The organism is uncultured Methanobrevibacter sp. (genome assembly GCF_902770715.1).
Lineage (GTDB): Archaea > Methanobacteriota > Methanobacteria > Methanobacteriales > Methanobacteriaceae > Methanocatella.
Window position 1 is genome coordinate 1 of the sequence record NZ_CACXTS010000006.1, and the last position, 57,671, is coordinate 57,671.

Consider the following 57,671-nt stretch of genomic DNA (forward strand, 5'->3'; position numbering starts at 1 on the left):
CGGTAAAATGAATGTTGCTCAAGGTGCTCACGCTTACGACAACACTGTTGCTGGCGGCGTTGCAACTACTGGTACTGATTCAATCATTGAAAACAACACCATTACCGGTGCTGTTACTATAAATAAAGTTGGAACCACTTTCATTGGAAACGATGTAAATGGTACTGTAACTGTAAGTGCAAACAACAACGTAATTAAAGGAAACAACATTACCACTACTGGTAATTATGCTGTTGATTTAGGATCAAAAACCGGTAACAACGTAACCGATAACTACTTAGTCTCTGCTTTATACAAAGGTGATGCTGCTGTTAAATTCAGCAATGCCAATAACATTGTAGAAAACAACTATCCTGTTCGCACTGTTTTAACCGCTGAAGATCTTGATATGAATTATAAAGATGGTAGTGCTTGGGTTGTTACTTTGACTGATGGTACTAATCCTATTGCGGGTGCTGTTGTTAAAGTTGGTATTCTCGGTAAAACCTACAGCCTCAAAACAGGTGCTGACGGTACTGTCACTTTACCTATTAATGTAGCTCCGGGCAATTATGATGTTAGTGCTGCTTATGATGGTGACGGACTTCACGAATCCGCATTTGTAAATGCTACAGTAACTGTCGGTAAAGCTGTTTCCACTTTAACTGCTGAAAACATTACAATGTCTTATAAAAACGGTTCTTGGATTGTTACTTTGACTGGTGCTGAAGGTGTTATTCCAAAAGCTGCAATTAAATTCGGTATCCTCGGTAAAGTTTACACTGTTGAAACTGATGAAAATGGTGTTGCTGCATTAGCAATCAACTTAGCTCCAGGCACTTACCAAATCAATGCAACATTTGGAGGTAATGCAAAACACGAATCTGCATTTGTAGATGCTACCGTAACTGTTGAAAAAGCAGTTGCCACTATTGCTAGTGAAGATCTTACCATGTCCTATAAAGATGGCAGTGCATATGCTGTTACTGTGACCGATGCTAAGGGTGCTGTTCTTGCAGGAACTACAGTAAAATTCACATTCGGAACAAAATCATACAACATCAAAACCGATGCAAACGGTGTTGCATCATTACCAATTAACTTAAACATTGGTGAATACACAGTAAATGCTGTTGTTGACGATGCTAAATACACTTCCGAAGAAGTAACTAATACTGTAACTGTAACAGATTATGATGCAGTCCTCGTCGCAAACGATATTAACATGACTTACCAAGACGGAACAAACTATGAAGTTCAATTAACAACCGCTGATGGTACTCCTATCACTGTTGCAAACTTAGTAGTTAAAATCACACTTCTTGGTAAAACATACAGTATTAAAACTGACAGTGAAGGTATTGCAAAATTACCAATCAACTTAAGGGCCGGAACCTATGTATTCACAGCAGAATACAATGGTAGCCAAGTAAACAGCACAGTTGTTGTAAACAAAGCATAAAAAACAGAATAATTTCAAATTAGGCTTATTAACTTAAGCCTAATTTCTCTTTTTTTTTTAATAATGGATAATTTTAGATAATTCTCATTTTTAACTTATTTTTTATCAATTGACGTGGAATTTAAATATCACTTTCAATATAAATTAATAATGTAAAGTTGTTAATTTTTAATGTTAACTTTATAATATTTTATTGAGTGATTAAATGAAGATTAATAATAAAGTTTTTATTTGCACATTGCTTGTGTTGATAATCTTTTTCAGTATTAATGCATGCAGTGCAGAGGAAACACTTAATGAAACATTAGGGGCAGATACTGTTGGGGAAATTAGTTTATCTGAAGGCCCTATCGATGAATTAAGTGATAGTGAAGACACATTTGATATTGATGGAAATCAGAATGAGGAGTTTACAACAAGTACTGGCGCTATTAGTAATTCTAATGGTGAAGAAGCAATCCTCATTAAGAATGATGAACTTTTTGAAAAAGAAAGTCCAATTATGGGCAATGATGAGCAGGTTGTTCTTCCAGAAGGGACTATTTATGTTTCTGAAAATGGTGATGATTCCAATGATGGGTTATCAGAAGAAAATGCAATACTTACTCTTGTTCATGCAGTTGACATAGTTAAAAATAGGGAAAATAAAACTGCTACCGTTTATGTATTAAATGGTGATTACACTACTGGTGCTATTGATATTAGTGATGATGTTGGAGTTTCATTATCCATTATTGGTCAGGAAAAAGATAAAGTTACTATTCATGGAACTGGAGCCTATATTTTTGATATATATGGTGATAATTTAGTATGGGCTTTTAAAAACCTTGATTTTGATGGACTTGATTCAACTTCAAGAACTTCAGCTGCTTTAGTGTTATACAGCAAAAACGGCAATTTCACTGTTAACAACTGTAACTTCAGAAACATTAACACTAAATTAGGTGCTATTGCAATAGGCAATGACAATGGAAATACAGATGTTACAAATTGTATTATTGAAGATGTAACCGGATCTGCTTCTTCCACATCAATTTTAACTATTAATGGTGATGGTAAATTTGTTTTAGATAATATTACAATTAGGAATTGTAAATTAAATGATGATGTTGCGAGTACAACTGTCTCTTCATATTTAAGAACTGTTTTATATGTAAACACTTATGAAGCGGATGTGACATTATCCAACTCCAAAATTAGAAATAATAATGGTCCGGTGATGAGTTTTATAGAGTCTAGAGCTAAATTAACATTAATTAACACTACCATTGCAGATAATGTTATTGATACTTCCTTAAATGGTGCAAATGGTGGGGATATGTTAATTTGGGCAAACAATGATGATAGTTGTAATATTAACATATCTCAATGCGTAATTAAAAACAATACCATTGCTAAATCTGGAAAAGGATTATTCCACAATCAAAAAGGAAGTATGAATGTTGAATACTCAGATATCAGCAAAAATACTGTTGGCAAGTTCATTGGTTCAACAGGAACTATAACCGCCAACAATAACTGGTGGGGAACCAATGACCAGCCTGATGCCAAAGTTGACAATTGGGTTATCATGAATGTTGAAGTCGATGATTCTGAATTGGCTGATAACAATAAGATTACTTTAACCATAGACTTTAATCATGTAAAAACATCATCAGGTAATGTTGAAGAGTTAACAGGCGGGGAAATTCCTAAAGATTCTTATACTGTTTATGCATCTGCTCAGGAAGGTGAAATAACTCCTAGTGAGGTTGTAATTAATAAAGGTGAAGTTAAAGTACAGACTTTCACTGTAACCGAAAACAATGATGTGATTACATTAACTTGTGATGGTGATGTTGTAGAACTTACTATTGTAGGAGATGAACCTTATAACGGAATTGTTTATGTAAGCAAAACAGGTGATGACAATAATAACGGTTCAATTGACGCTCCAGTAGCAACTGTTGCAAAAGCGATTGAACTCGCAAATGCAGGATCAGGCCAAATAATCATTTATGAAGGAAACTATCTAGGAAATATGTATCATGTAACCCATTCATTAAATATTACAGGTGTTGGAAACGTTGTTTTAGATGCAAATAACGGCAGATTATTTACAATGAGTTATGATGATGAAGTTGAACAATTAATATTAACTAATTTGGTTCTTACCGGTGCTGATGATAATTATGGTCAGGTAATCTACAGTTTTGCTGATGAATTGATTTTAGATAATGTAAATATTACAAATAACCCTGGTTCCGGCAGTCTTATTAAAAATTACGGTAAGATGACAATCAATAATTGCGTCATTGCAAATCATAACGGTGAAAACGTAATTGACATTTCCGGCTCTAAAGATATAATTATTAACAACACTATCTTTGAAAACAATACAGTAACTGATTATGCAGTTGTCTATGCTTCTTCCTCTAGTGGAAATGCAATAGTTGAAAATACTATATTCAGAAACAATACAGGACAATTGGGAATATTCAAAGTAAGTAAAAGGACTACTGTAAAAGGTTCCAAATTTATTGACAATACAAATAAGTTAGGTTATGGCGGTGCAATAAGTGATTTCGATTCATTGACCGTAGCAAACTCAACATTTATAAATAACAAAGCAAATAAGGAAGCTGGTGCTATTTATGTAGGCTACAATAGGGTTGCAACCATTACCCAATCAATATTCATAAACAATACTGCAAACCTTGCCGGTACTGATTATCAGGGTGATGCAATCTTCAACAAGGGCAAACTCACCATTAACTACTGTGTATTATTGACAAATGCCAAAAACTCACTCATTTACTCTTCAAGCGAGTTTGATGCAAATGCCCAATACAACTGGTGGGGAACTAATGATAATCCCGTATCCTTAAATGGCGTTGGAACCTATGAAAATGATTTGGATGAGGAAGTATATAGCGTAATTGATTCATCAAATTGGGTCTATATGAATGTTACTACTGACATGGCTGATGATACTGTAATTGTTGGTGATGCTGTGGGAATCACTGTTGACTTTACTAATTATAGGGATTTAAATGGGGATTTACAACCTTTAAGCAAAAGCATTCCTGAAGTAAATGTATCTGCAAGTGCTATTTATGGTAATCTGGATAGTGATGTAAAAACCACTTCAAACAACATTGCTACTTTTGTTTATTATGCTACAGTTTCAGCTGAAGACGTAGTTGATATTGCATCTTCCAATGCTACTGTTCAGGTTCCTATAAATGTTGATGAGCCTGCTCAGGAAGGAGTAATCTATGTATCTCCAGATGGTGATGATTCCAATGATGGTTTAACCAAGAAAAACCCTGTTAAAACAATTACTCATGCTATTGAAATAGCTACAATTGGTCAAATTGTTCTTTTAGACGGTGTACATATAACCGGTGATTTGGGAAACATTTATGAGGATTTAACAATCACTGGTAAAGGTAAAGCAGTCATTGATGCCCAAAACAATAACAGAATTTTATATGTCGGAAGCGAAGCAAATGTGGTAATAAATAATGTTACTATGATTAATGGGTATACTGCCGATGAGAGCGGTGCACTTTTAGGAAACAGTAATCATTTAACATTGATTAATTGTATATTGTCCAACTCTTCTGCTGGCCAAAATAATGGTGGGGCTATTTTCAGCGTTGGCAGATTGACTATAATCAATACCACTATCGCTAACTGTTCTGCAAAACAGGGTGGTGCAATTTTTACCCAATCCGATAGTGATTTTAATAGTTTAGAAGTGATAAACTCAACTTTTGAAAACAATATTGCAACAGGATATGATATGAATGGTGGTGGAGCAATATATGCTCAACGCACTACAGGATTTTATAATTTTGATTTAAAAGTAGATAATTCAACATTCATAAACAATAAAGCAGAAGGTACATCTTCAGGTGGAGCAATCGCTCTTGTACAATTGGATGCTACAGCTAAAATAACAGACTCTAAGTTTATTGCAAACCATGCTAACGGAAAAACCGGCTACGGTGGTGGAGCGATTTATGTCTCCAGTGCAAGTAATTATTACAGATATGGTACTATGACTATTACAGGCACTTTATTTGAAAACAACACCTGCGGTGCAAATGGTGGAGCGATTTATGGAAGAGTCACTACTGTAAATGTTGCAAACTCTGTATTAATCAACAATAGTGATGTTAATGGTTTGGTGGTTTACGGATATAAAACAGATTCAGCAAGCCCTTCTATCACATTAAATGATAACTGGTGGGGTTCAAATGATAGTCCAAAAAGTCTCGTTGGTGGAAACGGATACAAACCAACTCTTAACAGATGGGCGATTTTAACAGTAACTAACGATTCTGCAATTGAAGCTGGAAATACTGTTAAATTGACTGTAAGTATCAATAATTATACTACAGGCACTGTAAATGGATCCATGTCCAAACCGATTTCAGTTAAACGTGATGTGACTATTAAAACAACCGATGAAGACATCACTTCAACTTTAGAAAACGGAGAATTCATTTATGATTACGCAGTGCCTGAGAATGTTAAATACGTGGCTGCCAGTGTTGATGATGAAACTGTAGTATTGCTTGTAATCTCTTCACAGGTTAATGTTGAAATCGATGATATTACTGCAAGGAAATATGATAAGGTAAATGTAGTTGTAAATGTGACAGGAGATACAGAAATCAATGTCGGTGTTGTAGAATTATATGCAGATACTACTTTAATTGATACAATTCCAGTTACTCAAGGAAAAGCGATTAAAGATGTTGTTATCAGTTGTGATGTTGGAACATATGAGTTAATTGCTAAGTTTATTGATGAGTCTAACCTATTTGATGCAAGCGAGTCTAATGCAACTCTTGTTGTCGATGGGGTTTGTGAATTATGGAATGACACTTTCTTTAATTTCTTTAATGAGGATGGTCTTTTAAGAGATGAAATCATTGATGAAGAATTGGTGTTCCATGGTGATTTCTCAAATCTTGGCGTGGATGTAATAAGTATCCATAAGCCTATTGTAATTTCTGGTGATAATGCAGTAATCTATGATATGGCATTTGCTCTTAAAGATGATGTTAAATTAACTAATATTAGTTTAATAGCTAACAATTCCAAATTTGCTGAAAATTCCAATGCATTAATATTCGCTAATGGCGAATCCATAGAGTTGAATAATATTCATGTAAACTACACAACACCAAGCAACTCTAATGCATATGGAATTTTGGCATATTGTGCTGAAAACTTCAAATTATTGAATTCCACCATCTTATTTGATTCAAACAATAGGGCTGGCGTAACTCAACATGCATTGCAAATTCGTGATTGCAATGACTTTTTGGTTAAAGGAAATACAATCAATGCTTATCTGCCTGCAAGAGATGTTGCATATGCAGACACCTACCCTTACTTCAATTCTGTTGATCAGGAATTGGTATTGGTTGTCGGTATTCAAAATGGTGAAAATGGTATTTTAACTGAGAATTGTATTGATTCCATAGTTAAATCCGCTTTAGGTGATTTCCCTACTGTTGATACAATCATGGTTTACGGTGCTGCAAACCTGGAGATTAGCTGGAACAATATTACTCAAATAGACACTGTCAATGCAGGACGTGCCAGTTATTGCAATGCAATGGATTTATACGCTTTTGATGGCATCACAGTTAAGAATAATAATGTATTGGTAAACATTACCTCAGGAATGGAAGCTAAAGGTACTGCCTATCCTATTCAGGCTACAGGTTCCTATAATGCTCTTTTAATTGATCATAACAATTTAACTTCAATTTCCAGAGGTCCTGCTTTAGGTATTTACTCACAAAACTATGATGGCTCAACTGATATCACTATTGTCTACAATAACATTAATGCTACTGGATTAGCAACCATGGATGAGTATGCATTGGTTTCAGGTATGGAACTCCAGGACAATATTGCAATGGTTTACAATAACACAATATATTCAAGAAGCATTGGTAGCTATAATGATTTAAATGCATTATATGGTATTAGTTATGCTCAAGAAACTGCTAATAACCATGAATTTGGTATTAGGGATAATACTGTTTATACTGAAGGTAAATATGCAATTTACCTTAAAAATGCTAAAAATTCTAATGTAACTGAAAACTATCTGATTGCTAAAGAATTAAAAGGTGATTCTGCTGTAAGTGTTAACGGTGAAAACAATATTGTTGTAAATAACTATCCTGGAGATGTCAATTTGTCTGCTAATGACCTTGAAATGCTTTATAAAGATGGTTCAGCTTGGACAGTTACCTTAACTGATGGTATTAATCCTATTGAGGGTGCTGTTGTTAAAGTAGGCATTCTTGGAAAAACTTATGGCCTTACAACCGATGCATATGGTACTGTATCATTACCTATAACTGTCAGTCCGGGCACTTACGAAGTCAATGCCACCTATGAGGGTGACCAAGGGTCAGCATTTGTCGATGCCACAGTTACTGTCGGTAAAGCTGCCGCTACATTAACTGCTGAAAACATTACAATGTCTTATAAAAACGGTTCTTGGATTGTTACTTTGACAGGTGCTGATGGTGTAATTCCTAAAGCTGCAATCAAATTCGGTATTGCTGGTAAAGTCTATACCATTAAAACAGATGATAGTGGTGTTGCTGCATTACCTATCAATTTAGCTCCAGGCACTTACGAAATCAATGCAACATTTGGAGGTAACGCTAAACACGAATCTGCATTCGTTGAAGCTACTGTAACCGTTGAAAAAGCAGTTGCCACTATTGCCAGTGAAGACCTTACAATGTGCTATAAGGATGGTAGTTCATATGCTGTTACAGTGACTGATGCAAATGGTGCTGTTGTTGCAGGAACCACAGTTAAATTTACATTCGGAACAAAATCATACAACATCAAAACCGATGCAAACGGTGTTGCATCATTACCAATTAACTTAAACATTGGTGAATACACAGTAAATGCTATTGTTGACGATGCTAAATACACTTCCGAAGAGGTAACCAATACCGTAACCGTAACAGATTATAATGCAACCCTAGTTACAAACGATATCAATATGACATACCAAGACGGAACAAGCTATGAAGTTCAATTAACAACCGCTGACGGCAATCCAATTGCTGTTGCAAACTTAGTGGTTAAAATATCACTTCTTGGTAAAACATATAATATCAAAACCGATGCAGAGGGTATCGCAAAATTGCCAATCAACTTGAGAGCCGGCAATTACACAGTGACTGCAGAATACAACGGTAAAGAAATAACAAACACAATTGTTGTAAACAAAGCATAAAAACATTTATGGATTTATAAAAAATAAATCCATTTTCTTTTTCTTTTTAATTGTCATATTTTTCATTAATACAATTGTATTTTAGTTTTTTTTAATGAAAACTTTATAAGCTATTTTTAACAAATAGTAATATAATCTTTAAAATGATTTCGTATATCTGGAATCTTTTGAGGATAATCACTTACGGGGGTGATAAGTTTAAGAAGAGTCCTAAATTAATATTGGGATTAATGATTATAATCTGTGTGATATTTCTCTCTTCCGTTTCGGCTGAAGAGATAGATACTAATAGTTCACTAGAACTTTCGGATCAGATTCAAATAGAATCTTCTCCTTCGCTAGAAGAGGCTAAATTAGAAGTTATTGATGATGAAAATGAAGTTCCTGATGTGCCTGATTTAATATTTAATGATACAATATACATCGATTCAAAGAATGTGAATGATTATTTCAAAGATGGTGTTTTGGAATCCAAATATTCAAACAAAATCTTTGTATTTTCACAGGATTTTGATAATCTGGGTAAATTGAATATCAGTGCAGAAAACGTAACTATTAGAGGCATCGGATTCAAATTGACTAACACAGTTTTTGTATTGGATAGCAAGAATATTACATTACAAGACTTGAATATTGATTTAGATGATGAATTTGGAGAAAATGATGGTGCAGGAATATTAGTTTATTCAGATTATGCAAATTTAATCAATCTTAATATTAATTATGCCGTTCCCAATAATGTAGAGGCATATGGTATTTACGCTGAAGGGACTTCCAATAATCCAATTAGAAATCTTAGGATGTTTAACTCCAGTATTAACTTTGAAGGACACAATGATAAGGCAAACGTTTATAATGCTGCAGTTAAATTAGTCAATTGTAGGGATTCTCTAATTGAGAACAATTTTATCAGTTCACAATTACCTCTTAGGAACATTAACTTTGGACCAAATGGTGCGGAATTGGCTTCTGATTTAGTATTAACCGTTGGTATGGAAGGTTGTAATAACGTATCTTTCATAGGAAACTTGCTTTATTCAGAAGTAAATCAGAGACCTGACTATGAATATCCTTCGTTGGATTGTATGCTGATTTCAAAATCGGACAATTCATTGATTGCGAATAATTCGATTTTCATGAGCGATTTTGAAACAAAACCAGGTGTGGATAATTATCTCTATGGGTTAGATATTTATAACTTGAATAATTTGACTGTTTTCAACAACAGTATTTCAATTATAACAACAGGAGGTAAATTAGCTGCAGGTACAGCATATCCTATTCAGATAACAGGTCCTATTTCAAATGTTTCAATAACCAAAAATGATTTATATTCATTTTCCAATGGGCCAAATATAGGTGTTTATTCTCAAAACTACTATGGTAGTACTTCACTATTGATTAATGATAACAACATTAATATTACTGGTTTGGCAGGAGTTCATGAATGGGCATTAGTTGCAGGAATAGAATCACAGGACACATTTTCAGTAATTCATAATAACACAATTGAAGTTCACAGTGTCGGAGATGTTTCCATTGATGATAATATCTATGGTGTAAGTTATCGTCAAAGTACATCAGGAGATCACAAATATGATATTCAGAACAATACTGTTTACAGCGATGGTTATTATGGTGTTAATCTGATAAGTTCCGTTGATTCAAAGGTATTGAACAATATATTGATATCCTATAATCCTGAATTTTCTAATCAAACCAAGACCGGATTTAAATATGGAGATATAAATCAACATAAAAATTTAGAATCTTACAACAATAGGGTAATGAAAGCTTTTGAATATTTCTCAGGTCGTGAAAATGTTATTGATGGAGGACATGATTATAATTATAATCCTTCCAACAGGAATAACATTGATAACAATTTTGACGGCAGGGACATATCAAGCGATGATACCCGAAAGAATTATTCTTACAATCCTTTAATTCCGGGTTCTTCTGATGGATCAGGAGTAGATGATGGTGATGCATGGTGGACAAAACCAGGAACCGAAGATGATTCTGAAAATGGAAATAATGATAATCAAAATTCACAGGGTTCCGGAGATAACGACGGTGATTCTTCAGGAAACTCAACAGGTCATCAGGTTTCTTTGAGTGAACTGTTGCGTAATTTCATGAATTCCAATACCGATGATGGTAAAGTCAACGTAACTTCTTACAATGGACATAATTCAGAAGCTGTTGCAAATGCTTCAGAGGTAACACCTTCCGCTGAAGGTAAAGATGCTCTTGCAAGCCAATTCAAAACTACAAAAAGTTTGGACGTAGCAAGTGCGGGGGATTCATCAAGTGCAAGCAAAAAGGTTTATGAAATTGATGAAAAGAATGAAATCGACAAATTCATTCCATCAGTGTTCTTCATCATTCCTTTGATGATATTATTGTTAATTGGAATCAGACGTAAAAAATCAAGTTTCGAATAATTAGTCATTTGACTAATTACTTTTTTTTCTTATTTTATATCTGTTTTTTAGATAGTTTTATATATCTTCTTTTTCATACCTTAAAACATTATTGACAAATTATAAGGGGTATTTGAAAATGAAAATTAATAAAATCATATGGATACTTTTCATTATCACGGTAATATTTACATTATCCACTGTTAATGCGTCGGATATGAATGTTTCTCAAGTGGATAATTTATCTGTTGTTAATGAGGGTTATGATAATGTTTTAACAGACAATCCTACAGATATTTATGTTGATGCTGTAGTAGGATATGATACAAATGATGGATTGGCTAAAGATTCATCATTAAAGACAATTAAGGAAGGAATTTCCAAAGCCAAGGATAATGACAATATTTATTTGGCTGATGGTGTGTATTCCGGTTTGAAAAATACCAGATTGGGTATTGACAAGTCATTGAATTTCATCGGTTCAAAAGATACAGTTATTGACGGTGAAAATGAAAACTATATTTTTAACATTACAAATGGCGTAAAAGTCACATTTAAAAATATTAAGTTTATTAATGCATTCAAATCACCGAATTCCTATTATAATACTTATATGGGTCCTGTTTATGGTGCCGCTTTGAGCATAAACAATTCTACTGTTGTTGTAGATAATTGTTCATTCATTCATAATATTGGAGGCCACAATAATCATGCGGAAGATAAGGTTTATGGTGGTGCAGTAAGCAATTTCGGTAATTTGACTATTCTTAATTCCTATTTTGAAGATAATACTGCTTTGTCTGCATCAGGTATGTTCTCAAGTGGTGGATCAATTTATAACAAAGGGGAGCTTTTGATAAATAATTCCGTATTCAATAAAGCAGACCGTGTTGATTATGTATATGGTAGCGGAATAGCCAATTACGGAAATATGATTATGGACAGGAGCATTCTTGCAAATTTCACCAATGGAGGTCAAAGTAAAGGTGCCGCAATATACAATGATGGAAATTTCACATTATTAAATTCCATTGTTGAGAATAACCGTGTCGGCACATCAAATTTCGCTTATGGTTCTGTTTATAATAATGGTAATCTGATAGTAAGAGGAACCGTATTCAGAAAGAACACTGCACAGTATATGTCTAACAGACTTTATAAAGGATCTTCAGTGATATACAATATGGGTGATTTAAATGTTACATACAGTGCATTTATGGAGAATTTAAGATTTAAATGTAATAGAGAGGGTTATGGTATTACTTCCGATGTTTACAGAAGTTCAGGAAATATACTTTCTTTAGATAACAATTGGTGGGGCTCTAATGACAATCCTACTAAAGATACTTTAAGAATTCTCAGTGAAAGTGATGTAAACACTTGGTTAATTTTCAATGTAACTCCGGAATATTCAAAATTGAATATAGGTGAGAGCGGCGTAATCAGTGCAATGTGGACAGATAACCTTAATCAAATACCTCAAATCGATTTGTTCCCATTGTTCAACGTAACATTCACTGTTGATTATAGTGATGTGGCAACTAAAGAGCTGGAAAACGGAAAGGCTGCTTTCACATTTGATGATACTCAAACTAAAGGTCAATACATAGTTGAAGCCATTGTTGGCGATTTCACACAGGAGGTAATGGTTGATGTTGGAAAAATCTCATCTGACATTGCTGTGGAAAGCAACAATAACATCCTGTTTAATGAAACACTTCTCGTAAACATTTCCTTGACTGATGCAAATAACCGTCCATTAAATGGTGATGTTTCTGTAGAGTTTATGGGAGAAACATATTATCCTGATTTGGCAAACGGTAAGGCCACTTTGGAAATTGAAGATTTAAAAGCGGGCAATTACACTTTAAAAGTGATTTATGAGGGTGATGATGACCATTTCAAATCATTTTATACCAAAAGCATTACTATCAAAAAACTTTCTGTTGATTTGTCTTTAAATGTTCCTGATTTTAAAGTAGGTGAACAAAGCAGAGCCTATGTAACTTTGCTAACTGAAGGCGCTGAGGGAAATGCGAGAGTTTTCATTGATGGTGTTGAGCAAAGATTGAAAATAGGTTTAAAATATAACATAACCAATGACAGAACAGTATTGAGAAATATTGCCGACGGTGAGCATAATATTACTGTTGAATTCGTGGAAACATCTAATTTCTATTCCAAAACTGTAAGTGCCATTTTTAAAGTAACTCTGTATGATTCATCAATGAACGTTTCTGCCAAAGACATTAAAGTAGGTGAAACTGCTGTAATCACAATCACCGTCAATTCGGATGAGATGGAGGGTGAAGCGATATTAATCATCAACGGTCATGAGGAAACAGTCTATTTGGAAGGTCTTTCAACCGATGTCACTTTTTCCAATCTAAAGGCAGGAACTTATAATGTTTCAGTTTACTTTGATGAAAATCCTAAATTCTACCCAGTGAATGCTTCCACTTCATTTAAGGTTTCAAAAACACCATCCAAATTAGATGTAAACCTTACACTGGATGATAATGATGACCTTAAAGCAACATTGGCAATAAAAACAATTCCTAGTGATTGTACAGGTGTCATTAGCGTTTGGGTCAACTATAGGCAATACAATGTGACTCTTAAAAATGGTGAAGCCACAGTTGACATTGAATTGGACAGAGGATCAAATCTCATCTTTGTCGGCTATGAAGGTGATGACTATTATGAAGACTCCAACTGGAACACTACAATAGGAGTTGCCGACAAGGTTATCCTCATTGGGAGGAATTCAACCGGATGGAGCTATAATGAATTTGATTATGCAATCAGATTGACTGAAGAAAATGGAGTTCCAATGTCCGGAATGAATGTCACAGTTGAATTTGATGGAGAAAAGCATAATATAACAACCAACGCTAACGGTTTGGCATATTATACCTTAAGATTACCAACAGGCACATATGACATATCTGCAACATATGGAAAGGAAACAATCCACAATACCTTGACCGTCAAGGGTATTGATTTTAATGTTACCAGTCAGGACATTGTTTATGGGGATGTCGAAGTCATAGAAGCAAGCTTTGACAGTGCCATTAAAGGTAAAGTCAATTTTATCATTGTTGGAATCTTAAACAAGACTGTTGATATTGTGGATAATAAGGCAACATGCAATGTTTCCGGATTGAATGCAAATAAATACACAGTTAAAGCAGTTTATATGAATGGTTATACAACCAAACAGAAAAATTCCAAATTCAACGTTGATAAGGCGACTTTAAACATTAATGTGGATATTAAGGATGTTGTCGCTAAGGATGATGAGATAATCACAGTTTCAAATCTATCAAATGCAACAGGCAAAATAGTGTTTGTTGTAAACGGCAGCACATATAAAAAAGGCATAAAAAATGGTGTAGCTATTTTGAATTTGTCCAAATTGAATATGGGAAGTTATTCATTATCTGTTGATTATGGTGGAGATTCTAATTATTATAATGCATCATATGCTACAGTATTTTACATTAAAGGACTTACAACTCAAGTGACTTTAACCATTAATAATGCGGCTTACGGTGCAGATTTGATAGCTAAAGCTATTCTTAATAAAAATGCTACTGGTACTGTAAGATTCACAACTGAAGACCTATCAAAAGATGTTTCAGTTAAAAATGGTGTGGCTACTTGGACATTCTCAGGCATCAATGCGGGAAAACATGAAATTGCGGTCAAGTATTTGGGAGACAATTATTATGTATCTTCAGATGACACAGCGGAATATACAGTTTCAAAAGCAAAATCCAGCATGGTCTTATATGTAAAAGAGGTTTATCTAAATGAGAATATCAGAATATATACAAATTTAAGCGCCAATGCGACAGGTAAGGTTTTGTATAGTATGAATGGATACTATTCCCCAAGAAACAAGCCTATTGTTGATTCTGTTTGTCACTGGTATATTTCTCCTTTGGATACAGGTAATTATACAGTTATTGCGGTTTATGCTGGTGACGATAATTATTATGGATGCAATGTGACATTCATTCTTAAGGTTACTCAAATAAGAACCCTATTGGATGTCGAGATTAATGATGCCGGTTTGAATGATAGGGTTTCTGCAAAAATTAATTTAAAGTCAGTTGATGGTGTAAAACTCTCTGATGATATTGTTTTAAAGGTTAATGACAAGTCTTATGATATTTCAGTTGAAAATGGTGAATCGACAGTTGTTTTAGGAAAATTACCTGCGGGCAATTATACTTTTGAAGCAACTTATAAAGGATTTGCCAATTACTCAAAAGCTTCATCCAAAGGCAAATTCGAAGTAAAAGACACTCTTTTAGATGTAGTCTTAACATCCAATAATGTAACTAAATATTATAAGGGAAGTGGAAATCTCATAGTTTCATTATCATCTTCAAAAGGCAAAGCCATTGAGGGTAATGTAATCACTGTCAAAATCAATGGTAAAACTTACACTGGTGTTACTGACTCATCTGGTAAAGCTTCATTTAACATTGATTTAAGTTCTGGTAAATATACTGCTGTAATTGAATCTAGCGAAACTAAAACTTATCATTCTGCCTCAACAAAAGCTTCAGTAACCATTAATCCTACTGTTGAAGGAATTGATGTCGTAAAATTGGAAGGTAGCGATACTTTATATTATGCGATATTTTCAGATTCTAACGGCAAAGTTTTGGCAAATAAGAAGCTTCAACTTAAAATTGGTTCAAAATCTTTATCCGTAACTACCTTGCCTAATGGTATTGTAAGAGTTAACATTGATGTGAATGTCGGAACTTATTCAATTGTTGCAACCAATCCCGTTACTGGTGAAAAGGCAACAAATACTTTATTTGTTTTCAATTACCTTATGGGAAATAAGGATCTTACAAAATACTATAAGGGCAGTCAAAGCTATAAGGTAAGGGCTTATGGGGCTAATGGAAAGCCGGTTGGTGCAGGTCAAATCGTTAAGATTAAAGTCCATGGAGTAACATATAATGTTAAAACAGATAAAAAAGGTTATGCAACTTTGAAAATCAATTTGAAACCTGGAAAATACACTATTAAAGCTACATATAAGAAATATACTGTAACTAATAAGATTAAGGTTAAATCAACATTGATTACAAAGAACTTATCCAAAAAGAAATCTAAAAAAATCAAGTATACTGCAAAACTTTTAAGCACTAAGGGCAATCCTTTGAAAGGCAAAAAGATTACCTTCAAATTCAAAGGCAAAACATACAAGGCTATAACCAACAAAAAGGGAATAGCCACAATTACCATCAAAGCCAGTAAATTGAAAGTTGGCAAACATGTTATATATACTTCATATGGAAAGTTAAAAATGAAAAATACTATTTCAATTAAAAAATAAATTCATTTTTTAACTTTTTTATTTTTTTTATGTAGATGCCATAACTTCAATTTATTATTTTTTTTCTTAACTTTATTTATTTATTAGAAAATGCTCATTTTAATGCAACTTATTAAATACAACTATTGAATAATTAAAGCTATTCTCATTTAAATCGAATGAAAACTTTTATTAATTTTTCCAACTAATTATTAATCATGATTTTTAAACTTCAAACTAAAGGCCATAAAAATGTGACTTCCCTGCACAAATCAACTTTTGAGGTAACAAAGGATGTTGAAATTGGTCCAACTGCAGATTGCATTATCGGAACGGACATGGACAAATCAATGTTAAATTTCCCTCAGGAGTTTAAAGATAAAATAGCTAATTCTAATACAAAAATAACTGTTGTTTTGGATACAGAAAATGGGCATGATGAAATCACTGGCTTTGGTCATGAAGATTTGACCTTAACACATCCAACAGACATTGTTTGCCGAACCAGTGATTATACTTGTTCACGCACATTGATGATTAAATCAGACAAGGCTGCAAAGGATCTTGATGAAAGGCTTATTGATGATTTAAAAAATGAAAAGATTATGGATGTGACTATAAAATTAAGTGAAAAATAGTTAACTTTATATAAGTTAAAAAATATACTTTTTTATAACTACTTTTGTTTTTATGCGGGGGTGGTCGAGCGGTCAAAGGCGCTAGGTTGAGGGCCTAGTGGGTCAGTCCCTTCGCGGGTTCAAGTCCCGTCCCCCGCACTATTTAACTAATTTTTTTAAAACTATTTAATGTATGATTATCAAATATACTTTACAGTTGTTAAACTGGAGGAATATTTTGATAAAAAAATTAATTTTTGCATTGTCAATTCTAATTTTAGTTTCCATATCTTGCGTCAGTGCAGATGAACTAAATGAAACTTCAAATGCCACTGCGGAGGTTGATGTTTCCAGCTTTGAAGATTTGGCAATAAAAGTCAATGACACCTTGGAAAACCAGACATTAACCCTTGATTGTGATTATGAATATCAAAACGGCTCCATAAAAGGAGTGGTGATTTCAAAACCAATAACAATTGATGGAGCGGGACACACTTTAGATGGAAAAAAAGTATCCAGAATGTTCAACATCACTGCAAATAATGTAATTTTGAAAAATATAAAGTTCATAAACGGTAATGCCCTTGGAAGCTATGAAAAGATTTATGGCGGAGGTGCAATCTACTGGAGTGGATCCAACGGCTTGGTGGAAAACTGCAGCTTCACAAACAATACCGGAAGCGGCATTGAAAACGATCCATTCGACAAGGAAGAGGTTACTATTACCGAAGACGGAATGGTAATACACACTATAAGAATGAGGCCGATGGGCTGTAAGATTAATGAAGGCGGAGCTATTGTGTGGACAGGCGAAAATGGAACTGTTTCTAATTGCAATTTCACACATAATGGTGTAGGATATCCTGACAGCGGTGGTGCAATCTGCTGGAGAGGAAATGATGGGAAAGTGTTGAACTCTAAATTCTTCGACAATTATGCATGGTGCGGAGCTGCAATATGCTGGGTTGGAGATAATGGTAAAATATTATTCTCAAAATTCCTGAATGATGGAATTTCAGATCAGGGCCTGTTCTGGTTTGGGCAAAATGGTGTAATCAGCAATTCAATATTGCTTGAATCCGCTAAAAGGGGCGTAATTCATTATTCCAGCGCAACTTTTGATGCAAACAATAATTTCTGGGGAGATACAATAGACAATCCCAATAAATTTATTAAAGCGGCCAATGTAACAAAATGGTTTGTTGCAAATATCACTGGCGGTCATGACTTTACAAAGGATTTTGACAATTTGGAAATTAACAATGGTTCCTTTTATCTTTTCAAGAAATCTATTTTGCCGGTTGATAAATCTAAAATAAAATCCAATGACCTGACTAAATATTATAAAAACTCTAAACAATTCAAAGTACGTGTTTATGGTGAAAATGGCAAATTAGCTATTGGAAAATATATCAAATTTACAATCGGAAAGCATATAGATAAAATCAAAGTAGACAAGAGAGGATATGCTTCATTGAAAATCAATAAGAAGCCTGGAACTTATACAGTTAAAATTTCCTATGGTAAAATCAATGTTAAAAATAAGATTACCATTAAATCTACTTTAAAAACTAAAAATGTAAATAAGAAATTTAAAAAATTAGGAAAATTCACTGTAAAAGTCCTAAATTCAAAAGGCAAGCCTTATTCCATACAGGTTGTTAAAATTAAATTTAAAGGTGAAACCTACAAACTTAAAACCAATAAAAATGGAATTGCTACCTTGAAATTATCTAAAAAATTAAAGCTTGGTAAACACACAATTAAAACAACTTGCAACGGTTTAACAAATTCTAATAAAATTATCGTTAAAAAATAACAGGTAATTTTATTTTATCTTTTTTTTACTAAATTATTTAAATAACTAAATTAAAATTATAAATAATTAAACTTATTTGGTGATAAATCATGAAAGCGGTAATTCCAGCAGCAGGTTTTGGAACTAGATTTTTGCCTGCTACCAAGGCGCAACCTAAGGAAATGTTGCCTGTTTTTGACAAGCCTACCATTCAATATGTTATTGAAGAGGCAGTAAATTCCGGTATTGATGATATTCTTATTGTTACAGGTAGGAATAAAAGGTCAATTGAAGACCATTTTGACAAATCTTTTGAACTTGAACAAACTTTACAAAGTGCAGGTAAAGATGATCGTTTAAAACAAGTTCGTGAAATCACAGATTTGGCCGATATTTGTTATGTAAGGCAAAAAGAACAGAAAGGTCTTGGTGATGCAATTTATTGTGCTAAAAAGCATGTTGGTGGCGAACCATTTGCTGTAATGCTAGGAGATTCCATTACCAAAGGACCCGTTCCATGTACCAAACAATTGATTGATGTTCATAAGAAATATGGAGCATCCGCCATTTCCCTTGAAGCAGTACCTCGCGAAAAGGTAGAAAGATACGGTATTATTAAGGGTGATGAAGTTGAAGATAATGTATATAATATTACAAAACTGGTTGAAAAGCCATTGGCTCATCAAGCACCATCCAATTTAGCTATTATGGGACGTTATGTATTGACACCTGATATTTTTGATAAAATTGATGAGACTGAACCGGGTGTCGGAGGAGAAATCCAGTTAACTGATGCTCTTCAAAAATTAGATGCAATTTATGGGGTTACTTTTGAAGGCAAAACTTATGATATTGGAAATCGTTTAGAATGGCTTAAAACATCTATCGAGTTTGCAATGGATGATCCAAAATCAAAAGATGATTTGATTGAATATATGAAAGAAATTATTAATGGAGTCGAATAACTCCATACTCATTTTTTTTTATTGATTTTAATGCAATATAGGGTAATTTCAAAAACTGGCGATGAGATATCTTCATTAGGCTTTGGCGCTATGAGATTGCCATTGAAAAATGGTAAGATAGACCGTGATAAAGCCAGTAAACTTATTTTTCATGCTATCGACAATGGCGTTAACTTCATTGATACCGCTTATCTTTACGGAGACAGCGAAACATTTTTAGGAGAGATTTTAACTGATGAAATAAGAGCCAATCTTAAGATATCAACTAAATTACCTTCCATTAATGTTAGAAAGTATGAAGATATGGAAAATATCTTGGCTGAGCAGTTAAATAGACTGCAGATTGATTGTATTGATTATTATCTAATTCATGCTGTTGATTTGAAAACTATAAATCGCTTGCTTAAAAGGGATTTAATCAAATTCCTTGATAAGGCAAAAGCCGAAGGCAAAATCAAGCATACGGGATTTTCATATCATGGACCTAAAGAAGAATTTGAAAATGTCGTTGATTCTTATGACTGGGATGTCGTAATGGTTCAATATAACTACTTTGATGAGAATGTTCAGGCGAGTGTTGAAGGAATTGAATATGCTGCTTCAAAAGGGCTTGGTGTTTTTGTAATGGAACCATTAAAGGGGGGAATCCTGGCCGGAAAAATGCCTGATGAAGTTGAACAGGTTTTCAGAAAAGCCAATCCCTATAAAAGCAATGCCGATTGGGCATTGGAATGGGTTTTAAACAATCGAAATGTCACATCCATTCTATCTGGAATGAACAGCATGGAACAGCTTGATGATAATTTGGCTATTGCAAGCAAAACCACTCCCTTATCAATGAGCTTTGAAGAGATGGAAACAGTCGAACTTGCAAAAAGGGTGATGAGAAATTCTTTGAAAATCAACTGTTCGACTTGCGGCTATTGTATGCCCTGCCCTCAGGGAGTCAATATTCCCGAATGCATGAAGATTTACAATGAAAAGTACCTATTCAACCATAAAGGCTTTGTTAACCAATCATTAATAGATTATTACCAGTATGTCGGTGGAATTATGGGAAATGAAGGCAGTGCCGGTAAATGTAATGGATGCGGCAAGTGTTTAAGGAAATGCCCTCAGAAATTGGATATCATTTCAGAGCTTAAAAAAGTGAAAAAGGAGTTCGAATTTCCGGGTGTCCAGTATATCCTTCTCTTTGTTAGGCATGTCGGTTTTCCTGTTTATAGGCAAATGGTAAAATTATTGAATCGTTAATCATTTCTTTAATAACTTTGATTATAAATTTATGATGTACTTTAATGTTTAAAGCCTGTCCAACTCAATTTTAAAAAGTACTCTATTTCATGCTTTTTATTTCAATATATAAAATTAAATACTTCAAAAATAGAATATTAACTAAGGTGAAAAAAATGAAACTTGAAGAATTATTAGCTCCATGTCCAAAATGTGGTTCACAAGATAAAGTGGCTAAAAGAAAATTATTGGACAATCACAGAGCCCATGCAGAAATGGAAGCTGTGAAATGTTCAGAATGCGGTTACATTTTCTTTGTAAATGATGATATGGATGAAGATGAGAAAAAGCAATTATTAAGAGAATTAAATAAAGTTCACGGATAAAAATGACATTTCATGTAATGATTATTCCAACACTTAACTGTCCATCAAACTGCAAATACTGTTGGGGATCTGAAAATAAAAAGGAAATGATGGACATTGAAATTATTGACCAGATTGTAACATGGTTAGGTGATTTCAGAGATGATAAAGTTCATTTCACTTTTCATGGTGGTGAACCTCTTCTGGCGGGTTATGACTTTTATGAGCAAGCATTAGAAAAGTTATCCGAATTGCCTAATCTGGAAGGATTTTCCCTTCAAAGCAATATTTGGCTTTTAACTGAAGAGCTCATTGATTTATTCATTAAATATAATGTTGTTGTAAGTACAAGTATTGATGGGCCAAAAGAAATCAATGATTATCAAAGAGGTGATGGCTACTTTGATAAGACCATGTCAAAGTTCAGATTGGCTAAGGAAAAAGGTTTGATAATCAACTTTGTTTTAACCGTGACAGACTACTCAAAAGATTTCTCGGATGAATTATATGAATTCTTTAAAAGCGAAAAGATGAATCTCAAGATTCACGCAGCACTTCCCTCTTTAAGGGGTGATAATGCAGACCCTTGGGCGCTTGATCAGGAGGAACATGGCAAGCTGCTTGTCGATTGGTTGGACAAGTACCTTTATGATTTGGATAAGTTCACTGTAATGGATCTGGACCATATCTGCAAAAGTGCACTTAGAAGAAGGGGAACACTTTGCACATTCGCAGATTGTATTGGAACAACTCTGGCAGTAGGTTCGGATGGTTCTATTTATCCATGCTACAGATTTGTTGGAATGCCTGAATATGTCTTAGGCAATGTCGCTGATAATCCTAGCTTCGATGATTTGAAGACATCAGATTCATGGTCCAAGCTAATGGAGTTCAGGGAATATGTTGATGAAAACTGTAAAAAATGCAGATATGTAAAATATTGTGAAGGTGGGTGTCCTTACAATGCTATTGTAGCATATCAAACTCCACAAGCAGTTGACCCGCAATGCACTGCATATAAAATGATATTCGGTGAAGTTTCAAAAAGAATGAATAAGGAATTTGCTCGTTCAGCCTTTGGAATGGGTGAACCGGCTCCTAGAAAAGAAGGCGATCCATTCAGCATCATGGATTTGGCCATGAAACCTTAAACGTGTTGATACTATGATTTGTGATGATTGTAAACACTTGGAAAGCAGAGATAAATATAAGATTGTCTGCAAGGTAAATGAACATCAGCTTTTAGATGTAAAACAATGCATGAATTTTGAAAAAATCGATGAAGAATAGATTATTATGAAATTTATTCTTGCATTCTTTTTTTTGATTAAATTGAGATTCTATTCTATATTGCCATCCCATAGCGAAAGCATCTGATATTAAGTTTATCATCAGATATTCGTATTGATTTTTTTCTTGAGTAATACATAGTATTTAAATGAACTCAAAAAAAGTAATAATTTTATATACTTCTTATTCTAAAATAATTAATAGTAATACTGAGTATTTAAGTGAACTCAAAAAAAGTAATACTTTTTGGCTGTTTGTATTACCGAATTTAATTTTTTTATAAGTTTCAAAAAATTGGGGAATTTCTAAAAAAATTTTTGAGTAATACTGAGTATTTAAATGAATTTAAAAAAAGTAATACTTTGAGGTGTTTTAAGTGATTGATGAAATAACTGATTTCCTGTTTGGACTGAAAATGACAATTATTTCAGGAATATTTCTATTAATTGCAGTTATTTTTATGATTCTTGGAATTGACACTCCGATTTACTTAAATCCTGCATGGGGAACAGTAATCATTAGTGGAATTCCAATGTTATTATTAGCTATGACAAGACTAATCCGTGAAAAATGGATTTCATCTGCATTATTGATTGCAATTGCGATGGTGGCTTCACTGTTAATCGGTGAGATATTTGCAGCAGGTGAAGTTGCATGGATCATGGCATTAGGAGCTCTTTTAGAAGATTGGACAGTGGAAAGAGCTAAAAAAGGTTTAAGAAATTTAATTAACTTAACTCCACAAACCGGAAGAAGAATTGTGGATGGTAAAGAAGAAGTAATTTCTGTTGATGAAATTAAAATTGGAGATACTTTAAGAATTCTTCCAGGTGAAAGTGTTCCTGTTGATGGTGAAATTATAAATGGTACTTCATCACTTGATCAGTCAATCATGACTGGTGAATCCCTGCCGATAGACAAAGAAGTTGGGGATGAGGTATTCTGTGGTACCATGAATTTGTATGGTGCTATTGATATTAAGGCAACTAGTTTAGGTGAAAATTCTTCACTTCAAAAATTGATTGACCTTGTTAAAGCAGCTGATGAAAAACAGGCTCCAACACAAAGAATTGCTGATAAATGGGCTACATGGTTGGTTCCTATTGCATTAATAATTGCAATTGCAGCATGGCTTATCACAGGCAATATTGAAAGAGGAGTAACTGTTTTAGTTGTATTCTGTCCATGTGCACTGATCTTAGCAACACCAACTGCAATTATGGCAGCTATTGGTCAAGCTACAAAATATGGTGTGCTTATCAAATCCGGTGAAGCGCTTGAAACATTGGGTGGTCTTAATACTTTAGTATTCGATAAAACTGGAACATTAACTTATGGTAATTTAGAAGTTTCTGATGTTATCTCTCTGAAAGAAGATTTATCCGAAATGGATTTGCTTAAGATTGTCGCATCATGTGAAAAATTAAGTGAACATCCATTGGCTAAAGCTATTGTAAACAATGCAAAAGAACTTCAAGTTGATATTGAAGAGCCAAGTGATTTTAAAATGTATCCTGGTAAAGGTGTCTCATGTAAAAATTCTTATGGTCAAGTATATGCAGGAAACTCCAAATTCCTATCTGAAAATAATATTGATGTAAACATTGACACTCATATGGATAAGTTAAAACATGAAGGTAAAGCTTCAATCATTGTTGCATTAAATGATGAGGTTATTGGATTAATTGGATTATCTGATGTGGTTCGTGAAGATTCTAAAAGCATGATTGAAAACTTGCATGATTTAGGTACTGAAACTATATTACTCACAGGGGATAACACAGAAACTGCTAATTATTTTGCATCTAAAGTTGGAATAGGAAAAGTTTATGGGAATTTACTTCCAGAAGAAAAACTTTCATGGATTGAAAAACTTAAAAGCGAAGGCAAAAAAGTATGTATGATTGGTGATGGTGTAAATGACGCTCCCGCACTTAAAACTGCTGATGTAAGTGTTGCAATGGGTTCTGTTGGAAGCGATGTAGCTATTGAAGCAGCAGACATTGCGCTTTTAGGTGATGACATTGGCAAAATCCCTTATCTTAAAAAACTTTCTAATTCCACTTTATTTACAATCAAAGCAAATATTGCAATTTCCATGACAATCAATGCTGTTGCTATTGTCTGTTCTGTTTTAGGCCTATTAAATCCTGTAACTGGAGCTATTGTTCACAATGCAGGATCTTGTCTTGTCGTATTGAATGCGGCACTGCTCTATGACAGAAAATTCGATGATTCAATTAAAAAAATTGACACTGAAAATGTAGAGCATTCACATTATCATTTCCACAATGATGGTGATCATACTCATTCTCATGAGGGTGTTGTAATAATTGATGAAATCCAAACAGATAGTGGAATTAAGCATATGCATGTTCACAAACATGCTTTGGATAGACAAAGTTGTGAAGCTTATCACAACTAACTTTTTCTTTTTTTTAAATAGATATATCGCAATTAATATATATCTTGAATAATAATCTTATTTTAGGTATTAATATGAATGAAAAAATAATTTTAGGACTTCCAAAGGGAAGTTTAAATAATGTGAAAAGAGGAAATACTTATCAATTATTTGTTGATGCAGGTTATGAAGTCAAAGGATATGAACCTGGCGATGAAGCTTACGAAATTGAAATTTTAAATGATGATGACATTATTGCATTTCTTACCCGCCCACAATCCACTCCTGTAGAACTGAACAGAGGAATAATTGATATTGCTATTGTTGGAGAAGACTGGATTAAGGAAGAGTCCGTTTTGAGAGAAACCAATACTGTTAAGATTGGGGATTTGGATTATGGAAAGACTAGATTGATAGTGGCCGTTCCTAAGGATTCCCCATATGACAATTTATCAGATTTGTTCAGAGCAAATAAGGACAGAAAAACTCCAATTTTATGTTTTACAGAATATCCTAATTTAACAAGAAAATTCATGATGGAAAACGAAGCATATCAGGAAATCTATGGTGATGCAGTGCCGTTTGTCCAGGTTAGAGGTTTAACTCATGGGGACAATGAGATGGTTCAGGTCATCAACTCCGACGGTGCTACTGAAGTTTACATTGCCAAAGGTGCTGATTTGATTGTAGACAATACTCAAACAGGAAGCAGTTTGAAAAAGGCAGGCCTTAAAGAGATAGAAACAATTTTGCATTCATCAGCGGGCCTTTATGCAGGCGTAAGCTGCACTGGCGAAAAGCTCGACAAGGCTAAAATGATTTATGAACAGTTATTGGGAGCTATTACTGCTAAAAAATACTTTGATGTTAAGTTCAATATTGCAAACTCTAAAATAGATGAAGTTTCTGCTTATCTAATTGAAAACAGGCTTTGTGCTGATGAACCTACCATTACTCCAGGATCCGGCTTTTCTCAGATAAATGTGCTGATTCCTAAAGCAAAATTCCCTGAAATGGTTGATGCCATCAAAGGATTTGATGCAACTTCAATTATCAGAAATGATTTAAAACAGCTGGTTGAATAATCATTTCTTCACATTTTTCTTTTTTCTAAACACTGTTCAAAACCACACATTAAACCATCATGATAAATCATTAATATTTATAAAGTATACTTAACATAAATAAATATATTAGATTAGTAGATGGGGATAAAACATGTTAACATCTGTTCAAAAAGAAATTTTACAAACTTTAATTAATTTATATCAATCTTCCGATGGTAAATCAATTAAGGGAGAAGACATTGCTGAGGTTATGGGGAGAAATCCAGGTACAATTCGTAACCAGATGCAATCATTAAGAAGTTTAGGTCTAGTCAAGGGTGTACCGGGACCTAGAGGAGGATATAAGCCAACAATTGAAGCTTATCATTCATTAAACATATCTGTCTCTGATGATGATTCCAAAGTGCCAATATATAAAAACGGCAAAAGGATTGAGGATATCTCAGTTGCAAGAATTGAGTTTACAAGTGTTCCGCAGCCTGGTGAATGTGAAGCAGCAATAAAAGTTTTGGGAAGCATTAAAGACTTGAACTTAGGTGATACTGTAAGCATTGGTCCTACACCTGTAAATAATTTAGGAATTTTGGGCACTATCGTCGGCCGTGATGATATGGATAATATTCTCCTGGTTGATACCAAAACCATCAGAAGCATTCCAAAGCAAAGCGTTGGAGATATCGCAAGCAGAGATGTAATATCATTTTCCATGGACTGCTCTGTTAAAGATGCTTCTAAAAAATTAGCGGAAAATGATATTGATGGGGCTCCAGTCATAAAAGATGGAAAAGTTGTAGGAGTTTTCACATTGACTGATCTTGTTCGTGCTATTGCTGAGGATAAGGAAAATCTCACTGTTGGAGAGCTAATGTCAACAAATGTCGTGATTGTTAATGAAGATTTAAAGATAGCCAATGCAATTGAAGTCATGCTTAAAAAGTCAATTTCCAGATTGATTGTAGCAGATAACAATCAAACTTTACTTGGAATCGTAACTAGAACAGATTTGATTAATACGATTACCAATTTAGACCAATTCCCAATAATTACAAACTAATCCATGTGATTTAATGAAAGTTAACCAGATTAATGTAGAAAGCAATATGAAAATATCTGATTTGATCAATCAATTTGACGAATCAGGTGTTTTGGGTGCAGGAAGAGTTGCACGAGCATGTAATATATTGGCTGATATGATACAGGATGAAGACATGAGCGTCTTCATGAGTTTAGGAGGCCCTTTAATTCCGGGAGGAATGAGACATATTGTAACTAAAATGATAAATGAGGGTCACGTCGATTTGATTGTATCCAGCGGGGCCAATATTACCCATGACCTTGTTGAAGCCTTTGGAGGAGCCCATTATCGCCATGAAGGAAAAGATGATGAAGAACTCAATGAAGAGGGAATAGGTCGTATTGCAGATATTAATGTTGGTTCTGATGATTTTACTATTTTTGAAACTGAAATCATAAAAATATTTGAAGAGATTGCTTCAAAAAAGAAGGTTGTTTCAATTCAGGAATTATTATATGAAATAGGTCTTTTAGTTGAAGATGAAAACTCATTTGTAGCAACAGCTGCAAGAAATAATGTGCCGATATTTGCACCTGGTCTCATTGATTCAATGATGGGCCTTCAATTATGGATCTTTACCCAAGACCATGACTTTACAATTAGTGCTGTTGGAGACATGCCATATCTGTCAGATATTGTATTCGAATCCGAGAAAGTTGGTGCAATTCTTCTTGGAGGAGGCCTTACAAAGCATTATACTTTAGCATCTAACGTTATTAAAGGCGGTCTTGATGCGGCTATTCAAATTACTATGGACAGACCTGAAGCCGGAAGTCTTGGCGGCGCCCCTTTAGAAGAGGCTAAATCATGGGCAAAGGCAAGATGCGGTTCCAGCCTTGCAAGTGTGGTCGGTGATGTTACAGTTATTTTCCCATTGATTTATGCAGCAGCATTAGATAAGATTAACAGTGATTAGATGAGTTATATTATTTTAGCGATTTTATTTTTACTCTCCGGATTTTTCATGAAGTATTCGGATGATTTATTTGATGTCAATGATGATGTAAAATTTGCCAGCGTTTTTGGTGTTTTATGTGCAATCACATCTGCCGCAGCAACAGTTTACAGTATTGAAGCGGCTTATATTTTCATTGCAATTCTAATAGGCAATTTAATTGCTTTAAAAGTTGATGGAATTCATCATATCATTACATTACTTCTATTTGTTATTATATGCCTTTTGGTAGGAATTTCCGAGTTGAGCCTGGTTGTTTTATTGATTTGTATTTTAGCGGCTCTTGGCGATGAAGTCGGTCATGAGTTAATCTCAAAATTCACGAAAAATCGATTTTTAAATTTATTCTTTGAATATAGATGTGTAATGAAGGTTGTGATTTTACTTTTAGCCGTTTGTGGTGTATTCAGCTTTTGGATATTTTTATGCTTCATTTCATTTGAAATAGCTTATGAAATTGCAGGAATTATTTTTGAAAAATTTAATTAAAAAAAGAAGTTAAAAAGGAATTTAAATTCCTTTTATTTTATTTATTCTTGTTCTACGCCCATTTTAGCTGCTACTCTAGCAATGAGTACAGTTACGATTACAGCAATTATGGTTACAATAATAGCGTAGGTTAATAAACTAGGAATAGCATCTCCAGTACCTACAAAGGATTCAATTAATTTTTGAATTGCACTGTTCCATGCTTCACCAGCTACAAATGCGAATGCAGTTGTAATTAATGCTAAGATGGTTTCCATAATTAATTTTGTTACGTCGTTTGCCATACGTTTTCACCCCATTAAAAATTTATTTGTTCCCAGATTATAAGAACAATTTTATTTTTATTTTTTTTAATTAAAATAGTTTACTTTTATTTTAATGATTGGATTAAATTTTCACAAGCAATTTTAGGATTATCGGCTTCGTATATGCTTCTTCCAACAATAATTGCATTGGAGTATTCAAGTGTTTTTTTACCGTCTCCACCTTGCTTGCCAACTCCAGGAGAGATTATAAAAGCATTATCTCCGACAATATCTCTTATAATTGATAATCTGTCAAGTCTGGTTGCAGGTGCAACATAGTTTGTGATTCCCATATCCACTCCCATCTCAGCGATTTTTTCTGCATCTTTCTGTAGAAACATTTTGGCTCCCGGATGTGACATTTCAGTTAATAGGAATATTTCCTTTCCATGATTGTTGGCCATGTCGAGGCAAGCCTGCACGCTGTCTGATCCTACAAATCCGTGGCATATTATTGCATCTGCTCCTGCTTTGAATGTTTCATCACAGATTTTTGAGTTTGTAGCATCAATGTCCGCTACTTTAAAGTCGCATATCACCTTAAATCCGAATTTGTCTTTTAGTTTATTGATTATTTCAAGGCCTTCTGCAAGTGCTAATGGATATCCTATTTTTATTGTGTCGATATAATCTTTAATGGAGTCACAAATTTCAATAGCTTCACTTTCGCTCATCACATCAAGTGCTAAAATTAAACTATTTTTTATTTTCATAGTATCTACTTTCTTATTTTTTTTATTAAAATTATTAGGTTTGCCTAAATTTTGTTTAGGGTATTACTAATAATATTTATATATAATAACGTATATATTTATATTATCAATAAAACTTTAATAAATTTTAAATATATTTTAAATTTTTATTGAGTATTTTATCAATTAATTTTGATAGGTTATTTGGAGGAAATTATTTATGCATATTATGGAAGGATATTTACCATTAACATGGTGTATTATATGGTTCGTCATATCCATCGCCGTTGTGGCTTTTGGTATTTATCAAATTAAAAAAATTGTAGATGAAAATCCTGAATCCAAGGCTTTACTCGCTGTAAGTGGTGCATTCATGTTCATCTTATCATCTTTGAAACTACCTTCTGTTACTGGAAGTTGTTCTCACCCTTGTGGTAACGGATTAGGTGCAGCATTATTTGGTCCTGCTGTAACTGCAGTATTAGCAACTATCGTACTTATCTTCCAAGCACTTTTACTTGCTCACGGTGGATTAACTACTTTAGGTGCAAATATCTTCTCAATGGGTATTGTTGGACCATTAGTTGCATGGCTTGTATACAAAGGTTTAACTAAAGCTAATATTTCATCAACTATTGCAATCTTCTTTGCAGCATTCTTAGGTGACTTATTAACTTACGTAGCTACTTCATTCCAATTAGCATTCGCATTCCCTGCTCCTACTTTTGGTGCAGCATTAACTGCTTTCTTAACTATTTTCGCAGTTACTCAAGTGCCATTAGCTATTGGTGAAGGTATCTTAACAGTAATTATCTGGGACAGATTAAAAGCATACAAACCAAAATTATTAGATAAACTAGGTGCATTAGCTCCTAATGAAGCATAAGGTGATTATAATGAAAACATCAACATTAATTATTTTAGCAGTTGTTTGTATAGTGATATTTATCGCACCATTAGTAATGTTCAGCGGTCACGGAGAAGATGACGGATACTTTGGTGGATCAGACGATGCAGCTAGTGAACAAATTGAAGCATCAAATTATGAACCATGGTTTTCATCAATATGGGAACCACCTAGTGGTGAAATAGAAAGTTTATTATTTGCTCTTCAAGCAGCTATAGGAGCAATCATTATTGGTTACTTCTTCGGTTACTGGAGAGGACAAGGTAAAGAAGAATAAATCTTCTTTATTATTTTCTTTTTTTTAGAGATTAAGTGATTTTATGAAATTTGATATGGATTATATTGCGCATCATAATGCTTTAACAGAAACAAATCCTTATTTTAAATTGTTTTTGACAATAATTATATTAATTGTTACATTAGCACTAGATAATCTATATTTTGACGTATTTGTTTTTATTGTAATGTCTATTGTCATATTGGCCATTGCTAAAATCAACTATAAATCTTATTTGAAATTCTTATCACTTCCAATGGCATTTCTTGTGATAACCTGTTTCTTTTTAATGTTCTTCTTTGGAAAAGGGGATGTTATTTATGAAACTGGAATATGGGGTATTGTAGTAACTACAGATTCTTGGCATTATGCAGTATATACATTTATGCGTGTAATGGGATGTTTACCTTGTTTAGGTTTTCTAGCTCTTACTACACCTATTGCAAAAATTTTAAATTGTTTAAGGACTTTGAAAGTTCCTAAAATATTAATTGAAATTGCCCTTTTGATGTATAACACCATTTTCATATTTTTAAATGAAATTGATACAATGCAAAAAGCACAGGAAACAAGACTTGGATATCATTCATATTGGTCTTCATTTAAATCTTTAGGTGCTCTTGTAAGTACAATATTTTTAAGGTCCCTTGATAAAAGTGAAACATTGCAATTTGCTTTAGATTCAAGAGGCTATTCTGGTGACCTTCCAGTTTACGAACCAAGAAAAAAGGAGAATTAAGATGTTAGAGGTAAAAAATATTAAATATTCCTATAATGCTGAATATCAAGCACTTAAAGGAGTCAGCTTAAAAGTTGAAAAGGGTGAAATGGTTGCTCTTTTAGGTAAAAATGGTGCTGGTAAGTCAACATTGTTTCTTCAGTTAAATGGTATTTACAGACCTGATGAAGGACAAGTTTTCATTGATGGTGAAGAATTAAAATATGATAAGAAATCTTTACTTAAATTCAGACAAAAAGTTGGAATTGTATTCCAAAACCCTGATGATCAAATATTTGCTCCAACAGTTGAAGAGGATGTTGCATTCGGTCCTTTAAACTTAGGTTTATCTATGGAAGAAGTTCAGGACAGGGTTGAAGAGGCTTTAGCCCGTGTTGGAATGAGTGGATTTGAAAAAAAGGCTCCTCATCATTTAAGTGGAGGTCAAAAGAAAAGGGTTGCTATTGCAGGAATTCTTGCAATGAAACCGGAAATAATGGTTTTGGATGAACCTACTGCAGGCCTTGACCCGCAGGGAGTAGTTGATTTATCAATATTGTTAAGGGAGCTAAATGATGAAGGAATTACAATCATAATTTCAACACACGAAGTTGATTTGGTTCCGAATTATGCGAAAAGAGTCTTTGTTTTAGTAGATGGTCTTTTGATTGCTGAAGGAACTCCTAAAGAGATTTTTGCAAAACCTGAGATATTGGAACAAGCTAACCTAAAAGTCCCAATCGTTACAGATTTATTCCAACAGCTTGAACGTGAAGGCTTTGATATGCAAGGGGACTATCCGTTAACAATTGATGAAGCTAAGGATAAGTTTTTGGAATTGTTAAACAAAAACTAATTTTTTTTTTAATTCAAAAATTTTTCATAAATTTACAACTCAAAGTATTACTCGTGGTAATAATTCATAATACTTTTTTTAAAATTAATTAAACATTTATATTAATAGGAACATATTTTTTTTATAAGGTGAATTAAATGAGAATTGGAATATGTGATACAACTTTTGCTCGATTTGATATGGCCGCTGCAGCTATTGACGAGCTTAAAAATAACGCTTATGATTTAAAAATTATCAGACAGACAGTTCCAGGCGTAAAAGATTTGCCTGTAACTGCAAAGATTCTCATTGAAGAGGAAAACTGTGATATTGTAATGGCGCTTGGAATGCCGGGACCTATGGAAAAGGATAAGATGTGCGCTCATGAGGCATCAACCGGCTTAATCAATGCACAGCTCATGACAAACACCCATATCCTGGAAGTGTTTGTCCATGAGGATGAGGAAGAAGATCCGGTCGAGCTTGCTAAGCTTGCAGAAAACAGGGCACGCGAACATGCGCAAAATTTAATTAAAATGATGTATCACAGAAAAGCAATGAGAAAAGAAGCGGGCATGGGAATGCGTGAAGGAAAAGAAGATGCAGGACCGTTATAAAAAGGTGTAAAATGGCAATAGAAATCAGCAAGGAAGATAAGGATGCAACATATGTTGTTCTTCCAGCATATAATGAAGCAACAAGAATTCAACCGGTTATTGATGAAATAGCTGAAAAGGGATACAATATGGTTATTGTCAATGACGGTTCATCAGACAATACTCTGGATGTTGTTTTAGAATCCAAAAGGAAGTACCCCGACCAGATTCATATTTTTTCTTTAACTATCAATCGTGGAGTGGGTATTGCAACCCAAACAGGTTTTGATGCGGTTTTAAGATTCAATCCAAAATATGTTGTCAGTATGGATTCCGATGGTCAGCATTCAGTGGATGATTTGGATAATGTGCTCGAGCCATTGGTTACCGGTAGGGCAAAGGCAGTAATAGGTGTAAGGCCGTTCAAGGATATGCCGTTCAGCAGAAGCTTTGCAAATGGAATAATGAACCTTCTAACAAAAATATTTTACAAGGTGGATGTGAGCGATTCACAGACTGGTTTTAGGGCAATTACAATAGATGCATTAAAACAGATTACAATCAACGCCAGAGGATACCTTATTTCCTCGGAATTTATCCGTGAAGTAAATGATAAAAACATTCCTTTTGAAGAGGTTCCTATTAAAACAATCTACACTCCCGAAACCCAAGCTAAAGGAACTAATGTGAATGAAGCAATTAAGATATTGTTCCAGATGATCAGACATCAATTTTAAAGGTGATTAAATGTTATTATATTCCATCATATTTCCAATAATATCAATTATAGCTATTGTGTGGTTTTTATTCAGATATTTAAATCAAAAACAGTCCTTGCTTACAGTTATTTTGTGGGCTATTTTCTGGATAATTGTTAGTTTATTTGCTATTTTCCCAAATTTCAGTAATGCTTTTGCTAAACTGTTCGGAATAACCCGTGGTTTGGACTTCATTATTATTTTAGTCTTTGCCGTTTTAGTTTATACAATATTTAAATTGTATAACAGAGTCGATAAGCTTCGGGATGACGTAAACACTTTAGTAAAGGAAATTGCCTTAAAAAATGAAATAACTCTTGAGGAAGAGGAATAATCTATGTTATATTTCAGAGGATGCACTGCACGAGAAAAGCTAACAAGCATTCAGGAAGCAACAGAAAAATTATTGAAGTTGGCTGACGTCGATTATCATGTTTTGGAAGATGAAAAATGTTGTGGATCTGTTCTGCTTAGAACTGGTTTTTTAAAGGAAGCTCAGGAACAGATTGAAAAGAATACTGAGATTCTTAAAGGCGAAACAGTCATAACATCATGTGCCGGCTGTTATAAGACATTAAAAGAGGATTATGATGGATTGGATGTAATCCATATCTCCCAATTGTTGAATCAGTTGATTAATGAAGGCAAACTAGACGTATCTAAAACAGATTTGAATGTTACATATCATGATTCTTGCCATTTGGGCCGTCATTGTGATGAATTTGATGAACCTCGTGAAGTCATTAATTCTGTTGCCAATTTGATTGAAATGGAAAATGTTCGTGAAAATAGCTTGTGCTGCGGTGCAGGTGGAGGAGTAAAGTCAGCCTATCCGCAAATTGCATCAGAGATGGGAAAATCAAGGATTGAACAGGCAAAGGAAACAGGCTGTGAAACATTGGTGACACCATGTCCATTCTGCAAGCTTAATCTGGAAAATGATGATTTGGAAGTACTCGACTTGACTGAATTTTTAGTGAAATATGGTGATTTGGATGAAGGACAGTGAACTTGAAACCATGAGAAAATCTTTCAATACTGTTAAGAAAAGATCAAACTCAATAAAGGAGTCACCTTCCACCAAAAGGCTGATTGAAAGGGTTCGTGAAGTCAAGAAATACTCAATTGAAAACAATGAGGAACTGATAAATCAGGCTTCAGAATCATTTGAACACAATGATATTGATTTTAGATTTGCTAAAAATTCAAAAGAGGCCTTAAAGATTATAGATGAATTATTGTTGGAATATGATTGCAGCACCATTGCAAAAGCCAAATCAAATACATTGGGTGAAATCAAACTTAAAAAACATTTGGCAGATAAGGGCATTGACATTGTCGAAACAGATTTGGGGGACCGTATCCTACAGCTTAAAAAGACAGATAACAATCCTGTTCATCCAACAGGACCTGCTTCACATTTAAATGTTTCAGACATTACTGATATAGTAAATGAATCATTGGGTGTCAATGTAAATCCCGAACCAAGGGAAATTATGGAAGCCGTAAGAGGCGATGTGCTAAAACGCATAGAAAGTGCAAATGTAGGTATAAGTGGAGCTAACGCTATTGCATCAGAAGAAGGGTCCCTTGTAATGGTGCACAATGAGGGTAATATTTCAATAGTTTCACTGAAGGATTTGCATATAATCGTAGCTGGAATTGAAAAAATCGTGCCGACATTGGAGGACGCAATATCCGTTTCAAAACTCGAAACAATCTTTGCAACAGGAAGCTATGTAACATCATATATGAACGTAATATCCGGGCCGTCAAAGACTGCCGATATTGAGAAAAAACTCTTGAAAAACATGTATGGTGCTGAAAAGGTAGTGGTAATCCTGTTAGACAATGGAAGAAGCAAGGCAACACCTGAATGTCTTTATTGCATCGGTTGCGGAAATTGTGTTGTGCACTGTCCTGTATATAATGCAGTTGGAAATGAATTCGGATTCAACAATTATTTGGGTGGACGTGGAGTTGCAATGTCAAAATTCATTGAAGATGATGAGGCATGCTACAACTCAGGTCTCTATATGTGTACATTATGCGGTCTATGCACATTGAATTGTCCATTAGCTATTCCAACAAATGAAATTATTGAGAATCTTAGAAAATTATCAACTGATGCTGGTTTTTATCCAAAAGCACATGGAATAATAAAAGAAAATATTTCTCAAAACGATTCACCATATTAATTTTTATTTATTAATTTTTTTTCAAAAAACCAATAATATTATAAATAATAAGGAAGTAATATTATTATATTATAATATTATATTGGAGGAAATATATGCTTCTATTAATAAGTCCTATAAATCGTGAAGAAGCTCTCGAATCTATTGAAGGTGGAGCAGATATTGTTGATGTGAAAAATCCTAAAGAAGGTTCTTTAGGTGCTAATTTCCCATGGGTAATTAAAGAAATCAGGGAATTAACTCCCGAAGATAAACTTGTAAGCGCTACTTTAGGTGATGTTCCTTACAAGCCAGGTACAGTTTCACTTGCAGCAATGGGTGCTCACGTTTCTGGAGCAGATTATATTAAAGTTGGATTATACGGAACAAAAGACCATGATGAAGCTGTTGAAGTCATGGAAAATGTTGTAAAAACTGTAAAAGATGTTAGTGAAGATACAATTATTGTAGCTGCAGGTTATGCTGATGCTCACCGTGTTGGTGCAGTCGGCCCTATGGAAATACCAAAAGTTGCTAAAGATGCAGGATGCGACCTTGCAATGCTTGATACTGCAGTTAAAGACGGTCATACATTATTTGATTACTTAGATATTGACCAATTAAAAGAATTTGTTGAAGAAGCTCACAGTTACGGTTTGCTAACAGCACTTGCAGGATCCGTTAAAAAAGATCAATTGAAACCATTGCATGACATTGGATGTGATGTTGTTGGTATCAGAGGAGCTGCATGTGTTGGCGGTGACAGAAATACAGGTAAAATACACCACACTGCCGTAGCAGAGCTTAAAGAATTATTAGATTCATTCTGATTAGGTGTTATTTATGTCATACTCAAAAAAAGTTCAAGAAGCAAGAATGTCTTTCACTTTTGATGATTTTCTTTTAACTCCAAATGCAAGTTACGTTGAGCCTAAAGACATTGATACTACAATTGAATTGGGCAAAGGAATTAAATTGAATATTCCAGTATTAAGTGCAGCAATGGATACTGTAACTGAAGCGGACCTTGCAATCGCCATGGCACAACAAGGTGGTATTGGTGTACTTCACAGAAATCTCTCACTTGAAAGGCAAGTTGAAGAAGTTATAAAAGTAAAAAATGCTGAAGATTTAACAATTCGCGATGTAATAACAATTTCTCCTGATTCTACTGTTGGAGAAGCTGAATCTTTAATGCGCAATGAACTTATCAGCGGTTTGCCTGTTGTTGACGGTGATAAGATTATGGGTATCATCTCAAAAAGGGACATCAGGCCTGTTTTAAATTCAGAGCCATCCACAGCAATCAAAGAAATAATGACTTCCGATGTAGTCACTGTTGAGGAAGGGGTTTCCGCTGAAGATGCATTAAACGTCGCTTATGAAAATAAGGTTGAAAGACTCCCTGTTGTTAAGGACGGCAAATTGGTTGGAATCATAACCATTAAAGATATTTTAAACCAAACTCAATATCCGAATGCTGCCCGTGATAAAAACGGAAACTTTTTGGTTGCAGCCGCATGCGGTCCATTCGATTTGGACAGGGCAATGGCACTTGACCAAGCGGGTGCGGACATCATTTCAATCGACTGTGCTCATGCTCACAATATGAATGTAGTTAAATTCACCGAAACCATTAAGGACAACATCGATGCTGAATTGTGTGTAGGTAACATTGCAACTGCAGAAGCTGCTGAAGACTTGATTTCAATGGGTGTAGATGCACTTAAAGTTGGAATCGGTCCTGGTTCAATGTGTACCACCCGTATTGTAGCTGGTGTAGGTGTTCCTCAATTGACCGCCATTTCAGATGTTGCTGATGCAACTCGTGATTCAGGTGTCCCTGTTATTGCAGATGGCGGTATCAGATACTCCGGTGATGTTGCTAAAGCTATTGGTGCCGGTGCAGATGCAGTAATGCTTGGAAACTTACTTGCAGCTTCCCTTGAAGCTCCTGGTGATATTGTTGTTATGAACGGAAAACAATATAAGAAATACCGTGGAATGGGATCCATGGGTGCAATGACCAGTGAGTTTGACGGTGGAGCAGACAGATACTTCCAAGGTCAAAAAAGTAAAATGAACCACACTAAATATGTCCCTGAAGGAATTGAAGGTGCTGTACCATACAGAGGTACAATTGAAGAAATTCTTTTCCAATTGGTTGGTGGATTAAAATCATCCATGGGATACTGTGGTGCTGAAAATATTGCTGCAATGAAAGAAAAAGCAAAATTCGTTAGAATTACAAGCAGTGGAATTAAAGAATCCCACCCTCATGACTTGTTAATTACTAATGAAAGTCCTAATTATCCAACTCTTGAATAATTAGGAATTATCAATTTTTTTTGATGGGAAATATAATGGAGCATATAGATTTATAGGAAATTGGATTATTCTCATCAAAATTATTATATTTTATATTAAAACAAGTGTTTTTTCTTTAAAATACTTATTTTTACCAAACCTTTAAATATAAGTAAGTATAATATTATTACATTAGATAATTTTATGATTATTTTAGATAATCAATGTAAATTCAATAAATTTACATTTTATTAAATTTTATTATTAATGGAGAGAATTTAAATGGCAAGAACTAAAAAAGTGGGTATTACAGGAAGGTTCGGTGCAAGATACGGAAGAAAAGCTAAAAGATCTGTAAAGATTATTGAAGAAAACATGAAAAAAGATCATGTTTGTCCTAAATGCGCTAGACCTTATGTTAAAAGACAAGCTGCTGGAATTTGGAAATGCAAAAAATGTGGTGCAGTATTTACTGGTGGGGCTTACGTTCCACAAACTCCTATGGCAAAATCTGCAGCACGTAGTATAAGAGACATTAAAGTGGAGGAATAGGCCTTGTATAGGTGTCCACGTTGTGGAGCAGAAGTAGACCATAAGAGCTACATGGAAAATAAATGTCCTAAATGCAGATATAGGATTTTATTTAAAAATGTTCCAGAAACAACAAGAATTATAAAAGCAAGATAATTTCATCTGCTTTTACTAAATTTTTTACTATTTTTGATTTAAATGTTAATCTCAACTTCTAGAAAACCTTCTCAAAAAACTAGAAAATTCTGTAAAAATTTAGCGCATGCAACTGGTTCTACCTCAGTAAATAGGGGTAAAATGAACATGCGTGAACTTTTGTTAAAGGCATTGGAAGTTGATGAATTTAATTTAGCTATTGTAAATGAGATTAAGGGTAATCCAAGTAGGATTTCATTTTATTCTAATAAAGGGGATTTATTGCTTACAATTCTCATTGGAGCATCTGAAGAAAACGAAAAGATGAACATTGCTCCATCACAATTAAAAATAGTATCTGAAGTTGACAAACTCAATGTCTTAAAGGATATCTTAGACATGGATTTAGTGGAAAGCGCAGAGGAAAATTATATCTTGATTTCTAAAAGTGATGATTCAGTCGCTATGATAAATTTCATTAATAAATTTGGGGAAAAGCTCAAATTCCAAATTAATGTCAAAAAGCTTTTAGAGGTTTCAAATGATTGATGACAGCCTTCTTGAGCGAGTTAAAAGTAACATAGTCATTGAATTTGAAGATAATAGTCAAGCCAAGATAATTTATGATTCCATACTTTTAGAATTCAACACTGCTCCTGATTTCAGATCATCCATGACAATCGATTTGGATGAATCTAATATTGTGATTAATATTGATGCGGAAGATTCTACATCATTTAGAGCTTCTGTCAACTCAGCAATCAAGTGGATTAAACTGGCATTAGAAATAAATAACTTAACCAATTAATGTTTATATAATTATTAATTAAAAAGGTGATAATATGGAGATTCCTGAAAATATTCAACAACAATTAAATCAGTTTCAACAATTACAACAACAAGCTCAAGCTGTAAGCATGCAAGTTCAAAATGTTGAAATTCAAATTCAAGAAACTGAAAAAGCTTTAGAAGAACTTAAAAAAACCGATAGCTCTACTGAAGTATTCAAACAAGCTGGTACTTTACTCATTAAAGTGGACTATGATGATGCTTTAGCTGACATGGCTGACAAATTGGAAACTCTTGAATTAAGAAAACAAACCATGTCCCGTCAAGAAGAAAGAGTAATGAAAAAACTTGAAGAAATGCAAGCTACTATCCAAGCTGCAATGCAAGGTATGGGCCAATAGGCTTAATACTTTATTTTTCTTTTTTTTAGGATTTTTATGTCAAAATTAAAATTATTATCTCAAGATGATTTAGCTACTATTTCTGATGATTTTGGTGAAATTCTTGAAAGTGAAGTTTCAAAATGCATTTCAATGAAAGAATTAGAAGATTTGGACTTGGACATTGTTCTTAATTACGAAAACGAACAATTGGATGTCGATGTCGATGTTGGCGTTTTATTTGATGAACTTTCTGAAATTACTCAAGATCAAGTTATGAATGCTATTGATGCGGCTTATTTGAAGTTCGATTCCTATATCGATGAGAATTTCAGAGTTTAATTATTTTTTTTAAATTCGTAAGTATTACTTTTTTTAATTTTTATAATATTAATGTAATACTTTTTTATAAAAAAGTATTTATATAATAAAAACAAATTATTATTTAGAGTTTGAAGTAACCTAATAGCTTAGCAATATTAAGACAACACGTAATACTATCTTTCAAATTTCCCTCTTTTTCTACTTCAAACTTTATTTTTATTTATTTATTCAATTTAACTTTATCAAGCAAATTTTATTAAAAATAATGGCATTTCAAGTCTTTAAAATTTGGTGTTTTATAATTTTTATAATTTTATTCATTTATGTTAAAAAATATTGAATTAATTTTAAATTATGTTTAAATTTTTTATATATTTTTAAAAATTATAAATTCAAGTTTACTTTAATTTTTCTAAATTATAGTAACATTTAAATACTATGTTACTTAATTAAGTAATAGAGGTCCATAACATGATATCATGTTATTTACCATAAATTGATCATTATTTTTATATTCTCGAGATGAGGCTAAAAAACATTTAGCTCATCTCACCTCCTATACGTTTTTTTAAAATTATTAAATACTTGTTTTATCTAACTATTATTATGATTAAGAAAATTCCAGTTATAGATTTAAAACAACACCGGGCCGTAAGTGGAAAATCAGGAATGAGGGACACATACCAACCGTTAAGGACAGTTTTCGCCACATCTTCCAATCCCGTTGAAATAGCTCAGGGATTAAAATTAAACGGTGCGGATGAAATGTATATTGCTGATTTGGATTTGATTGAATCAGTAGGCCACAACATCAATGATGTTAAAATGGCAAATACAGTTTTGCCTGTTATGTTTGATGGTGGCGTTAAAAATTGTGAAGGCTTTGAATTCTTCCTGGACTATGCATTTAAAATAATCATTCCAACCGAAACTCTTGAAAGCATTGAGGAAATGGAAAAGATATTCGATAAATATCCTAAGGAAAGAATTGTTGTCAGTGTCGATGTTAAAAACAATGAATTGTTGTCCAAGAATTTTGATATGAGCTTATCCGAATTTAAAGATGTCTTAAAAAGATTAGACCCTAATGAAATTATTCTTCTGGACATTACTGGTGTCGGCACTGAAAAGGGATACAATAAAATGCTGCTTGAAGAGTTTGAAGAGTTGAAGGAAAAATTAATCATTGCCGGTGGTTTAAATAAAGACTCTTTAGGTGAGTTAGAGTCATTGGGTATAAAAAAAGTGTTGATAGGAACTAGCCTGCATTCAGGCGAAGTAAAACTTCTAGACTAGAACACTCAAAATCAAATAAGGGAATACGCAAGCTATTATAAATAAAGCAATACCTAATCCTAGTTTATTTCTATCATTTTCTAATGATCCAGATATAATAAATACAAATCCGAAGAATCCACAGATTACTGGAAGAATATGTGAAAATATTGTTGTTCCAACTATCGCCATTTTAAATCACTACTATAATTTACATTTTTTAATTATTTAAATATAACTTAATTATACTTTAAGATTTGTAGTTCAAAGGTTAAATAACTTTTTTATCTTTAAAATTTCAAATATTAAGACTATGAGAATTGATGTACATCACCATCACAAGAAAGCCGGTGAAAATTTAGCATTTGTTTTTTTCATGAATCTTGCTTTCAACATAATCGTCATTGCAGGCGGCCTTGCAACCAATAGTATGGCCATACTTGCCGATTGTATTCATGACCTGTCAGACACCATTTCAATAGCCTTTGCCTGGTTTTTGGAACGCATTGCCCAAAGGGACTCAACAGACAACTATTCTTATGGCTATCAGAGATTTTCAATCCTTGGAGCGGTCATAATATCTATTTTTGTAATTATAATGGCATTGATAATCCTCCAGGAAGCTATTCCAAGACTATTTGCTCCTGAAAGTGTTGATGCTGATGGGATGTTGATGGTTGCGATTGTCGGAATTGTTTTTAAGATGATTTCTGTTCACCGATTATATGGTGGGGAAACATTCAATGAAAAGGCCATATTGTTTCATCAGTTGGGTGATGTATTTGAATGGGTAGCTATTCTGATTTTGAGTGTTGTATTGATGGTTTGGGATGGTGCTCCATATCTGGACCCATTTGTTTCAATAGGAATTGCATTATGGTTAATAGTTAATCTTGGAAGAAATCTGTACAAGTCCGTTGAAGTCTTGCTGCAAAAGACACCTAACCATTTTGATGTTGAGGAATTTAAGGGCAATGTTTTAAAAATTGAAGGTGTTGAGGGAATAGGCGATTTTCATGTTTGGTCTTTGGACGGAATCGATTCTGTTTTAACACTGAAAGTTGTTGTTGGCGACAGTGCAAATCAGGACCCTATTAAAAAAGAGATTTATAGTATTGCATCTAAATATCACATTGTAGATATTACTATAGAATTTGACTGAATGGAGAATTTTATGACGCTGGTTGTTATTGGGCCTGTAACGGAAGATCTAATCATAATTGGAGAAGAGAAATCTCGTAAAGTTGGCGGAGCCACTTACTTTCAAAGCTTTGTTTTTGAAGAGTTTTACAAGGATTATCTGGCAGTTGTGAATTGCAGCGATGAAAGTTTGATTAGGGATTTTCCTTCAAAAGATAAGGTTAAAGTAGTATTAAAAGACGATACTCATTTTTTCATTAACAGATATCCTTTTGAGGATAATTTGGATATCCGTGAACAGATAAGCAATTTTGCAGATATTCCAATATTGAAATCTGATCTGGAAGATATTTTGCCCGATGAGATAGATGCCTTTGTAATTAATCCCCTCAATAGGCATGATTTTCCACTAGAAACAATAGACTATTTGAAAAGTTTCAATGTTCCGATTTTCATGTCAGTTCAAGGATTTTTAAGGATGCCTCTTGATGAAGTAAATGAAAATTACACTATAAAATTAGAGGACTTTGATGAATTTTGTGATATTTTAGAAGGTGTTACCTCAATATTTTTAGATGAGGGCGAATTGAACATCATAGGTTTGGACTTTGATGTAGATGAGATAGTCGTAACTGATGGAAGTAGGGGATCAAGAATAATTGGTGATGGGGAAATAAAAATCGATGCCGTGAAATGTGAAGATGTTGTGGATACGACTGGCTGCGGAGACACTTATATGGCAGCATATATTACACAAAAAATATTGCTTAAAAATAGTAAAATTGCAGGTGACTTTGCATCAAGTATTGCTAGTCGCAAAATTGAAAATTCTGGACCCTATAATTCAAATTGACATATCAAATTTTTATTTTATTTTATTTGCCTTTTAAATTGTTTTCATTTTTAATTTTAGATAGTTTTTAATTAAATTTTCCTTATTTAGAAAACTTTATTAATTAATATAATTATAATTAAATATGTATTTCTGAATTTTTTAAACACTACAAAGGGTCATCATGTTAAACAAATCATCAAATATAATCGAAAGGGAATTTAAAAATCTACGTAAGGAGCTATTGGATTTAACTTTAAGGAATCAACTTCTTAACTTTAAATCAAGAGCAAAAACCATTACCATAGTAAATCAGTCTCCTGTAAACCTTTTTCAAACATTGGTCCTGCAAGAGCATAAGATGTATTTTGTTGCTAATAAGAAAGATAAAAAGGAAGACAAGTCTTCAGTATGGGACCATATTCCGTTTGATTTTTCAAAGTTTTCAGAAGGGGACAAGAAACTAGCTACCGATTTGACCCCAAAGGAACTCCAAAAAAGATTATATTACATTAATAACCAAGCGAAAACAATGCTTCAGGAGCAAGGTTATAACATTTTATATTTGGCGGTTGGTTTTTTAGAATGGAAAGACAAATCAAAGCCAAGACAGAAAAACAATGCTCCTTTAGTCTTGATACCAGTTTCAATGGAACGTAAGAAGGTTGGTGAATCATTCAACCTTTCATGGACTGGTGAGGATATTCAGACAAACATTTCACTTAAGGCTAAATTATTAGAAGCGGGAATTGAACTTCCAAATTTTGAATTCAAAAGATATGGCGAGGTCATAGACCATTATATTGCAAGCGTAAGGCGTGCAGTTAGCAGAATGGATGGCTGGGAAGTTAACAGTAATGTAGCTTTAGGTTTCTTTAGTTTTACAAAGTTCGTAATGTATAATGACTTAAACCCTGAAGCATGGGCTGAAAATGTGGATTTGACTAAAAATGAATTAATCCAAGCTATTTTCAATCCCGCTAAAAATGACCAGGAAGCATTCAGAGAAGAGGATATTGACTCACGTTTGGAATATCAGAATATGTATCAGGTTTTGGATGCCGATTCTTCTCAGATTGCAGCTATCCAGGACGTTAAGGCAGGTAGAAACCTTGTTGTGGAAGGACCTCCTGGAACAGGTAAATCACAGACTATTGTGAATTTGATTGCCGAATTATTGGCGGAGGGCAAATCAGTTTTATTCGTATCAGAAAAGATGGCTGCGCTTGATGTTGTAAAAGACAGATTAACTGCTGTCGGATTGGGCAAGTTTGTTTTGGAACTTCATTCCCATAAGACTAGGCGTAAAAAATTCTTGAAAGAGTTGCAAAAGGCAACCAATGTAAGGGCTCAAGAGCCATTGAATCTTGATCAGACAATTCGTAAGCTGGAGACTTTGCGTCGCCAACTTGATGATTATTCTCAAATTATTCATAAACCGGCATTTGCAGTTAACTTATCTCCATTCCAGTTATATGGAATGAAAGAATCTGCTGATGACCATTTTGCAACCAAAGGCACTTTAATGCCGTTAGTCAGGTTTCAAAGTCCGGAATCCATCACACTAAAAGATTTGGATGATATGAAAATAGCATTGGAAAACCTGGCTGAATTATATCAGACAATTTCAAAGGAAAATCCCTGGAGCAAATGCTCTCCAAAAAGTTTGCTTCCGGCTGATTTAAGGGAAATTGAAATGCTTATCAATGACACGCTATTTGCTCTTGACAATTTCATGGTCGAGCGTGGAAGGGTCTATGATATTTATGGAATTAAGCAGCCGGATACTTTAAATGAATTCCAGAATTCCCTATCAGCTTTTGAAATAATAAAATCTCAAAATGCGGAACTGATTGACGGATCCATAATCAAATCAGGGGCATGGAATAATAACAATGACGATGCATTTAAATTAATCCAAGAGCTTCAAAGGTATCAAAAATACGCCGGAATATTGACTAAATTCAATCAAAGCATTTTCCAGGCAGATATTGATAGATTGATATACGAGTTAAGAAATATTTCAACCAAAAAGTTCAGGTTCTTTAACAACAAGCAGCACATAGAACTTGTTGAAAGATACTATGCGGTACCTGTACCTGGAAGCATTGAAGAGATAATAAGGGATTTGCAGGAAGCAAAGGCCGTAATCAAAATTAGAAAAAATCTTGAAGCCAATGAAGCATTAGGTCAAAAGTATTATGGTGGATATTGGCATTTGAACGCCAATGTAAATGATTTGAAGGCTATTGCAAAATGGATGAATGAATTCACAGCACTTGTTCGTGAAGGAACATTTTCTGAAAATACCATTGACTTGATGAGTAAAGATTTATTTGACATTAAGCCTGAAAGAGACCTTGCGGAGTATATTGATGCTGGTGAGGAATTTGTTAGGGTACTGTCAAAACTTAAAGATAAGCTAAACCCTAGAAGCAAATTAATCTTTAAAAGGGAAACCGGTGATGTTCCGTTTGAAGCATGGCAGGAACAGCTGTACAATTGGAGAGGACAGCTATCAAGCTTACATTTATGGTCTCAATACTTAAATACCAAAAATGCACTCAAATCTTCAAATGCAAAAATGTTTGTAGATTCAATTGAAAAGAGAAACATTAAAAAAGAAGATATTGAAGCATTGGTGGAAGGAAACTTTGCAGATTCATTATTAAATATATTATTTGTTGAAAATCATGAGTTGGCTACCTTTGTAGGGGAGCTTCATGAAAATAGGATTCGCGAATTCAAGGATTTGGATAAAAAAATATTGGTTTTAAACCGTAAAAGAATCTATCAAAGGTTAAACAGCAATATTCCAAAAATATTTGGTGGAACTGAAAATCCACAGGCAAAAATACTTGCAGGCGAGTTTACAAGAAAAAGCGGGCACATGCCAGTTAGAAAACTCTTGGAAAAAGCAGGCGGAATGATAAAACAGATTAAGCCTTGTTTCATGATGAGCCCATTATCAATTGCTCAATACTTAGATCCAACTAACGAAGAATTGCAGTTTGATGTAGTCATTTTCGACGAAGCAAGTCAGGTAAAACCTGAAGATGCACTTGGTGCATTCATGAGAGGTAAAACTGCAGTTGTAATGGGAGATACCCAACAATTACCTCCAACATCATTCTTTGATCAGATGTCTGATGCTGAAAGCGATGAAGAGGAAGCAACCTCCCTTGATATGGAAAGTATCCTCCATTTATGCAAACTTTCATTCCCTGTTAAAATGCTCAAATGGCACTACAGATCTCGCCATGAATCTTTAATTACAGTTTCAAACCGAGAATTTTATGATGATGACTTGTTAGTTTATCCTTCACCTTCTCATAATGACCCTGAACTTGGTTTAAAATTCCACTATAATCCAAATACATATTATCTTAGAGGAGCATCATCCGCAAACCCTCTTGAAGCGGAAGATGTTGTAGAAGAGATTTTCAATCATTTTGAAAAATATGGCGATACAAAAAGTTTAGGTGTTGGAACATTTTCTGTTGCTCAAAAAAATGCGATTTTGGAAGCATTGGAAGTAAAACGTAAAGAAAGGCCTGAATTCGAACCGTTATTCTCCGATAACAAGGAAGAAAGATTCTTTGTCAAAAACCTTGAAACAATTCAAGGGGATGAAAGGGATGTTATTTTAATCAGTGTGGGTTACGGTTATGACCAGGACAGAAAGATGTCTCTTAACTTCGGTCCACTTAACCAAGACGGTGGGGAAAGAAGGTTAAATGTGTTAATTACACGTGCAAGGGAAAAATGTGTTGTATTCTCAAACTTCAAAGCATATGATATGAAATTGACAGCAAACCCTCCTTATGGGGTTAAATCATTAAAAGAATTCTTGGAATATGCTGAAAACTTGACTTTGGGAACTCATGTTGGCGAAGCTTATTCTCATGAGCCGTTTGAGGATGCTATTGCTAGCTTTTTAGAAGAAAACGGTTATACAGTTGATAGACAGATTGGATGTGCCGGATTTCGGGTAGACCTTGCAATTGTTGATGATGAAAATCCTGGAAAATATATTTTAGGAATTACAACTGATGGAAAAATGTATTCCTCAAGTAAAGTAGCACGTGACAGAGACAGGCTCCGTGAACAAGTATTGAATGGATTAGGTTGGAAACTTTACCACTTATGGTCAACTGATTGGTATAGAAATAGAGATTTAGGACGTAAAAAACTTTTAGAAAACGTTGAAAAATCTATTCGCAGAACACGTGCCGAAGAAAAACGCAAATCTGAAGAAGAGAAAAAATTGGCTGAAAAAAGAAGATTGGAAGCTGAAAAGAAAGCTGAAGAATTGCGCATAGCTCGCGAAAGAGAAGAAGCTGAGCAAAAAATGAAAGAAGACCAATCAGAAGAAGAAATTAATATTGAAGACATTGGTCCTGCCGATTTTGTTGAAGTTGAAAAAATTGATGATGACATATTGGAAAAACCGATTGATGTTTCTGAAATTGACCCTTCAGAGTTCTTTGAAGATGAAAGTCATGAAAAAACAGTAAATGAAAAGAAAACCTTTGAAGAAACTCCTTCTGAGTTTGTTAATGTTGATGTTAATGATGACATTGTTATTGAAGAGGTTCCTACTGAATTTGATGAAAGTGAAAAAATCAAATTTGATGATGAAATCAATGAAAATGCTGATCAACAGGACATTCAAACAACTCCAATGGAAGAACCTGTTACTGTTGAAAATGTAGAAGAAGAGGACATAATCTCAACTCCAATGGAAGAACCTGTTACTGTTGAAAATGTAGAAGAAGAGGACATAATCTCAACTCCAATGGAAGAACCTGTTACTGTTGAAAATGAAGATGAAACAGAGGATCTTGATTCTGAAGTTTGGGAATCAGATGAAGGAATTTCTCCAGAAGACAATGCAGAGGTTTGGGAAGATGAAAAAGATTATTCCGATGAAACTAACGATTCTATTTCAAAAGCAATTTCTGATAAATTCAAATCTCTCTTAAAATCTGATGATGAGGATACTAATAAAGAGGATGATTCAATTCTATCTAAACTCAGGTTCCATAAGGATTTGGGTGAAAATTCAGATTTAGATGATGATATCACTGATGTGGAAAGCACTAAACTGGAAGACATGATTGAAGATGAAGATAATGATCTGAATAATGTAGTTGATGAGGAAGATATTTCTGATGATTTGGACTTTGAACATCAGTCTTCTGATGATAGTTATTCACAATCTGGTGTAAAATTCACAAATAAAATGGATTTAGATTCAGATAAAGTAATTAATGATGTGTATGATGATAATGCATCTCAAAATGAAGATGCAGATTTCGCTGATGATTATGTTGTAGTCGAGAATGAAGATGTGGTTAAGGAAGAACCTGTTAAATCCAAAACAGAGAAAAAGTCAACTAACAAGATAAATGAAGATGAAAAAGTAGACTTGGGATCTGATGATGATTATATTTATGTTGACCATAGTCATGATGATGAACGTTATTTAGAAGAAGACGACAAAATAGAGTTTGGATTTGATGAAGATAAACCTGAGGATTTCATGGAAAATGATGAAAAAACAGTTGATGAGAATGTCAATTTAGGTTCTGATGATGATTATATTTTTGTTAATCATGATCATGATGATAAACGTGTTTTGGATGATGAAGAACCTGTTGAAAAGGATACTGTAAAAGAAGAATCATTTGAAGAAGCAAATAAAGATCAGTATACTCATAAAAAAGCTCGTAAAACTAATTTTGTAAAATCATTGATATCCGATGTTGTCACTGGTGAATCTCAACTTGAACCAGAAGAAGTTGAAACCGTTAGGGGTGAAGTTATCCAAGAGGACGAAGTTCCATTACACAAGCCAGCTCCAAAAGATGATTTCGTTGTAGAGGCGGAAATTGTGAATGATGATGAAGAGTTAAATATTTTCTCCGATAATTTTGGAGAAGATGATGGATTGGATAGGCCTGCATCTAAAATGGATTACACTGAAGGTGAAGAATTAAATATTTTCACTGATAAATTTTCCAAATCAGAAAACGATGAAAATCGTAGAAAAGCTAATGACATTGTAACAAAAGCTATGGAAGATTTCCTTGATGATGTATTTGATAATGTTGAATTACAGAAAGAAGTTTATAAGGATGAAATTATAGAAGATGTTCCTAATGTAAATAAAGAAGTTGTTGATGATGTGCCTGTTTCTCGTGATGTGGATAGGGATGTTGTTGATGATGTGCCTGTTTCTCGTGATGTGGATAGGGATGTTGTTGATGATGTACAGATTTTCCCTGAACAGGATGACATTCCTCAGGAGGAAGATGTGAAAATTGACGATACTCAAGATACTCCTCAAGAAGAAATTGGTGATGGTGTAACATATTATCAAGGTTCTAATGATGTTACAAGCAAACTCAGGAAGAATAATTTCTATTATGAGGAAGAAAAACCTAAGTCTGTTAGAGATTCAATTAGGGGAATTAAGAAGGATATGCAATATATCAACAAATCCTTAAAGGAAATTGAAAATCCTACTCAAATTGACTATGTTTCCGTTGTTGATAGAACTGAAGAATTTGACCCTATGGACTATTTGAACAGGCCAAGTGATGATGATTCTGATAAAATTCTTGAAAAGGAACAAGGATTAACATTTGCTGAAAAAGAAGAGCAAAGAATTGAAAAAGAAATGGGAATGGAAAATCATAGAAAAGAAATTTCCAATGAAGATGAGGTAATTATCCCAGTTCATGAGCAATTTAGAAGAGAAGACCTTAAAGACCAAGCTTTAGAGGATATTATTTCAAGTGCTAATGAAGATTATAAAGAGATTGAACGAAAGAGACATCAAAAGGACAATCAATTAAAGGCCTTTGATGACCAAATTCTTCCAGGAAAAGGAAAAATGGAAGATAATATCATAAATTATGTTCAAATCGATGATATTGGCCTACATTCATCTGAAGAGTTATACAAACAGCCAATTGAAAATGTAGCAAAATCAATTAAGGAAATTGTAGATATTGAAGGTCCAATTCATATTAAAGAGGTAACTAACAGGGTTAGGGATGCTTGTAATATTAACAGAGCAGGATCTAATTTGAAGAAACGTGTTAATGCGGCGATTAGTGAAGCAGAAAATTCAGGAGATATCATTAAAATTGGAGACTTCCTATATGATGCTTCAAACAATAATATTGTTATTAGAAGAAGAAACAAGCCGAATATTGAGTTAATTTCAGATGAGGAAATAGCTAAAAATATTGAAACAGTTCTAATCCACAAGCAGAATGTCACAACTGGTCAGATTGCTAAAGAAACTTCACGTAACTTCGGATTCAAATCCACTTCTAAAAAGACTGCTACCAGAATTAATAGTGTTTTGGATTTAATGATTGCCAACAATAAAGTTAAAATTGAAAATGATATTGTTGAGCTTAAATAGGGTGGTTCATGTCAACTAAAGTCAAATCCCCTGATAATTTGCCGAATAAGCCTGGTGTCTACATAATGCGTGATTCTACAGACACCATTATTTACATAGGTAAGGCAAAAAATCTTATTAAAAGGGTTAAATCTTATTTTAGAGAGAAGCTTGATAGGCCAAAAACCCAAATATTAATGAGTCATTTTGATAGTTTAGAATACATTGTAACTAATTCTGAAAAAGAAGCTTTGATTTTGGAAGCTACATTAATTAAAAAGCATCGCCCAAGGTATAATGTTCAGTTAAAGGATGATAAGAGATATCCTTATGTAAAGATTACTGATGAGGAGTTTCCCCGTTTGGTTATCACAAGGAACGTTACAAAAAATGGAGTGTATTTTGGTCCGTTTACGGATGTGGGTTCAGTTAAACAGACAGTTAAATTTTTAAAATCTTTATTTAAAATAAGAACTTGCCGTAATATGAATGGGCCTTGCTTGAATTCTCAAATTGATTTGTGTTATGCTCCATGTGATGGCAGGATTACTAAAGAGGAATACTCTGAAATCATTAATAAGATTGATTTGTTTTTCCAGGGAAAATACTCAACTATTGTTAAGAATCTTAAAAATGAGATGATGGAAGCGGCTCAAAATGAGGAATTCGAAAAAGCGGCAGTGATAAGGGACCAGATTTCTTCAATTGAGGAGATTATGGAGAAGCAGTTTGTTGACCTTGTTGATGATGACTTGGATCAGGATGTAATAGCCATTGCTCCGGGTGAAAATGAGGTTGTGGTCATCATAATGCCAATCAGAAATGGAAAGATAGTTGGGCGGGATGACTTTTTAATGAGTGCTTCACAATATGACTCATCATCTGAAATAATGTTTTCATTTATTCAACAGTATTATGGTTATAATAGACATATTCCAAAGCAAATCCTTTTAGATGAAGATATTGATGATAAGGAATTGCTTGAGGAATGGTTAAGTGATTTAAGAGGAAATAAAGTCAAAATTAAAGTTCCTCAAAAAGGTGTTAAATTAAGGCTTGTTAAAATGGCGAAGAAAAATGCCGAAATCATTAAGCATCAAAAGAAAAAGATGGAGGATGCATTGATAGAGCTTAAGAAATACCTTAAGCTTGAAAAATTGCCTCGTGTAATCGAAGGATATGATATCAGTAACATTTCGGGACAGTTTGCAGTAGGTTCAAAAGTATCATTTAAAGATGGGAAACCTAACAAAAAAAGGTATAAACATTTCAGGATGGAAACTCCTGGACCGAACGATTTTGCTATGATGGAGGAGCTATTGACTCGCAGATTAAAAATGGTCGAATCAGACCCTGAACCAGACTTGATAGTCATTGATGGTGGTAAGGGACAGCTCGGAATGGCATGTGGGGTTTTGGAGGAATTAAATCTAACTCATATTCCAATCATTGGTCTTGCAAAGGAATTTGAAGAGATATATCTTCCTAATACAAAACGACCAATTATCATTCCTAAAAATAATAAGGCATTGCACTTGCTTCAGCAAGTAAGGGATGAATCTCATCGCTTTGCGATAACTTATCACAGAAAACTTCGCAGCAAGAATATTTCAGCCTCTTCACTTGATGATATCGTTGGAATCGGCAAAAAAAGAAAAATTGCTCTTTTAAAAGAATTTGGAACCATTGATAATATTAAAAAAGCATCTATCGAAGATTTGGCTAAAATAAACGGCATGAATCAAAAAACGGCTGAAAATGTCTATAATTATTATCACTAGTGTTATATTATTTTTTAAGAAAAATGGCTTATTTTCCATTAAGTTTAAATATAAGTATTTTTATAATGTTTTTATAAGAAATTAAAGGAATTATTATTTATGGTAAAATGTCCACGGTGTGGATATGATAACTCAATCAACGCCGTATATTGTGATAATTGTGCCTATCGTCTCACAGACCATAAAGGGAGATATATTAAAAATACAAAACGAGTTAATAAGTGGGACATTGGTATTGCTAGGAAAATTGTTATTGTATTGGGAATTATTATTATAGCGCTGTTACTCTTCTCTTTTATTTATAATAATACTCAACCATCGGATAATGAGACTTTAAATGTCATTACTGATGATGGAAGTGTTCATAAAACTGCTTCCTATCCATATGAAGCTGTAATTTTATACGAAGGTAGTTGGTATGCTGAAATGGGAAATCCGAATTACCTTGTAAAAGAATCTGGATACGGTCCTGAAACATTTACATTAGATTGCGCCGCATGGGATAGGGTAGCTATTGATGCTCAAAAATATGATTATGGTGAAGGGGAATTTAAAGTTCAATTATTAAGAAATGGTGAAGTTGTAGCTGAAAATTCAACTACAAATGTAACCGGTAGGATAGTAATTAATTATAATTACTGAGTTTTTTCTAATTGATCAATTTTCGCTTGTAATAACTCGACTAATTCATCAGTTTTATATAATCTGATTTCCTGTTCGTCTTTGTCTTTGAATACTTTGATAAATTCGATAAGGTCATTGCATAGTTGGTCGTATTGAATATTTAGTGTGTTGAAGTTATTCATTAGAGCAACTAGTTTTTCTTGTTCGATTACTTCAGGTTCTCTTAAAATTCTTTCAATGTTTACAAAGTGAGTTTCAATCATAAGTTTTTCTTCTTCCAATATGTTTTGATATTCTTGAATTTTATTTTCAGTTGCCATTTTAATCACTTATTTTTTAATTAATATAAAATATAAATACTTTCATTAATATAAATTTGTATTATAATAAATGGGGCATAAAGAATGATAAAAGTTGAAAATGTAAGTAAAGATTATGAATTAGCCGATGGAACAAAGGTTACAGCACTTAAAAATGTTAGTTTTGAAGTTAAGGAAGGTGAAATATTAGGAATCATGGGTAAAAGCGGTTCCGGCAAGACTACACTTTTGAGAGCTTTAAGGGGTGTTGAACATATTGATGAAGGAAGCATAACTGTTGGTGAAGTTAGCATCAATCAAGATTCATCCCAATATTATTACAACAAACTCAAAAAGGAGACTGCTATCCACCTTCAAAGGTCTTTTGGTATCTGGCCTGATACCGTTCGTGAAAACGTATTGAGAAAATTGTATGCCAGAAGATATTTTGATGAGGGAGATACTAATTTTGAAGTCGCTGAATCAGAATTCGGTGATGAAGCAGACGAGCTTTTGGAGCTAGTTTCCCTAACCCATAAAAAAGACCACTATGCATCCGTATTGAGTGGTGGTGAAAAACAAAGGCTTATTATGGCAAGACAACTTGCAAAACAACCTACAGCTTTACTTCTTGATGAACCTGCAACCATGGCATGCCCTAAAACAAAACAAGAAATATTGGATGCAGTTAAAAAAATTAACAAGGAATTGAATATTACTGTCATTATTGTATCACACCTGCCGGATATCCAAAAATATTTGGCTGATAGGGTTATTTTACTTGAAGACGGTGAAATTGTTGATGAAGGTTCTGCTGAGGACATCTGCGATAAATTCATGGAAGGAATGGATGATATTGTTGATATTGAAAATATTGCAACCGATGAGGATGTTATACAGGTAAATGATATCTACAAACGATTCTATCTGTTGACCGGTGGTGAAGTTTTACAAATTGAAGATATAAACTTCACTGTTCAAAGAGAGAATATATTAAGCATTATCGGGCCTAGTGGTGCTGGAAAAACAGTCCTTTTAAGAATGCTTGGAGGACTTGAGGATCCTGATAAGGGTGAAGTGTTGTATAATGTCGAAGGCGAGTGGAATGATGTGGATATTCCAGGTATGGGCCGTATGAAAATCAGGTCCCAGTTAGGTTTCATGCACCAGGAGTTCGCTTTAAGCCATTATGCTACTGTATTAAATCAGTTAGCTACCAGATTAGGTTATAAAAATCAGAACATTGTTAAGGAAGCTCAAGAAAGAGCTAGAAGAATTGGTCTTAGTGAAGAATTATTGGATTCATTTTATTTGCTGACTGATTTGCCTGAAGTTGAAGCAAGAGACAGATTGAAAAAAATCGGGCTTGATGCAGATATTTTGGATGATTTATTCCCAAGGTTCCCTGAAACTGCAACAAAAGAAGCTGTCGCAGATATATTTGAAAGTCTTGATTTGGACATGGATATCCTGCATAGGAAATCCTATGAATTATCAGGCGGTCAAAAAGTACGTGTAATGCTTGCATTGATTTTAGTGTCAAGACCTAAATTCCTGCTTTTGGATGAGCCATTCGGTGATTTGGATCCAGTTACTTTAAGGGATGTCACCAATGCTTTAAAAACAATTTCCAAGGATTATGGAATTACCATTGTGATGATTTCACATAATACTGACTTCATTAAGGAGTTAAGTAACAGGGCCATATTCATGGATGACGGTAAGCTCATTGATGATAGTGAAAATATCGACCAGATTGTTGATAACTTCATTGATTTCTGTCATGCTGATTACTTGAAAGGGGAATGAGAATGTTTGATGTTATAGCTGTTCCTGTTGACGGGTCTGAATATGGTTACAAGGCGGCGGATGTGGCTATTGAGATTGCTCAAAAATTCAACTCTAAAATTGCAGCCGTTCATGTTTTAGAGGAATTTTCATTCAATAGTTATGATTCAGAAGAAGATTCCGGTGATGCAATTTTGGCAAAGATAACTCAAAAAGCCAATAAGTTAGGAATTGAAGTTACAGAACATTTGCTTACAGCAGACCCATTAAGGGATATGAAATTCATCGTTGACCAAACTCGTGCAGATTTAGTGGTTATTCATGCACACGGTTCAAATAATAACAGGTTTGTCTCATTTGATGAGAATAATGTCTCTGATACTCAAATAGGTTCAGTTGCAGAAAGGCTTCTTAGAACATCTGTGGTTCCTGTATTATTAGTTAAATAATACTTTAAAATTTTTTTTTCCTTTATTAATCCTTCTAGCCCTCTTTTTTTTACTAAACTTTTTATATAATAATAAAGATAGTTAAATATAACATAAATTGTTAAATTTAGGAGATATTTTATGATAGTTAAAGATTGGTGCTCATTTTGTGGTGAGTGTGCCGGAGTTTGTCCGAGAAATTTAATTCAAGTAAGAGAGTATTCATTAGTATTTAATGAAGATGACTGTAAAGATTGTGATACATGTATTAAAGCATGTCCTATTAATGCATTAGAAAAAGAGGATTGATTATATGATTGAAACTGATGTAATTGTAGTAGGTTCTGGACCTGCAGGTTCCAGTGCAGCTAAACACGCTGCATTAGGTGGAGCTAAAGTAATTTTAATGGATAAGAAATCTGAAATTGGTGCACCAAAAAGATGTGCGGAAGGTGTTTCAATTCAAGGACTTGAAAAGTTAGGCATTGAACCATCACCTCGTTGGGTTACCCAAGAAATTCAAGGTGTTAGAATCCAAACTCCTGACGGGACCGATGTTTGGTTAACTAAAGATGAAGTTAAATTGCCTGAAGCAGGATACATCTTAGAGAGAAAAGTATTCGATAAACATATGGCAATGGATGCTGCAAGAGCTGGTGCAGAAATCAGAATCAAAACTTTAGTAACAGGCATTGAAAAAATCGATGATGGTTATATGGTTTTCACCGAATCCATGGGAAAAGAAGAAGTATTCAAATGTAAAATATTAATTGCTGCCGATGGTCCTGAAGGTCACATTGCAAGATGGGCAGGTTTAAGACCGGCTGCAAAACCTAAAGAAATGGAATCCGGTGTGCAATATGAAATGTGTAATGTTGAATTCGAAAGACCAGGTGTCATTGAATTCTACTTAGGATCCTGTGCTCCTGGAGGATATGTCTGGATTTTCCCTAAAGGAGATGACATAGCTAATGTAGGTTTAGCAATTTTACCTCATAAGGCTGAAAAAACAGCTATTGAATACTTGGATGATTTTGTTGCAACATGCCCTTACTTAAAAAATGCTCAAGCAGTTGAGTTGAATGTAGGTGGAGACCCTGTTGGCGGAATGACCAAAAAACTTTATGATGATAATATTTTAGTCTGTGGAGATGCTGCAGGTCAAGTAAACCCATTAACCGGTGGAGGTATCATTAGTGGTATGACCGGTGGAATGTGCGCAGGCCAAGTTGCGGCTCAAGCTATTAAGGAAGACTGTTCCAAAAAATTCTTGAAACAATATGATGAAATGGCTCATGAAGAACTTGACCATGAAATCAAGAGGTATAAAAAAGTCCAAGAATATTTACTTACCTTATCTGACGAAGAGCTTGACAGCATCGCTCATGCATTCCAAGGCGAAAGCTTTGACAAAATATCAACAACTGAAATTGTTAAAAAATTAATTAAAGTATCTCCAAAAGCATTACTTAAATTAGGTAAATTCGTATAGGTGTTTAATTTGATTTTAGTTACGGGTGGAGCAGGTTATATAGGTTCCCATACTAATAAGGCATTAAATAATGCAGGATATGAAACTGTTGTTTTAGATAATCTTTGTAAAGGTTA

47 protein-coding genes, 1 tRNA gene and 1 pseudogene (1 of these 49 running past the window's edge) are annotated in these 57,671 nt (G+C 33.9%); 45 read left to right on the forward strand and 4 right to left on the reverse strand.

Annotated features, from left to right (window positions below; translation table 11 throughout):
• The 17 genes and pseudogenes from QZU81_RS02550 to QZU81_RS02630 form a co-directional block, all read left to right on the forward strand.
• Positions 1-1,441: pseudogene (locus tag QZU81_RS02550) on the forward strand (hypothetical protein); the annotation flags it as partial.
• A 205-nt stretch (positions 1,442-1,646) separates the two neighbouring features.
• Positions 1,647-8,717, forward strand: coding sequence for a right-handed parallel beta-helix repeat-containing protein (locus QZU81_RS02555; protein WP_295589276.1), 7,071 nt, complete (start codon positions 1,647-1,649; stop codon positions 8,715-8,717).
• A 230-nt stretch (positions 8,718-8,947) separates the two neighbouring features.
• The gene (locus tag QZU81_RS02560; RefSeq protein WP_295589277.1) at positions 8,948-11,164 is read left to right on the forward strand and encodes a right-handed parallel beta-helix repeat-containing protein; all 2,217 of its coding nucleotides are present in this window, start codon (positions 8,948-8,950) and stop codon (positions 11,162-11,164) included.
• 118 nt (positions 11,165-11,282) lie between these two features.
• Positions 11,283-16,508: an Ig-like domain repeat protein gene (locus QZU81_RS02565; RefSeq protein WP_295589278.1), complete on the forward strand. Its 5,226-nt coding sequence runs from the start codon at positions 11,283-11,285 to the stop codon at positions 16,506-16,508.
• Positions 16,509-16,705: 197 nt separating this feature from the next.
• Positions 16,706-17,125 carry a DUF371 domain-containing protein gene (locus tag QZU81_RS02570; protein WP_295589279.1) on the forward strand — a complete coding sequence of 140 codons (420 nt, stop codon included), beginning with the start codon at positions 16,706-16,708 and terminating at the stop codon, positions 17,123-17,125.
• A 54-nt stretch (positions 17,126-17,179) separates the two neighbouring features.
• Positions 17,180-17,263, forward strand: a tRNA-Leu gene (locus QZU81_RS02575).
• 79 nt (positions 17,264-17,342) lie between these two features.
• Positions 17,343-18,923, forward strand: a complete 1,581-nt coding sequence (locus QZU81_RS02580) for a hypothetical protein (RefSeq protein ID WP_295589280.1) — start codon at positions 17,343-17,345, stop codon at positions 18,921-18,923.
• 89 nt (positions 18,924-19,012) lie between these two features.
• On the forward strand, positions 19,013-19,867 hold the full coding sequence (gene galU, locus QZU81_RS02585; RefSeq protein ID WP_292824391.1) for a UTP--glucose-1-phosphate uridylyltransferase GalU: 855 nt from the start codon (positions 19,013-19,015) through the stop codon (positions 19,865-19,867).
• Between the two features lie 30 nt (positions 19,868-19,897).
• Entirely contained in the window at positions 19,898-21,121 is a 1,224-nt protein-coding gene (locus QZU81_RS02590; RefSeq protein WP_295589281.1) for an aldo/keto reductase, read from the forward strand.
• Positions 21,122-21,276: 155 nt separating this feature from the next.
• Positions 21,277-21,486 (forward strand): TIGR04165 family Cys-rich peptide, encoded by a 210-nt coding sequence (locus QZU81_RS02595; protein ID WP_292824397.1) that lies wholly within the window; start codon positions 21,277-21,279, stop codon positions 21,484-21,486.
• 2 nt (positions 21,487-21,488) lie between these two features.
• Complete coding sequence (locus QZU81_RS02600) at positions 21,489-22,616, forward strand: TIGR04083 family peptide-modifying radical SAM enzyme (RefSeq protein WP_295589284.1); 1,128 nt, start codon at positions 21,489-21,491, stop codon at positions 22,614-22,616.
• A 13-nt stretch (positions 22,617-22,629) separates the two neighbouring features.
• Positions 22,630-22,755, forward strand: a complete 126-nt coding sequence (locus tag QZU81_RS02605; protein WP_292824403.1) for a hypothetical protein — start codon at positions 22,630-22,632, stop codon at positions 22,753-22,755.
• Between the two features lie 376 nt (positions 22,756-23,131).
• On the forward strand, positions 23,132-25,180 hold the full coding sequence (locus QZU81_RS02610; RefSeq protein WP_295589286.1) for a cation-translocating P-type ATPase: 2,049 nt from the start codon (positions 23,132-23,134) through the stop codon (positions 25,178-25,180).
• A gap of 74 nt (positions 25,181-25,254) precedes the next feature.
• Complete coding sequence (locus QZU81_RS02615; RefSeq protein ID WP_292850466.1) at positions 25,255-26,244, forward strand: ATP phosphoribosyltransferase; 990 nt, start codon at positions 25,255-25,257, stop codon at positions 26,242-26,244.
• A gap of 133 nt (positions 26,245-26,377) precedes the next feature.
• Complete coding sequence (locus QZU81_RS02620; protein ID WP_292824412.1) at positions 26,378-27,280, forward strand: CBS domain-containing protein; 903 nt, start codon at positions 26,378-26,380, stop codon at positions 27,278-27,280.
• Between the two features lie 13 nt (positions 27,281-27,293).
• Positions 27,294-28,217, forward strand: coding sequence for a deoxyhypusine synthase (locus QZU81_RS02625; RefSeq protein ID WP_295589289.1), 924 nt, complete (start codon positions 27,294-27,296; stop codon positions 28,215-28,217).
• Positions 28,218-28,745 (forward strand): hypothetical protein, encoded by a 528-nt coding sequence (locus QZU81_RS02630; RefSeq protein WP_295589291.1) that lies wholly within the window; start codon positions 28,218-28,220, stop codon positions 28,743-28,745.
• 41 nt (positions 28,746-28,786) lie between these two features.
• Here the strand turns inward: QZU81_RS02630 and QZU81_RS02635 are convergent, their stop codons facing one another.
• Both QZU81_RS02635 and pyrF read right to left on the reverse strand, forming a co-directional pair.
• A complete protein-coding gene (locus QZU81_RS02635) occupies positions 28,787-29,029 on the reverse strand; it encodes a DUF5654 family protein (RefSeq protein ID WP_292850453.1) in 243 nt (80 codons plus the stop codon).
• 86 nt (positions 29,030-29,115) lie between these two features.
• On the reverse strand, positions 29,116-29,763 hold the full coding sequence (pyrF, locus tag QZU81_RS02640) for an orotidine-5'-phosphate decarboxylase (protein WP_295589293.1): 648 nt from the start codon (positions 29,761-29,763) through the stop codon (positions 29,116-29,118).
• Positions 29,764-29,962: 199 nt separating this feature from the next.
• Here pyrF and QZU81_RS02645 point away from each other — a divergent pair, with 199 nt between their 5' ends.
• From QZU81_RS02645 to QZU81_RS02730, 18 genes are all read left to right on the forward strand, one after another.
• The gene (locus QZU81_RS02645) at positions 29,963-30,628 is read left to right on the forward strand and encodes an energy-coupling factor ABC transporter permease (RefSeq protein ID WP_295589294.1); all 666 of its coding nucleotides are present in this window, start codon (positions 29,963-29,965) and stop codon (positions 30,626-30,628) included.
• 10 nt (positions 30,629-30,638) lie between these two features.
• Positions 30,639-30,926: an energy-coupling factor ABC transporter substrate-binding protein gene (locus QZU81_RS02650; RefSeq protein ID WP_292824431.1), complete on the forward strand. Its 288-nt coding sequence runs from the start codon at positions 30,639-30,641 to the stop codon at positions 30,924-30,926.
• Between the two features lie 43 nt (positions 30,927-30,969).
• Entirely contained in the window at positions 30,970-31,665 is a 696-nt protein-coding gene (cbiQ, locus tag QZU81_RS02655) for a cobalt ECF transporter T component CbiQ (RefSeq protein ID WP_295589296.1), read from the forward strand.
• Between the two features lies 1 nt (position 31,666).
• The gene (locus QZU81_RS02660) at positions 31,667-32,500 is read left to right on the forward strand and encodes an ATP-binding cassette domain-containing protein (RefSeq protein WP_295589298.1); all 834 of its coding nucleotides are present in this window, start codon (positions 31,667-31,669) and stop codon (positions 32,498-32,500) included.
• A gap of 137 nt (positions 32,501-32,637) precedes the next feature.
• On the forward strand, positions 32,638-33,096 hold the full coding sequence (gene ribC, locus QZU81_RS02665) for a riboflavin synthase (protein WP_067041664.1): 459 nt from the start codon (positions 32,638-32,640) through the stop codon (positions 33,094-33,096).
• A gap of 11 nt (positions 33,097-33,107) precedes the next feature.
• Positions 33,108-33,812, forward strand: a complete 705-nt coding sequence (locus QZU81_RS02670; RefSeq protein WP_295589301.1) for a glycosyltransferase family 2 protein — start codon at positions 33,108-33,110, stop codon at positions 33,810-33,812.
• A gap of 10 nt (positions 33,813-33,822) precedes the next feature.
• Positions 33,823-34,167 carry a DUF2304 domain-containing protein gene (locus tag QZU81_RS02675; RefSeq protein ID WP_295589303.1) on the forward strand — a complete coding sequence of 115 codons (345 nt, stop codon included), beginning with the start codon at positions 33,823-33,825 and terminating at the stop codon, positions 34,165-34,167.
• A 3-nt stretch (positions 34,168-34,170) separates the two neighbouring features.
• Positions 34,171-34,842, forward strand: coding sequence for a (Fe-S)-binding protein (locus tag QZU81_RS02680; protein ID WP_295589305.1), 672 nt, complete (start codon positions 34,171-34,173; stop codon positions 34,840-34,842).
• Positions 34,829-36,031 carry an LUD domain-containing protein gene (locus tag QZU81_RS02685; RefSeq protein WP_295589308.1) on the forward strand — a complete coding sequence of 401 codons (1,203 nt, stop codon included), beginning with the start codon at positions 34,829-34,831 and terminating at the stop codon, positions 36,029-36,031. The genes QZU81_RS02680 and QZU81_RS02685 overlap by 14 nt, the downstream gene beginning before the upstream one ends.
• Positions 36,032-36,126: 95 nt before the next feature.
• Complete coding sequence (locus QZU81_RS02690) at positions 36,127-36,840, forward strand: (5-formylfuran-3-yl)methyl phosphate synthase (protein WP_292824451.1); 714 nt, start codon at positions 36,127-36,129, stop codon at positions 36,838-36,840.
• A gap of 13 nt (positions 36,841-36,853) precedes the next feature.
• Complete coding sequence (gene guaB, locus QZU81_RS02695) at positions 36,854-38,338, forward strand: IMP dehydrogenase (protein ID WP_295589311.1); 1,485 nt, start codon at positions 36,854-36,856, stop codon at positions 38,336-38,338.
• A 261-nt stretch (positions 38,339-38,599) separates the two neighbouring features.
• The gene (gene rpl37A, locus QZU81_RS02700; protein WP_292824457.1) at positions 38,600-38,869 is read left to right on the forward strand and encodes a 50S ribosomal protein L37Ae; all 270 of its coding nucleotides are present in this window, start codon (positions 38,600-38,602) and stop codon (positions 38,867-38,869) included.
• A 3-nt stretch (positions 38,870-38,872) separates the two neighbouring features.
• Positions 38,873-39,004, forward strand: coding sequence for a DNA-directed RNA polymerase subunit P (locus tag QZU81_RS02705; RefSeq protein WP_082706360.1), 132 nt, complete (start codon positions 38,873-38,875; stop codon positions 39,002-39,004).
• Positions 39,005-39,046: 42 nt separating this feature from the next.
• Positions 39,047-39,532 carry a Brix domain-containing protein gene (locus QZU81_RS02710; protein ID WP_292824460.1) on the forward strand — a complete coding sequence of 162 codons (486 nt, stop codon included), beginning with the start codon at positions 39,047-39,049 and terminating at the stop codon, positions 39,530-39,532.
• Positions 39,525-39,791, forward strand: coding sequence for a KEOPS complex subunit Pcc1 (locus tag QZU81_RS02715; RefSeq protein ID WP_295589315.1), 267 nt, complete (start codon positions 39,525-39,527; stop codon positions 39,789-39,791). Before QZU81_RS02710 ends, QZU81_RS02715 begins: the two co-directional genes overlap by 8 nt.
• Before the next feature lie 34 nt (positions 39,792-39,825).
• Positions 39,826-40,173 (forward strand): prefoldin subunit beta, encoded by a 348-nt coding sequence (locus QZU81_RS02720; RefSeq protein WP_292824466.1) that lies wholly within the window; start codon positions 39,826-39,828, stop codon positions 40,171-40,173.
• A 36-nt stretch (positions 40,174-40,209) separates the two neighbouring features.
• Positions 40,210-40,494, forward strand: a complete 285-nt coding sequence (locus tag QZU81_RS02725) for a DUF3194 domain-containing protein (RefSeq protein ID WP_292824469.1) — start codon at positions 40,210-40,212, stop codon at positions 40,492-40,494.
• 588 nt (positions 40,495-41,082) lie between these two features.
• Positions 41,083-41,772, forward strand: a complete 690-nt coding sequence (locus tag QZU81_RS02730) for a HisA/HisF family protein (RefSeq protein ID WP_292824472.1) — start codon at positions 41,083-41,085, stop codon at positions 41,770-41,772.
• Here the strand turns inward: QZU81_RS02730 and QZU81_RS02735 are convergent.
• Positions 41,764-41,943 carry a hypothetical protein gene (locus QZU81_RS02735; protein ID WP_292824475.1) on the reverse strand — a complete coding sequence of 60 codons (180 nt, stop codon included), beginning with the start codon at positions 41,941-41,943 and terminating at the stop codon, positions 41,764-41,766. The two genes, QZU81_RS02730 and QZU81_RS02735, sit on opposite strands and share 9 nt — an antisense overlap.
• A 121-nt stretch (positions 41,944-42,064) precedes the next feature.
• On the opposite strand from QZU81_RS02735, the gene QZU81_RS02740 reads away from it, so the two are divergent.
• The 5 genes from QZU81_RS02740 (at position 42,065) to QZU81_RS02760 (ending at position 53,566) form a co-directional block, all read left to right on the forward strand.
• Entirely contained in the window at positions 42,065-42,913 is an 849-nt protein-coding gene (locus QZU81_RS02740; protein ID WP_295589316.1) for a cation diffusion facilitator family transporter, read from the forward strand.
• Entirely contained in the window at positions 42,914-43,744 is an 831-nt protein-coding gene (locus QZU81_RS02745; protein ID WP_295589317.1) for a PfkB family carbohydrate kinase, read from the forward strand. It abuts the gene before it with no gap.
• 163 nt (positions 43,745-43,907) lie between these two features.
• Positions 43,908-51,164 (forward strand): DUF3320 domain-containing protein, encoded by a 7,257-nt coding sequence (locus QZU81_RS02750; RefSeq protein ID WP_295589318.1) that lies wholly within the window; start codon positions 43,908-43,910, stop codon positions 51,162-51,164.
• Positions 51,165-51,172: 8 nt separating this feature from the next.
• Positions 51,173-52,924 (forward strand): excinuclease ABC subunit UvrC, encoded by a 1,752-nt coding sequence (gene uvrC / locus QZU81_RS02755; RefSeq protein ID WP_292824486.1) that lies wholly within the window; start codon positions 51,173-51,175, stop codon positions 52,922-52,924.
• A 99-nt stretch (positions 52,925-53,023) separates the two neighbouring features.
• Positions 53,024-53,566 carry a zinc ribbon domain-containing protein gene (locus tag QZU81_RS02760; protein ID WP_295589319.1) on the forward strand — a complete coding sequence of 181 codons (543 nt, stop codon included), beginning with the start codon at positions 53,024-53,026 and terminating at the stop codon, positions 53,564-53,566.
• On the opposite strand, the gene QZU81_RS02765 is transcribed toward QZU81_RS02760, so the two are convergent.
• Positions 53,560-53,868 carry a hypothetical protein gene (locus tag QZU81_RS02765; RefSeq protein ID WP_292850412.1) on the reverse strand — a complete coding sequence of 103 codons (309 nt, stop codon included), beginning with the start codon at positions 53,866-53,868 and terminating at the stop codon, positions 53,560-53,562. The two genes, QZU81_RS02760 and QZU81_RS02765, sit on opposite strands and share 7 nt — an antisense overlap.
• A gap of 84 nt (positions 53,869-53,952) precedes the next feature.
• On the opposite strand from QZU81_RS02765, the gene QZU81_RS02770 reads away from it, so the two are divergent.
• The 5 genes from QZU81_RS02770 to galE all read left to right on the forward strand — a co-directional run.
• On the forward strand, positions 53,953-55,656 hold the full coding sequence (locus tag QZU81_RS02770) for an ATP-binding cassette domain-containing protein (protein WP_295589321.1): 1,704 nt from the start codon (positions 53,953-53,955) through the stop codon (positions 55,654-55,656).
• A 2-nt stretch (positions 55,657-55,658) separates the two neighbouring features.
• On the forward strand, positions 55,659-56,084 hold the full coding sequence (locus QZU81_RS02775; protein ID WP_295589323.1) for a universal stress protein: 426 nt from the start codon (positions 55,659-55,661) through the stop codon (positions 56,082-56,084).
• 120 nt (positions 56,085-56,204) lie between these two features.
• Entirely contained in the window at positions 56,205-56,372 is a 168-nt protein-coding gene (locus tag QZU81_RS02780; RefSeq protein ID WP_292824501.1) for a 4Fe-4S binding protein, read from the forward strand.
• Positions 56,373-56,376: 4 nt separating this feature from the next.
• The gene (locus tag QZU81_RS02785) at positions 56,377-57,555 is read left to right on the forward strand and encodes an NAD(P)/FAD-dependent oxidoreductase (protein ID WP_292824505.1); all 1,179 of its coding nucleotides are present in this window, start codon (positions 56,377-56,379) and stop codon (positions 57,553-57,555) included.
• Positions 57,556-57,564: 9 nt separating this feature from the next.
• Positions 57,565-57,671: the 5' end (the start) of a UDP-glucose 4-epimerase GalE gene (gene galE / locus QZU81_RS02790; protein WP_292824508.1), read on the forward strand. It continues 862 nt past the right edge of the window; 107 of the gene's 969 nt are visible here — the first part of the coding sequence; the start codon lies at positions 57,565-57,567; its stop codon lies off the right edge, out of view.

Bases quoted from the DNA above. Each gene is read 5' to 3' on its own strand.
- QZU81_RS02555 (WP_295589276.1), top strand. From the start codon at position 1,647: ATGAAGATTAATAATAAAGTTTTTATTTGCACATTGCTTGTGTTGATA.
- QZU81_RS02560 (WP_295589277.1), top strand. From the start codon at position 8,948: ATGATTATAATCTGTGTGATATTTCTCTCTTCCGTTTCGGCTGAAGAG.
- QZU81_RS02565 (WP_295589278.1), top strand. From the start codon at position 11,283: ATGAAAATTAATAAAATCATATGGATACTTTTCATTATCACGGTAATA.
- QZU81_RS02570 (WP_295589279.1), top strand. From the start codon at position 16,706: ATGATTTTTAAACTTCAAACTAAAGGCCATAAAAATGTGACTTCCCTG.
- galU (WP_292824391.1), top strand. From the start codon at position 19,013: ATGAAAGCGGTAATTCCAGCAGCAGGTTTTGGAACTAGATTTTTGCCT.
- QZU81_RS02590 (WP_295589281.1), top strand. From the start codon at position 19,898: ATGCAATATAGGGTAATTTCAAAAACTGGCGATGAGATATCTTCATTA.
- QZU81_RS02595 (WP_292824397.1), top strand. From the start codon at position 21,277: ATGAAACTTGAAGAATTATTAGCTCCATGTCCAAAATGTGGTTCACAA.
- QZU81_RS02600 (WP_295589284.1), top strand. From the start codon at position 21,489: ATGACATTTCATGTAATGATTATTCCAACACTTAACTGTCCATCAAAC.
- QZU81_RS02605 (WP_292824403.1), top strand. From the start codon at position 22,630: ATGATTTGTGATGATTGTAAACACTTGGAAAGCAGAGATAAATATAAG.
- QZU81_RS02615 (WP_292850466.1), top strand. From the start codon at position 25,255: ATGAATGAAAAAATAATTTTAGGACTTCCAAAGGGAAGTTTAAATAAT.
- QZU81_RS02620 (WP_292824412.1), top strand. From the start codon at position 26,378: ATGTTAACATCTGTTCAAAAAGAAATTTTACAAACTTTAATTAATTTA.
- QZU81_RS02625 (WP_295589289.1), top strand. From the start codon at position 27,294: ATGAAAGTTAACCAGATTAATGTAGAAAGCAATATGAAAATATCTGAT.
- QZU81_RS02630 (WP_295589291.1), top strand. From the start codon at position 28,218: ATGAGTTATATTATTTTAGCGATTTTATTTTTACTCTCCGGATTTTTC.
- QZU81_RS02635 (WP_292850453.1), bottom strand. From the start codon at position 29,029: ATGGCAAACGACGTAACAAAATTAATTATGGAAACCATCTTAGCATTA.
- pyrF (WP_295589293.1), bottom strand. From the start codon at position 29,763: ATGAAAATAAAAAATAGTTTAATTTTAGCACTTGATGTGATGAGCGAA.
- QZU81_RS02645 (WP_295589294.1), top strand. From the start codon at position 29,963: ATGCATATTATGGAAGGATATTTACCATTAACATGGTGTATTATATGG.
- QZU81_RS02650 (WP_292824431.1), top strand. From the start codon at position 30,639: ATGAAAACATCAACATTAATTATTTTAGCAGTTGTTTGTATAGTGATA.
- cbiQ (WP_295589296.1), top strand. From the start codon at position 30,970: ATGAAATTTGATATGGATTATATTGCGCATCATAATGCTTTAACAGAA.
- QZU81_RS02660 (WP_295589298.1), top strand. From the start codon at position 31,667: ATGTTAGAGGTAAAAAATATTAAATATTCCTATAATGCTGAATATCAA.
- ribC (WP_067041664.1), top strand. From the start codon at position 32,638: ATGAGAATTGGAATATGTGATACAACTTTTGCTCGATTTGATATGGCC.
- QZU81_RS02670 (WP_295589301.1), top strand. From the start codon at position 33,108: ATGGCAATAGAAATCAGCAAGGAAGATAAGGATGCAACATATGTTGTT.
- QZU81_RS02675 (WP_295589303.1), top strand. From the start codon at position 33,823: ATGTTATTATATTCCATCATATTTCCAATAATATCAATTATAGCTATT.
- QZU81_RS02680 (WP_295589305.1), top strand. From the start codon at position 34,171: ATGTTATATTTCAGAGGATGCACTGCACGAGAAAAGCTAACAAGCATT.
- QZU81_RS02685 (WP_295589308.1), top strand. From the start codon at position 34,829: ATGAAGGACAGTGAACTTGAAACCATGAGAAAATCTTTCAATACTGTT.
- QZU81_RS02690 (WP_292824451.1), top strand. From the start codon at position 36,127: ATGCTTCTATTAATAAGTCCTATAAATCGTGAAGAAGCTCTCGAATCT.
- guaB (WP_295589311.1), top strand. From the start codon at position 36,854: ATGTCATACTCAAAAAAAGTTCAAGAAGCAAGAATGTCTTTCACTTTT.
- rpl37A (WP_292824457.1), top strand. From the start codon at position 38,600: ATGGCAAGAACTAAAAAAGTGGGTATTACAGGAAGGTTCGGTGCAAGA.
- QZU81_RS02710 (WP_292824460.1), top strand. From the start codon at position 39,047: ATGTTAATCTCAACTTCTAGAAAACCTTCTCAAAAAACTAGAAAATTC.
- QZU81_RS02715 (WP_295589315.1), top strand. From the start codon at position 39,525: ATGATTGATGACAGCCTTCTTGAGCGAGTTAAAAGTAACATAGTCATT.
- QZU81_RS02720 (WP_292824466.1), top strand. From the start codon at position 39,826: ATGGAGATTCCTGAAAATATTCAACAACAATTAAATCAGTTTCAACAA.
- QZU81_RS02725 (WP_292824469.1), top strand. From the start codon at position 40,210: ATGTCAAAATTAAAATTATTATCTCAAGATGATTTAGCTACTATTTCT.
- QZU81_RS02730 (WP_292824472.1), top strand. From the start codon at position 41,083: ATGATTAAGAAAATTCCAGTTATAGATTTAAAACAACACCGGGCCGTA.
- QZU81_RS02735 (WP_292824475.1), bottom strand. From the start codon at position 41,943: ATGGCGATAGTTGGAACAACAATATTTTCACATATTCTTCCAGTAATC.
- QZU81_RS02740 (WP_295589316.1), top strand. From the start codon at position 42,065: ATGAGAATTGATGTACATCACCATCACAAGAAAGCCGGTGAAAATTTA.
- QZU81_RS02745 (WP_295589317.1), top strand. From the start codon at position 42,914: ATGGAGAATTTTATGACGCTGGTTGTTATTGGGCCTGTAACGGAAGAT.
- QZU81_RS02750 (WP_295589318.1), top strand. From the start codon at position 43,908: ATGTTAAACAAATCATCAAATATAATCGAAAGGGAATTTAAAAATCTA.
- uvrC (WP_292824486.1), top strand. From the start codon at position 51,173: ATGTCAACTAAAGTCAAATCCCCTGATAATTTGCCGAATAAGCCTGGT.
- QZU81_RS02760 (WP_295589319.1), top strand. From the start codon at position 53,024: ATGGTAAAATGTCCACGGTGTGGATATGATAACTCAATCAACGCCGTA.
- QZU81_RS02765 (WP_292850412.1), bottom strand. From the start codon at position 53,868: ATGGCAACTGAAAATAAAATTCAAGAATATCAAAACATATTGGAAGAA.
- QZU81_RS02770 (WP_295589321.1), top strand. From the start codon at position 53,953: ATGATAAAAGTTGAAAATGTAAGTAAAGATTATGAATTAGCCGATGGA.
- QZU81_RS02775 (WP_295589323.1), top strand. From the start codon at position 55,659: ATGTTTGATGTTATAGCTGTTCCTGTTGACGGGTCTGAATATGGTTAC.
- QZU81_RS02780 (WP_292824501.1), top strand. From the start codon at position 56,205: ATGATAGTTAAAGATTGGTGCTCATTTTGTGGTGAGTGTGCCGGAGTT.
- QZU81_RS02785 (WP_292824505.1), top strand. From the start codon at position 56,377: ATGATTGAAACTGATGTAATTGTAGTAGGTTCTGGACCTGCAGGTTCC.